Annotated in this window: 56 protein-coding genes and 4 tRNA genes (1 of these 60 running past the window's edge); 40 read left to right on the plus strand and 20 right to left on the minus strand. The window is 71.7% G+C overall.

All coding sequences use genetic code 11. From position 1 onward, the window contains the following. The 3 genes from F8A92_RS08900 to F8A92_RS08910 form a co-directional block, all read left to right on the plus strand. A partial coding sequence (locus tag F8A92_RS08900) for a C40 family peptidase (protein ID WP_194291421.1) occupies positions 1-397 on the plus strand: 397 nt, incomplete at its 5' end. A 112-nt stretch (positions 398-509) separates the two neighbouring features. Further along, positions 510-1,127, plus strand: coding sequence for a hypothetical protein (locus tag F8A92_RS08905; protein WP_153504814.1), 618 nt, complete (start codon positions 510-512; stop codon positions 1,125-1,127). Then, entirely contained in the window at positions 1,124-2,245 is a 1,122-nt protein-coding gene (locus tag F8A92_RS08910) for a glycosyltransferase family 4 protein (RefSeq protein WP_153504815.1), read from the plus strand. Before F8A92_RS08905 ends, F8A92_RS08910 begins: the two co-directional genes overlap by 4 nt. On the opposite strand, the gene F8A92_RS08915 is transcribed toward F8A92_RS08910, so the two are convergent. Continuing rightward, positions 2,242-4,050 (minus strand): AMP-dependent synthetase/ligase, encoded by a 1,809-nt coding sequence (locus F8A92_RS08915; protein WP_153504816.1) that lies wholly within the window; start codon positions 4,048-4,050, stop codon positions 2,242-2,244. The two genes, F8A92_RS08910 and F8A92_RS08915, sit on opposite strands and share 4 nt — an antisense overlap. Positions 4,051-4,176: 126 nt before the next feature. On the opposite strand from F8A92_RS08915, the gene F8A92_RS08920 reads away from it, so the two are divergent. The 3 genes from F8A92_RS08920 to F8A92_RS08930 are packed head-to-tail and all read left to right on the plus strand — an operon-like array spanning position 4,177 to position 5,591. Continuing rightward, on the plus strand, positions 4,177-4,617 hold the full coding sequence (locus F8A92_RS08920; RefSeq protein ID WP_153504817.1) for an SRPBCC family protein: 441 nt from the start codon (positions 4,177-4,179) through the stop codon (positions 4,615-4,617). Beyond that, complete coding sequence (locus F8A92_RS08925; RefSeq protein WP_153504818.1) at positions 4,618-5,418, plus strand: hypothetical protein; 801 nt, start codon at positions 4,618-4,620, stop codon at positions 5,416-5,418. It abuts the gene before it with no gap. After that, positions 5,415-5,591 (plus strand): hypothetical protein, encoded by a 177-nt coding sequence (locus F8A92_RS08930; protein WP_153504819.1) that lies wholly within the window; start codon positions 5,415-5,417, stop codon positions 5,589-5,591. The genes F8A92_RS08925 and F8A92_RS08930 overlap by 4 nt, the downstream gene beginning before the upstream one ends. A gap of 57 nt (positions 5,592-5,648) precedes the next feature. Here the strand turns inward: F8A92_RS08930 and F8A92_RS08935 are convergent, their stop codons facing one another. Beyond that, a complete protein-coding gene (locus F8A92_RS08935) occupies positions 5,649-6,395 on the minus strand; it encodes a hypothetical protein (RefSeq protein ID WP_153504820.1) in 747 nt (248 codons plus the stop codon). Between the two features lie 4 nt (positions 6,396-6,399). Then, positions 6,400-7,188 (minus strand): alpha/beta hydrolase, encoded by a 789-nt coding sequence (locus tag F8A92_RS08940; RefSeq protein ID WP_153504821.1) that lies wholly within the window; start codon positions 7,186-7,188, stop codon positions 6,400-6,402. Positions 7,189-7,301: 113 nt separating this feature from the next. Here F8A92_RS08940 and F8A92_RS08945 point away from each other — a divergent pair, with 113 nt between their 5' ends. The 3 genes from F8A92_RS08945 to F8A92_RS08955 all read left to right on the plus strand — a co-directional run bounded on the left by F8A92_RS08945 (position 7,302) and on the right by F8A92_RS08955 (position 9,983). Further along, a complete protein-coding gene (locus F8A92_RS08945) occupies positions 7,302-8,060 on the plus strand; it encodes a lysophospholipid acyltransferase family protein (RefSeq protein ID WP_153504822.1) in 759 nt (252 codons plus the stop codon). A gap of 5 nt (positions 8,061-8,065) precedes the next feature. Then, entirely contained in the window at positions 8,066-8,563 is a 498-nt protein-coding gene (locus F8A92_RS08950) for a polyadenylate-specific 3'-exoribonuclease AS (protein WP_153504823.1), read from the plus strand. Positions 8,564-8,639: 76 nt separating this feature from the next. Continuing rightward, on the plus strand, positions 8,640-9,983 hold the full coding sequence (locus F8A92_RS08955) for a class II 3-deoxy-7-phosphoheptulonate synthase (protein ID WP_153504824.1): 1,344 nt from the start codon (positions 8,640-8,642) through the stop codon (positions 9,981-9,983). A 13-nt stretch (positions 9,984-9,996) separates the two neighbouring features. Here F8A92_RS08955 and F8A92_RS08960 read toward each other — a convergent pair whose 3' ends face one another. The 4 genes from F8A92_RS08960 to F8A92_RS08975 all read right to left on the minus strand — a co-directional run bounded on the left by F8A92_RS08960 (position 9,997) and on the right by F8A92_RS08975 (position 14,802). Next, complete coding sequence (locus tag F8A92_RS08960) at positions 9,997-11,517, minus strand: AMP-binding protein (RefSeq protein ID WP_153504825.1); 1,521 nt, start codon at positions 11,515-11,517, stop codon at positions 9,997-9,999. Between the two features lie 35 nt (positions 11,518-11,552). Continuing rightward, a complete protein-coding gene (locus F8A92_RS08965; protein WP_153504826.1) occupies positions 11,553-12,746 on the minus strand; it encodes an acetyl-CoA acetyltransferase in 1,194 nt (397 codons plus the stop codon). Continuing rightward, positions 12,743-14,161, minus strand: coding sequence for an OB-fold domain-containing protein (locus F8A92_RS08970; protein ID WP_153504827.1), 1,419 nt, complete (start codon positions 14,159-14,161; stop codon positions 12,743-12,745). Before F8A92_RS08970 ends, F8A92_RS08965 begins: the two co-directional genes overlap by 4 nt. Before the next feature lie 143 nt (positions 14,162-14,304). Continuing rightward, positions 14,305-14,802, minus strand: a complete 498-nt coding sequence (locus F8A92_RS08975; RefSeq protein ID WP_153504828.1) for an Lrp/AsnC family transcriptional regulator — start codon at positions 14,800-14,802, stop codon at positions 14,305-14,307. 178 nt (positions 14,803-14,980) lie between these two features. On the opposite strand from F8A92_RS08975, the gene hppD reads away from it, so the two are divergent. Then, complete coding sequence (gene hppD / locus F8A92_RS08980) at positions 14,981-16,186, plus strand: 4-hydroxyphenylpyruvate dioxygenase (protein ID WP_153504829.1); 1,206 nt, start codon at positions 14,981-14,983, stop codon at positions 16,184-16,186. A gap of 6 nt (positions 16,187-16,192) precedes the next feature. Here hppD and F8A92_RS08985 read toward each other — a convergent pair whose 3' ends face one another. After that, on the minus strand, positions 16,193-16,492 hold the full coding sequence (locus F8A92_RS08985; RefSeq protein WP_153504830.1) for a hypothetical protein: 300 nt from the start codon (positions 16,490-16,492) through the stop codon (positions 16,193-16,195). 70 nt (positions 16,493-16,562) lie between these two features. Continuing rightward, the gene (locus F8A92_RS08990; RefSeq protein WP_153504831.1) at positions 16,563-18,173 is read right to left on the minus strand and encodes a bifunctional metallophosphatase/5'-nucleotidase; all 1,611 of its coding nucleotides are present in this window, start codon (positions 18,171-18,173) and stop codon (positions 16,563-16,565) included. 214 nt (positions 18,174-18,387) lie between these two features. On the opposite strand from F8A92_RS08990, the gene F8A92_RS08995 reads away from it, so the two are divergent. Together F8A92_RS08995 and F8A92_RS09000 are read left to right on the plus strand one after the other, a co-directional pair. Continuing rightward, a complete protein-coding gene (locus F8A92_RS08995; RefSeq protein WP_153504832.1) occupies positions 18,388-19,167 on the plus strand; it encodes an electron transfer flavoprotein subunit beta/FixA family protein in 780 nt (259 codons plus the stop codon). A 22-nt stretch (positions 19,168-19,189) separates the two neighbouring features. Beyond that, positions 19,190-20,146: an electron transfer flavoprotein subunit alpha/FixB family protein gene (locus tag F8A92_RS09000; RefSeq protein ID WP_153504833.1), complete on the plus strand. Its 957-nt coding sequence runs from the start codon at positions 19,190-19,192 to the stop codon at positions 20,144-20,146. A 113-nt stretch (positions 20,147-20,259) separates the two neighbouring features. On the opposite strand, the gene F8A92_RS09005 is transcribed toward F8A92_RS09000, so the two are convergent. Further along, positions 20,260-21,096: a class I SAM-dependent methyltransferase gene (locus F8A92_RS09005; RefSeq protein WP_194291422.1), complete on the minus strand. Its 837-nt coding sequence runs from the start codon at positions 21,094-21,096 to the stop codon at positions 20,260-20,262. Between the two features lie 390 nt (positions 21,097-21,486). Between F8A92_RS09005 and F8A92_RS09010 the strand changes: the two genes are divergently transcribed. Next, a complete protein-coding gene (locus F8A92_RS09010) occupies positions 21,487-22,263 on the plus strand; it encodes a hypothetical protein (protein WP_153504835.1) in 777 nt (258 codons plus the stop codon). 44 nt (positions 22,264-22,307) lie between these two features. Here the strand turns inward: F8A92_RS09010 and F8A92_RS09015 are convergent, their stop codons facing one another. Further along, positions 22,308-23,858 (minus strand): ATP-dependent DNA ligase, encoded by a 1,551-nt coding sequence (locus F8A92_RS09015; protein ID WP_228389311.1) that lies wholly within the window; start codon positions 23,856-23,858, stop codon positions 22,308-22,310. Positions 23,859-24,103: 245 nt separating this feature from the next. On the opposite strand from F8A92_RS09015, the gene rpsA reads away from it, so the two are divergent. Further along, positions 24,104-25,585 carry a 30S ribosomal protein S1 gene (gene rpsA, locus F8A92_RS09020; RefSeq protein WP_267130040.1) on the plus strand — a complete coding sequence of 494 codons (1,482 nt, stop codon included), beginning with the start codon at positions 24,104-24,106 and terminating at the stop codon, positions 25,583-25,585. Between the two features lie 104 nt (positions 25,586-25,689). Here the strand turns inward: rpsA and F8A92_RS09025 are convergent, their stop codons facing one another. After that, positions 25,690-25,920, minus strand: coding sequence for a hypothetical protein (locus F8A92_RS09025; protein WP_153504837.1), 231 nt, complete (start codon positions 25,918-25,920; stop codon positions 25,690-25,692). Between the two features lie 160 nt (positions 25,921-26,080). Between F8A92_RS09025 and coaE the strand changes: the two genes are divergently transcribed. The 4 genes from coaE to F8A92_RS09045 all read left to right on the plus strand — a co-directional run bounded on the left by coaE (position 26,081) and on the right by F8A92_RS09045 (position 28,130). Then, complete coding sequence (coaE, locus tag F8A92_RS09030; RefSeq protein WP_153504838.1) at positions 26,081-26,956, plus strand: dephospho-CoA kinase; 876 nt, start codon at positions 26,081-26,083, stop codon at positions 26,954-26,956. A 79-nt stretch (positions 26,957-27,035) separates the two neighbouring features. After that, the gene (locus F8A92_RS09035; RefSeq protein WP_153504839.1) at positions 27,036-27,677 is read left to right on the plus strand and encodes a hypothetical protein; all 642 of its coding nucleotides are present in this window, start codon (positions 27,036-27,038) and stop codon (positions 27,675-27,677) included. A 110-nt stretch (positions 27,678-27,787) separates the two neighbouring features. Next, positions 27,788-27,862: transfer RNA gene (locus F8A92_RS09040), tRNA-Val, on the plus strand. A 103-nt stretch (positions 27,863-27,965) separates the two neighbouring features. Next, entirely contained in the window at positions 27,966-28,130 is a 165-nt protein-coding gene (locus F8A92_RS09045) for a hypothetical protein (protein WP_194291423.1), read from the plus strand. Positions 28,131-28,174: 44 nt separating this feature from the next. Here the strand turns inward: F8A92_RS09045 and F8A92_RS09050 are convergent, their stop codons facing one another. From F8A92_RS09050 to F8A92_RS09060, 3 genes are all read right to left on the minus strand, one after another. Next, positions 28,175-31,537 (minus strand): N,N-dimethylformamidase beta subunit family domain-containing protein, encoded by a 3,363-nt coding sequence (locus F8A92_RS09050; protein ID WP_153504840.1) that lies wholly within the window; start codon positions 31,535-31,537, stop codon positions 28,175-28,177. Positions 31,538-31,542: 5 nt separating this feature from the next. Beyond that, positions 31,543-32,067 (minus strand): COG4315 family predicted lipoprotein, encoded by a 525-nt coding sequence (locus F8A92_RS09055; protein WP_194291424.1) that lies wholly within the window; start codon positions 32,065-32,067, stop codon positions 31,543-31,545. A 133-nt stretch (positions 32,068-32,200) separates the two neighbouring features. Continuing rightward, positions 32,201-32,701, minus strand: a complete 501-nt coding sequence (locus F8A92_RS09060) for a TIGR02611 family protein (protein ID WP_228389312.1) — start codon at positions 32,699-32,701, stop codon at positions 32,201-32,203. A gap of 143 nt (positions 32,702-32,844) precedes the next feature. On the opposite strand from F8A92_RS09060, the gene F8A92_RS09065 reads away from it, so the two are divergent. From F8A92_RS09065 to pdxS, 12 genes are all read left to right on the plus strand, one after another. After that, a tRNA-Gly gene (locus F8A92_RS09065) sits at positions 32,845-32,917 on the plus strand. A gap of 33 nt (positions 32,918-32,950) precedes the next feature. Then, a tRNA-Cys gene (locus F8A92_RS09070) sits at positions 32,951-33,024 on the plus strand. 31 nt (positions 33,025-33,055) lie between these two features. Continuing rightward, positions 33,056-33,130, plus strand: a tRNA-Val gene (locus tag F8A92_RS09075). A gap of 68 nt (positions 33,131-33,198) precedes the next feature. Further along, positions 33,199-33,624 carry a hydroxyphenylacetyl-CoA thioesterase PaaI gene (gene paaI, locus F8A92_RS09080; protein WP_153504842.1) on the plus strand — a complete coding sequence of 142 codons (426 nt, stop codon included), beginning with the start codon at positions 33,199-33,201 and terminating at the stop codon, positions 33,622-33,624. A gap of 19 nt (positions 33,625-33,643) precedes the next feature. After that, on the plus strand, positions 33,644-34,438 hold the full coding sequence (locus F8A92_RS09085; protein ID WP_153504843.1) for an MBL fold metallo-hydrolase: 795 nt from the start codon (positions 33,644-33,646) through the stop codon (positions 34,436-34,438). Positions 34,439-34,799: 361 nt separating this feature from the next. Beyond that, complete coding sequence (thrS, locus tag F8A92_RS09090) at positions 34,800-36,851, plus strand: threonine--tRNA ligase (RefSeq protein ID WP_228389313.1); 2,052 nt, start codon at positions 34,800-34,802, stop codon at positions 36,849-36,851. Continuing rightward, positions 36,848-37,387, plus strand: coding sequence for an HIT family protein (locus F8A92_RS09095; protein WP_153504845.1), 540 nt, complete (start codon positions 36,848-36,850; stop codon positions 37,385-37,387). The genes thrS and F8A92_RS09095 overlap by 4 nt, the downstream gene beginning before the upstream one ends. Further along, the gene (gene pgsA, locus F8A92_RS09100; protein ID WP_153504846.1) at positions 37,387-38,013 is read left to right on the plus strand and encodes a phosphatidylinositol phosphate synthase; all 627 of its coding nucleotides are present in this window, start codon (positions 37,387-37,389) and stop codon (positions 38,011-38,013) included. The genes F8A92_RS09095 and pgsA overlap by 1 nt, the downstream gene beginning before the upstream one ends. After that, entirely contained in the window at positions 38,010-38,909 is a 900-nt protein-coding gene (locus tag F8A92_RS09105; protein WP_153504847.1) for a phosphatidylinositol mannoside acyltransferase, read from the plus strand. The genes pgsA and F8A92_RS09105 overlap by 4 nt, the downstream gene beginning before the upstream one ends. Beyond that, positions 38,906-40,024, plus strand: a complete 1,119-nt coding sequence (locus F8A92_RS09110; protein ID WP_228389314.1) for a glycosyltransferase family 4 protein — start codon at positions 38,906-38,908, stop codon at positions 40,022-40,024. Before F8A92_RS09105 ends, F8A92_RS09110 begins: the two co-directional genes overlap by 4 nt. Before the next feature lie 61 nt (positions 40,025-40,085). Then, the gene (locus F8A92_RS09115) at positions 40,086-40,562 is read left to right on the plus strand and encodes a LemA family protein (RefSeq protein WP_153504848.1); all 477 of its coding nucleotides are present in this window, start codon (positions 40,086-40,088) and stop codon (positions 40,560-40,562) included. A gap of 64 nt (positions 40,563-40,626) precedes the next feature. After that, on the plus strand, positions 40,627-41,544 hold the full coding sequence (gene pdxS / locus F8A92_RS09120) for a pyridoxal 5'-phosphate synthase lyase subunit PdxS (RefSeq protein ID WP_153504849.1): 918 nt from the start codon (positions 40,627-40,629) through the stop codon (positions 41,542-41,544). A gap of 56 nt (positions 41,545-41,600) precedes the next feature. On the opposite strand, the gene F8A92_RS09125 is transcribed toward pdxS, so the two are convergent. After that, entirely contained in the window at positions 41,601-42,149 is a 549-nt protein-coding gene (locus F8A92_RS09125) for a sulfocyanin-like copper-binding protein (RefSeq protein WP_153504850.1), read from the minus strand. Continuing rightward, a complete protein-coding gene (locus tag F8A92_RS09130; protein ID WP_153504851.1) occupies positions 42,146-42,403 on the minus strand; it encodes an SHOCT domain-containing protein in 258 nt (85 codons plus the stop codon). The genes F8A92_RS09125 and F8A92_RS09130 overlap by 4 nt, the downstream gene beginning before the upstream one ends. Positions 42,404-42,687: 284 nt before the next feature. Between F8A92_RS09130 and F8A92_RS09135 the strand changes: the two genes are divergently transcribed. Together F8A92_RS09135 and F8A92_RS09140 are read left to right on the plus strand one after the other, a co-directional pair. Continuing rightward, entirely contained in the window at positions 42,688-44,604 is a 1,917-nt protein-coding gene (locus F8A92_RS09135; RefSeq protein ID WP_153504852.1) for a DUF2207 domain-containing protein, read from the plus strand. A gap of 55 nt (positions 44,605-44,659) precedes the next feature. Next, entirely contained in the window at positions 44,660-46,195 is a 1,536-nt protein-coding gene (locus F8A92_RS09140) for a class I adenylate-forming enzyme family protein (protein WP_153504853.1), read from the plus strand. 34 nt (positions 46,196-46,229) lie between these two features. Here the strand turns inward: F8A92_RS09140 and F8A92_RS09145 are convergent, their stop codons facing one another. Next, positions 46,230-47,957 carry a cation:proton antiporter gene (locus F8A92_RS09145; RefSeq protein ID WP_153504854.1) on the minus strand — a complete coding sequence of 576 codons (1,728 nt, stop codon included), beginning with the start codon at positions 47,955-47,957 and terminating at the stop codon, positions 46,230-46,232. A 31-nt stretch (positions 47,958-47,988) separates the two neighbouring features. Further along, positions 47,989-49,452: a MocR-like transcription factor YczR gene (gene yczR, locus F8A92_RS09150; RefSeq protein ID WP_153504855.1), complete on the minus strand. Its 1,464-nt coding sequence runs from the start codon at positions 49,450-49,452 to the stop codon at positions 47,989-47,991. 51 nt (positions 49,453-49,503) lie between these two features. Here yczR and yczE point away from each other — a divergent pair, with 51 nt between their 5' ends. Then, complete coding sequence (gene yczE / locus F8A92_RS09155; RefSeq protein ID WP_228389315.1) at positions 49,504-50,196, plus strand: membrane protein YczE; 693 nt, start codon at positions 49,504-49,506, stop codon at positions 50,194-50,196. Between the two features lie 97 nt (positions 50,197-50,293). Here yczE and F8A92_RS09160 read toward each other — a convergent pair whose 3' ends face one another. After that, entirely contained in the window at positions 50,294-51,307 is a 1,014-nt protein-coding gene (locus F8A92_RS09160) for a hypothetical protein (RefSeq protein WP_153504856.1), read from the minus strand. A 103-nt stretch (positions 51,308-51,410) separates the two neighbouring features. Here F8A92_RS09160 and pdxT point away from each other — a divergent pair, with 103 nt between their 5' ends. The 7 genes from pdxT to acsA all read left to right on the plus strand — a co-directional run. Further along, the gene (gene pdxT, locus F8A92_RS09165) at positions 51,411-52,052 is read left to right on the plus strand and encodes a pyridoxal 5'-phosphate synthase glutaminase subunit PdxT (protein WP_228389316.1); all 642 of its coding nucleotides are present in this window, start codon (positions 51,411-51,413) and stop codon (positions 52,050-52,052) included. A gap of 19 nt (positions 52,053-52,071) precedes the next feature. Next, positions 52,072-52,824, plus strand: a complete 753-nt coding sequence (locus tag F8A92_RS09170; RefSeq protein ID WP_153504858.1) for a YebC/PmpR family DNA-binding transcriptional regulator — start codon at positions 52,072-52,074, stop codon at positions 52,822-52,824. Positions 52,825-52,904: 80 nt separating this feature from the next. Then, positions 52,905-53,435 (plus strand): crossover junction endodeoxyribonuclease RuvC, encoded by a 531-nt coding sequence (ruvC, locus tag F8A92_RS09175; RefSeq protein WP_153504859.1) that lies wholly within the window; start codon positions 52,905-52,907, stop codon positions 53,433-53,435. Next, positions 53,432-54,055: a Holliday junction branch migration protein RuvA gene (gene ruvA / locus F8A92_RS09180; RefSeq protein WP_153504860.1), complete on the plus strand. Its 624-nt coding sequence runs from the start codon at positions 53,432-53,434 to the stop codon at positions 54,053-54,055. Before ruvC ends, ruvA begins: the two co-directional genes overlap by 4 nt. Before the next feature lie 16 nt (positions 54,056-54,071). Next, the gene (ruvB, locus tag F8A92_RS09185; protein WP_153504861.1) at positions 54,072-55,106 is read left to right on the plus strand and encodes a Holliday junction branch migration DNA helicase RuvB; all 1,035 of its coding nucleotides are present in this window, start codon (positions 54,072-54,074) and stop codon (positions 55,104-55,106) included. 104 nt (positions 55,107-55,210) lie between these two features. After that, complete coding sequence (locus tag F8A92_RS18995; RefSeq protein WP_228389317.1) at positions 55,211-55,522, plus strand: hypothetical protein; 312 nt, start codon at positions 55,211-55,213, stop codon at positions 55,520-55,522. Then, positions 55,477-55,871, plus strand: partial view of an acetate--CoA ligase gene (gene acsA / locus F8A92_RS09190; RefSeq protein ID WP_228389318.1) — the beginning only. It continues 1,192 nt past the right edge of the window; 395 of the gene's 1,587 nt are visible here — the first part of the coding sequence; it begins with the start codon at positions 55,477-55,479; its stop codon lies beyond the right edge, outside the window. The genes F8A92_RS18995 and acsA overlap by 46 nt, the downstream gene beginning before the upstream one ends.

The following is a 55,871-nucleotide window of genomic DNA, read 5'->3' on the forward strand; positions in this document are numbered from 1 at the left end:
GTCGTCCGCCGCCGCACCGCAGCAGCCGGCCGCCCGCAGCGCCGGCACCGGCGGCAGCGGAACCGCGCAGGGCGCTGTGCAGGCGGCCCTGAGCAAGCTGGGCTCGCCCTACGTCTGGGGCGCGGCCGGACCCAACTCCTTCGACTGCTCCGGGCTGACGATGTGGGCCTACGGCCAGGTCGGTGTCTCGCTGCCGCACTCCTCGAGCGCGCAGGCCGCGGCGGGAACCACCGTCCCGTTGTCGTCGCTCGCCCCGGGAGACATCGTGTGGATGCCCGGGCACGTAGGCATGTACATCGGCAACGGCCAGGTCGTGCACGCGCCGACCACGGGGGACGTCGTCAAGGTCGTCGCCCTCTCGTCGATGGGCTGGCAGAAGGGCATCCGCGTCGCGTAGCCCCCTCCGCCTCCGAGCAGCAGCCACGGCCCTCGCGGCCGTGGCTGATGCCGTCCTGCTCGGGTGCGGGGGACCGGCCCCACGCTCCCGGCCGGCCCCCGCGCCAGGAACGGTGCAGGCGCGCGTCTCCGCGCTGCTTCCCGAGGTGGATGCCCGGCTGCGCACCGGCGGGCCGCCGCCGTCCGTGGTGGCGAACGCCGACGACCCGGCGATCGCCGGCACCGGGCTGGCCGCGGTCACCGTCGCCGGCACCGGCGGGTCGCGCGCGCGCCTGGTCGTCGACCCGTCCGCGGTGGCCGGGATGCCGGCGGCTGCTCTCGACGTCCTGGTCGCGCACGAGCTGGTGCACGTGCGGCTGCAGCCGCTGACCGCGCCGTCCGCCCCGTTGTGGATGGCTGAGGGGTTCGCCGACCTGGTCGCGCTCGACGTCACCGGGGCCGACCCGGCGGGGTTCTGGGCCGCGGCGCGCTCGGGCGCCGCGCCGTCCGAGCCGCCCGCCGACGCCGCCTTCCACGCCGCGTCGCCCGCGCGGGACGCCGCGTATGCCCAGGCATGGGCGCTGTGGCGCGTGCTGGCGGACGACGCAGGCATGGCGGCGGCCCGGGAGATCTACCTGCGGTGTGCCGCGGACCCGGGCGCCTTCGACTCCGCGGTGACGGCGGTGCTCGGCCTCGGCCGTGACGCGGTGCTCAGTACCTGGACGAGCGCGCTGGAGGCGACGCCCCGATGAAGATCCTGGTCGTCACGAACGACTACCCGCCCCGGCAGGGCGGCATCCAGACCTTCGTCCGAGCGATCGTCGACCAGCTGCCGCCGGGGGACGTGACGGTGTTCGCCTCCACCTCAGACGGGGCTTCGGCGTACGACGCCGGCTCGCCGTTCGAGGTCGTGCGGCACCCGACCGCGATGCTGCTGCCCACGCCGGCGGTCACCCGCGCGGTGGTGGCGACGATGCGGCGGGTGGGCGCGGACCGGGTCTGGTTCGGCGCGGCGGCGCCCCTCGGTCTGATGGCGCCGCAGCTGCGCCGCGCCGGCGCGCGCAGGCTGGTGGGCTCGACCCACGGGCATGAGACGGGATGGGCGATGTCGCCGGGAACGCGCCAGGTGCTCCGCCGGATCGCCGCGGGCCTCGACGTCACGACGTACATCACCGACTACACCCGGGCCAGGCTGCACGGCCTGCTGGGGCCGGTCACCGACCTGCGACGGCTCTCGCCCGGCGTCGACGTCGACCGCTTCACGCCGGCGGTCGACGGCAGCGACCTCCGGGACGCCCTCGGGCTCGCCGGCAAGCAGGTCATCGGCTGCATCTCCAGGCTGGTCCCGCGCAAGGGCCAGGACGTGCTGGTGGAGGCCATGCCGCGGATCCTGCACCGGCACCCGGACGCCGCACTGCTGCTGGTCGGTGGCGGCCGGTACGCCGATCACCTGGTGCGCCGCGTCGACCGGCTCGGGCTCGCCGGTCACGTGGTGCTCACCGGGCCCCGCAGCGTCGGCGAGCTGCCCGCGGCGTACGCCGCCTGCGACGTGTTCGCGATGCCGGCCCGCACCCGGCGGCTGGGCTGGGACGTCGAGGGCCTGGGCATGGTCTACCTGGAGGCGGCCGCGACGGGCAAGCCGGTGATCGCCGGTGCCTCCGGCGGCGCGCCGGAGGCGGTGCAGGACGGCCGCACCGGTCTCGTGGTGGGTGAGCCGAGCTCGCCCGAGGCGGTCGCGGCCGCCGTCGTGGAGCTGCTCGACGACCCGGGCCGGGCGTCCGCGATGGGCGCCGCCGGGCGTGAGTGGGTCGTGCGTGACTGGACGTGGCGCCGGCAGGCCGAGGCGCTGGTGGGCATGCTCGCCGGCTAGGCCGGCGCCTTCGCGCCGGCGTACAGCTCGTCGACGCGGTCGGCGAACTCGTCGAGCACCACGCGACGCTTGAGCTTCATCGACGGCGTCAGCTGGCCGCCCTCCTCGGTGAAGTCCGTGTCGAGGACGACGAACCTGCGGATCGACTCGGCCCGGGAGACCGCCTTGTTGGCCGCGTCGACGGCCCGCTGGACGCCCTCGAGCACCACCGGGTTGCTCGCCGCCTCGGCGATCGACAGATCCCGCCGAACCCCGTGCTCCTCGAGCCAGCCGGGCAGCATGTCGGCGTCCAGCGTGACCAACGCGCCGATGTACGGCCGCTGGTCGCCCACCACGACGCACTGGCTGATCAGCGGATGCGAGCGCAGCCGGTCCTCCAGCACGGCCGGCGCGACGTTCTTGCCGCCCGCCGTCACGATGATCTCCTTCTTGCGGCCGGTGATCGACAGGTAGCCCTCGTCGTCGAGACCGGCGAGGTCGCCGGTACGCAGCCACCCGTCCTGCAGGACGGCGTCGGTCTCCGCCGGGTTGTTCCAGTAGCCCTTGAACACGTGCGGGCCGCGGACCAGCAGCTCGCCGTCGTCGGCCAGGCGCAGGCTGACGCCGGGCAGCGGGCGCCCGACGGTGCCGATGGTGTTCTCGCCCTCGCGATTGACGGCGGACACGGGGGAGGTCTCGGTCATGCCGTAGCCCTCGAACACCTCGACCCCGATGCCGCGGAAGAAGTGACCCAGCCGTTCTCCGAGCGGGGCGCCGCCGGAGACGCACGACGTGCACCGGCCGCCCAGCGCGGCACGCAGCCGGGCGCCGACCAGCCTGTCCAGCACGCCGTGCAGCAGCCGGACCCGCAGCGGGATGTGTCCGTCGGACTTGCCGCGCGACCAGGCGATCGCCGTCCTCGCCGCGAGGGCGAAGATCCTGCCCTTGCCCTCGGCGTGCGCCTTCTGCTCCGCGGAGTTGTAGACCTTCTCGAACACGCGGGGGACGGCGAGCAGGAAGCTCGGGCGGAACTCGACGAGCGAGGTCATCAGCTGCGAGACGTCCGGCTGGTGACCGATCCGCACCCGTGCGGTGAAGCCGGCGAGCTGGATGATGCGCGCGAACACGTGGGCCAGCGGCAGGAACAGCAGGGTGCTCGACCCGGGCACCAGCATCCTGTGGAGGTACTCGACGGAGTTCTTGGCGTTGGAGACCAGGTTGCGGTGCGTCAGCCGGCAGCCCTTGGGGCGGCCCGTGCTGCCGCTGGTGTACACGATCGTCGCGTCGTCGTCCGCTGGCGTCGCGGCCCGCAGCTGCGCCACCCGCTCGTCCGGGACGTCGGCGCCGAGCGCCGCGACGGTGTCGAGCGCGCCCGCCTCGATGACCCACGGCTCACCGAGCTCGGGGATCTCGCCGCGGACCTCGGCCAGCCGGGCGGCGAGCTCGGCGTTCTCCACGAAGGCGAAGCGCGCACCGGAGTCGCCGAGGATCCAGGCGATCTGCTCGGCGCTCGAGGTCTCGTAGACCGGGACGACGACACCGCGCACCGCCTGCACCGCGAAGTCGATGACGCCCCACTCGTAGCGGGTGTGGGACATCAGCGCCACCCGGGTGCCGGGCGTGACCCCGGCGGCGATCAGGCCCTTCGCCACGCCCAGGACGTCGCGGGCGAACCGCGCGTGGTCGACGTCCACCCACCGGCCGTCCGGGCCGAGCCGCGCGAACGCCGCCTCGTGGGGGTGGCTGCCCGCGAGCTCGAAGACCACGTCCGCGACGTTCACCTGGTCGGGGCACTCGTACAGCGCGGGGACCGAGACTTCTCGCAACGTGGGCTCCTCGAGGATGCGGCGCGGTGCGGCGAATCGTACTCGCCGGTCGCACCGCACCGCGGGCTGCCGCGGTGAACCAGCCAGTAGGCTGAGCGGAACGACCGATCCGGAGGAGTGCCCACCATGGTCGAGCAGTCGACACAGGCGATCGTGATCGCCGCATCACCTGAGCAGATCATGGAGGTGATCGGTGATTTCAGCGCCTACCCGGAGTGGGCCGGAACAGTGAAGTCGGCCGCCGTGACGCGCACCGACGAGAACGGCTGGGCCCGGACGGTCGACTTCGTGCTCGATGCGGGCGTCCTGAAGGACCAGTACACCCTCGCCTACGACTGGGACGACTACCCGACCGCGGTCCGCTGGAGCCTGGTCAAGGGCACCATGCAGAAGGCCCAGGAGGGGTCCTACCTGCTGCACGACCAGGGCGACGGGACGACGAACGTGACCTACACGTTGGCGGTCGACCTCGCGATCCCGATGATCGGGATGATGAAGCGCAAGGCCGAGAAGGTCATCATGGACACCGCGCTCAAGGAGCTGAAGAAGCGCGTCGAGTCGCTGTAGATGGCTACCTCGTTGCTCGTCGCAGGCCTCGAGTGCCCGCGCCACCCGGCGGTGCCGATGCCCGCGCGGGTGCTGCGGTGGCCGGAGGACGCCCCGGCGGTCGTCGAGCGGCAATGGCCCGCGCTCCGCCCGGTCCTGGCCGCGATCACCACGGCGACCGGCGTCGGCCGGGTCAGCATCGACGAGGCGGGCGCGCTGCCGCAGGCCCGGGTCGCGGCGCTGATCCTCGAGCTCGCGGCCGTCACGCCCCCGCACCCGGTGGCCGTCATCGCCGAGCCGGGCGTGCTCACCGACCTCGTCGTGCAGGCGGCGTCCCTGGGGTACGCCGAGGACCGGCTGGCCGGGTTTCCGATCGACGTCCTGACCCGGCTGCATCCCGGGTTGCGCGGGTTGCCGGCCGCGGTCGAGGTGGGCGCCGTGCTGGCGGCCGCCCGCGCGTGGAGCAGCGCACTGCGGAACCCGGATCGCTGGTCCGCGGTGACGGAGCCGGGCAGGGCGGGCGAGCGGGCCGCCCGCGTGCTGTCGCTGGCCGGCGTGCGCATCGCCGGGGCCGAGCCTCCCGAGGGAGCGGTGCGCCCGACCGACGGCGGGTTCGAGCTGCGCATCTTCGTGCGCGGCATCGTCAAGGAGGGCTTGCGCCTGTCTCGCGCGGACGACCGGCTCCTCGTCGGCATCGACGGCGTCAGCCTGCCGATCGAGCTGCCGGCGGTGCTGCGCCGCTGCCAGATCGTGCGGGCCACCACCGAGCCCGACGCGCTCGTCGTCACCTTCGTGCCCGACGAGCGCAGGTGGCCGCGGTGAGCGAGGAGCCGGAGGTCGGGTCGCTCGCGGACGAGCTGCGGGCGCTGGCTGCGGCGCTCGCCGACGAGTCGCCGGACGGCGTGGACGGGCTGCTGGACGCCATCCGGGACAAGCTCGGCGCCACCGGCGCGGACGACGACGAGCCGCCGGTCGAGCGTATCGAGATCACCTGATCCCGGCGCCGCCCGTGGGGAAGCGGGCGACGGCCGTCGAGCCGTCTCGGCCGCCGGTCAGACCCGGGACCCGTCGTCGAACGGGTCCTCGGGATGCTCGCGCAGCTGCCAGACCAGCCACCCGACGCCGGCACCGAGCAGCAGCACGCCGAGCACCAGCGACGCGGTGCCCGACAGGGGTACCGATCCGGGCGCGAACAGGGCGACGCAGCCGGCGATCATGAGCAGGATCCCGACGACGACCCGCCGGGTCGGCTTGGGCAGCGGCTCGGGGGGCGGCGGCTCGAAATGGCCCTCGTCGTCCTCGTCGAGGAGCTCGGGCTGCGCGTCCGCGGGCGCTCGCCACGGCTCGGTGGCGCGGGGCTCGGGGGACCGCGGCGCCGGGTCCACAGGACGGTCGACGTCCGTGTCGACCTCCGCCGTCGAGGCCCGCGGCTCGGTCCGCTCGACCTCCGAGGGGCCGGCGTCGCGCGGCTCGACAGGATCGCCGAACAAGGAGATCAGCTCCGCGAACCGGACGTCGACCTCGCTCGCATCGATGGCTATCCGACGTCCCGCGTAGCGGCGGTGCGCCTGGTCGGCCACCTCGGCGGCGCGTGCGTGCAGGTCCGCGTCGACGAACACCTCGCGGGTCGGAGCGCTGTCGGTCGGCGGAACGGCGGTGTAGCAGGCGATCCCGGCCTCTGCCATCGCCCGCAGCAGCTGTTCGCACTCGCGGCGGTCGACGCTGCGCAGCTTCTGATAGCGCTGCGCGACGATGCCGTTGTCGTGCTCGGGCGCGGGCTGCGCCGGCGGCGTCGTCACCGCGTCACCCCTCGCTGTGGGCGCCGATCCACCGGATCGACTCCTCGAAGATGTACGGCGCGTCGTAGTCGAGCGTCGCGACGTGGAAGGAGCGGTGCAGCAGGCGGTGGCTGACGTCGCTGCTCGCGACGCCCTCGAGCAGGATCTTCGAGGACACCGCCTCGACGACGTGATCGGTCACCGACTGGAACAGCAGCAACGGGGTCACGAAGGACGAGAGGTCCGCGCGGGCCACCGCCCAGAGCTCCTGCAGGGAGTAGGCCGCCTTGAGGGGGAGCCGGTCGTAGGCGACCTCCCGCACGCCGGGCTTCGCGATGTCGCCGGCGATGCCGGGGAACGAGCCGATGAACCGCTGGGCCAGCGGCAGCAGCCGGGCGTCCTTGCGCTGCGTGGCCAGCGACGGGTTGACCAGGACGGTGCCCACCAGCCGGTCGCCGAGGGACTTCGCGCCGGCGGGGCCGTACTCCTCGGTCAACCGGATGGCCAGGGTGCCGCCCATCGACAGGCCGGCGAGGACGATCCGCTCGCAGTGCCCGGCGAGCCGCTCGAGGGCGCGCTCCAGCTCGCCGTACCAGTCCTGCCAGCGCGTGCGGTTCATGTCCTGCCAGCGGGTGCCGTGGCCGGGCAGCCGCGGCACGCTCACCGAGTGGCCGGCGGCGGCGAGCGCCTGCGCCCAGGGCACCATCGAGGCCGGTGCGCCGCTGAACCCGTGCGAGAGCAGGACCCCGACCTGCCGCGTCGACGGTGAGTCGCCGATCTGCTCGAAGGGCTCGGCGCCGGCCAGCAAGGTCATGGCTGCTCCCGTCGTGTCGCGCGTGCGGTCGCCGGACCGCACGACGTGGTCCGGTGCCCATGATGCCCTAGAGTCGGAACGTTGGCTCCCCACGAGCACCGAAGGCGGAAACCTTGTTCTACTGGCTGATGAAGTACGTCGCGATGGGACCGCTGCTGCGGTTCTTCGGTCGGCCTACGGTGACCGGGGCGGAGCACATTCCCAAGCGCGGCGGTGCGCTGATCGCCTCGAACCATCTCGCGGTCGCGGACTCCTTCTACATGCCGCTGATGATCCGGCGGCGGGTGACCTTCCCGGCCAAGCAGGAGTACTTCACCACGCCGGGGCTCAAGGGCAAGGCCATGAAGTTCTTCTTCTCCGCGGCCGGCCAGGTGCCCATCGACCGCTCCAGCGGGACCGCCGCGCAGGCCGCGATCAACACCTGCAAGCGGCTGCTGGGCGAGGGCCACCTGGTCGGCATCTATCCCGAGGGCACCCGCTCACCCGACGGCCGGCTGTACCGCGGCAAGACGGGCGTCGCGCGGATGGCGCTCGAGACGGGCGTTCCGGTGATCCCCGTGGCCATGGTCGGTGTCGAGCAGGTGAACCCGCCGGGGTCGCGACGCTGGCGGCGAGGCCACATCCGGGTGATCTTCGGTGCACCGCTGACCTTCGACGCCCGCCCCCAGGACTCCGGCAACGCGAGCATCGAGCGGCGGATCACCGACGAGATCATGCTGGCGATCAAGCGTCTCTCGGGGCAGGAGTACGTCGACCTGTACGCCGCGAAGGTGAAGACCGTCATGGACCGGACCGGGCACGACGCCGACCGGGTCGTGCGCGACCTGGTCGCCGCCTCGAAGGCGCCGCAGCGCACGCTCGAAGACGGCTGAGCCGGATGCGCTTCTTCTACGACACCGAGTTCATCGAGGACGGCGTCACCATCGACCTGGTCTCCATCGGGATCGTCGACGAGACCGGGCGCGAGTACTACGCGATCTCCGGGCAGCACGACCCGTCGAAGGCGGGCGAGTGGGTGCGCCGGAACGTGCTGGACAAGCTTCCGTCACCGGGGCATCCGGCCTGGAAGAGCCGGGAGCGGATCCGCGAGGAGGTCCTCGCCTTCCTGACCGAGCCCGGCGAGCCGATCGAGCTGTGGGCCTGGGTGGCCGCCTACGACCACGTCGCGCTCTGCCAGCTGTGGGGCGACATGCGCGCGCTTCCGCGGGAGATCCCGCGGTTCACCCGCGAGCTCAAGCAGCGCTGGGACGATCTCGGCTCGCCCGCGCTGCCGGTCGCCGGCCCCGGGGCGCACGATGCCCTGGTGGACGCGCGGCAGAATCTCGAGCGCTGGAAGGTCATGCACGCCCTCGGCTCGTGGCCGTCCGAGTCCTGAGATCGACTCCCGTATTCTGGAATGCGGCCGTACCATCGGCTGATCCCATCACTTCCTCAGAGGAACCGGACGACCCGTGTCTGCACCGCTCATCAAGCCCGCCCGCCTCGCCGAGATCGACCGCGCATGGCGCTCTCGTCCTATCGTGCAGCAGCCGGCGTGGCCCGACCAGGCGCTTCTCGAGCGGACCGTGGCGACCCTCGAGGCGGTGCCCCCGATTGTGGCCCCGGCCGAGGCGGACCGCCTCACCGAGCAGCTGGCGGCCGTCGCCGAGGGCCGCGCCTTCATGCTGCAGGGCGGCGACTGCGCCGAGACGTTCGACAACAACACCGAGCCGCACCTGCGCGACACCACGCGCACGCTGCTGCAGATGGCCGTCGTGCTGACGTACGGCGCGGGCACCCCGGTCGTGAAGATCGGCCGGATGGCCGGTCAGTACGCCAAGCCGCGCTCGTCGGAGCGGGACTCGCTCGGGCTGCTCAGCTACCGCGGCGACATGGTCAACTCGATCGAGGCCAACGAGGCCGCGCGGGAGGCGGACGCCAACCGGCTGCTGCGCGCCTACGCCAATTCCGCCGCGGCGATGAACATGATCCGCGCCTACGCCAACGGCGGCCTGGCGGACCTGTCGGCGGTGCACGACTGGAACCGTGACTTCGTGCGGCGCTCGCCGGCCGGCGAGCGCTTCGAGCAGATCGCCCGCGAGATCGACCGGGCGCTGGGGTTCATGGCCGCCTGCGGCGTCCACGACGACGCCCTGCGGCGCGTCGACCTCTACTCGTCGCACGAGGCGCTGATCCTCGAGTACGAGCAGGCGCTGACCCGGCTGGAGGAGGACCGCGCGTACTCGCTGTCCGGGCACATGGTGTGGATCGGCGAACGCACCCGTCAGCTCGACGGCGCGCACGTCGAGTACTTCTCGCGGATCGCCAACCCGATCGGCGTGAAGCTCGGCCCGACGACCAGCCCGGACGACGCGATCGCCCTCGCGGACCGGCTCAACCCCGACAACATCCCGGGGCGGCTCACGTTCATCACCCGCATGGGCAACGGCAAGGTGCGTGCGGTGCTGCCGGCGCTGGTCGAGCGGGTCACCGCAGAGGGCCGCAAGGTGGTGTGGCAGTGCGACCCCATGCACGGCAACACCCATGAGTCGTCCAACGGCTACAAGACGCGGCACTTCGACCGGATCCTCGACGAGGTCATGGGCTTCTTCGAGGTGCACCGCGGGCTCGGCACGCACCCCGGTGGGTTGCACGTCGAGCTCACCGGTGAGCCGGTGACGGAGTGCCTCGGCGGCGCGGAGGAGCTCTCCGACGACGATCTGGCCGGCCGCTACGAGACCGCCTGCGACCCGCGCCTGAACACCACGCAGAGCCTGGAGCTGGCCTTCCTCGTCGCCGAGATGCTGCGCGACTAGGGAGTCCCGCCGCTCACTCCTGCAGCACGCTCTCGCGGATCGCCGACCTGCTGATCTTGCCGGTCGGCATCCGCGGGATCGCCTCGACGATGCGGTACTCGCGGGGCCGCTTGAACCTCGCCAGCCGCGGCGTCGCGAACCGCTCGAGCTCGGCGATCAGCTCGCCGTGGTCGCGCTGCCCGGCCGGTGCCACCACCGCGACGACCCGCTGGCCCCATTCGTCGTCGGGCAGGCCGACCACGGCCACGTCGTCCACCCCCGAGTGCTCGAGCAGCGTGGCCTCGATCTCGGCGGGGTAGACGTTGACGCCGCCGCTGAGGATGAGGTCGGTCCGGCGATCCAGCAGGAACAGCCGCCCGTCCTCGTCGAGCCGACCGACGTCGCCGATGAGCAGGGCGTCGTCGTCCCAGCTGGCGCGCGTCTTGTCGGGGTCGCCCACGTAGTCGAAGCGCTGGCTGCCGACGCTGTAGATCAGCCCCTCCTCGCCGGCCGGGACCGGCGTGCCCGCGGCGTCGCGGATCTGGATCTCGTAGCCGGCCCGCGCCCGGCCGACCGTCCCCGGCGCCTCGAGCCACTCGTCGCTGTGCACGGTCGTCACCGCCGAGCTCTCGGTCGATCCGTAGAACTCCTCCAGCACCGGGCCCCACCACTGGATCATCTGCCGCTTGACGTGCACCGGGCACGGCGCGCCGGCGTGCACGATCGAGCGGAGCGCGCGCGGGTCGAAGGCGGCCCGGACGTCGTCCGGCAGCCGCAGCAGCCGCACGAACATGGTCGGCACCATGAACGACTCGGTCATGCCCACCTCGGTGGCGAAGTCGAGGAAGCCGTCGGCGTCGAAGCCGCCGCCGGGTGGGCAGGCGACCGTGACGCCGCGGTTGAGCGCGCCGACGGCCATCGAGTTCGGCGCGGAGTGGTACAGCGGCGCGACCGCGGCGTGCACCCCCGGACCGGGGCCCAGGCGCAGCAGCTCGAGCAGCGGCCCCGCGCCGGCGATCTCCTGCTCCGGCGTCAACCCGCTGAGTGTGCGGCGGATGCCCTTCGGCTTGCCGGTGGTGCCGGAGCTGTACAGCAGGACAGACCCCGCGGTGCGCCCCTGCGGGTCGGCGTCGGCACGGCCCGTCCAGACCCGCGAGAACGCGCGTTCGCCGCCACCGGTGCTGAAGACGCGATCGGCCGCCGGTACGCCGGCGTCCGCGGCGGCGCGCGTCACGGTCGGGAGCAGGTCGTCGGAGGTGAGCACCAGGGCCGGGCGGCTGTTGCCCAGGATGTAGGCCACCTCCGGGGAGGTGAGGTGCCGGTTGATCGGCACGAAGTACCGCCCGGTGCACAGCGCCGCGAGCTCGAGGGTCAGCAGCTCCGCGCAGTTGGGCAGCACCGCGGCGACGGCGTCCCCCGGGCCGACGCCGAGGTCGTCCCAGCTCGCGGCGATCCGGTTGACGACCGATCGCAGCGCGCCGAACGTGAGCGCGCGCTCGCCGTCGATGATCGCCACCCGCTCCGGGTGCTCCTGGGCGACCGTCCACCACGTCATGGGCTGCCACCTTCCTTTCGTGCCGCCGCGCTCGCTCATCCCTGGTCCGCCCCGACGATCGCGACGAAGGAGACGCATTCGCCCGGGCCACCGCCGAGGTTGTGGGTCAGCCCGTAGCGCCGTCCTCGGGGCTTGATCTGGCGCTCCGGAGGCGCCTGGTCCCGTAGCTGCAGCCAGCACTCGTAGAGCATCCGCAGACCGGACGCACCGATCGGGTGCCCGAAGCTCTTGAGCCCGCCGTCGGGGTTGACCGGAAGCTCGCCGTCCAGCGCGTACTTGTCCGACATCGTGTCGGCGACGGCCCGGCCGCGGGCGGAGAAGCCGAGGTCCTCCATGAGCACCAGCTCGGTCGGCGTGAAGCAGTCGTGCACCTCGGCCATCATCAGGTCGTCGGCGGGACTGCTCACCTCGGCCTGCTCGTAGGCGTCGCGGGCGGAGCGGACAACCTCCTCGAACGTGGTGTAGTCGTACGCCGGGTCGTAGGTCCCCGTCCCGGGGCCCGCGGCGAACGCCAGCGCCTTCACGTAGAGCGGGTGATCGGTGTACCGGTGCGCGTCCTCGGCGCGCACGATGATCGCGGCAGCGGCCCCGTCGCTGACCCCGGAGCAGTCGAACACGCCCAGGTCGCCGGCGACCGTCGCGGCGCCGGCGATCTTCTCCTCGGAGACCTCCTGCTGGAACTGCGCGCGGGAGTTGCGGGCCCCGTTGAAGTGGTTCTTGTAGGCCACCCGCGTCATCGCGCGCTTGATCTCCTCGCGGGGGACGCCGTACTTCTCGGCGTACGCGGGCACCAGCAGCGAGAACCGGGCGGGGGCGGACAACGAGAGCGAAGTCCCGTCGTCCGGCGGGTTGGCGCGCGTCAGGCCCGAGTAGCCGGAGTCCTTGAGCTTCTCGACGCCGACGGCCATCACGACGTCGTACGCGCCGGAGGCGACGGCGTAGCAGGCGTTGCGGAACGCCTCGGAGCCGCTGGCGCAGAAGTTCTCCACCCGGGTGACCGGCTTGTAGTCGAGCTTGAGCGCCGACGACAGCATCATCCCGGAGTAGCCGGAGGTCAGCGTGCCGAGCCAGTAGGCGTCGATGGCGTCCCGCCCGACGCCGGCGGAGTCGAGCGTCTCGGTGACCGCGTCCACGATCAGGTCGTCGGCGGACTTGTCCCAGTGCTCGGCGAAGCGGGTGCACCCCATTCCCACGATCGCCACCCGGTCCTTGATTCCGTGCGAGCTCATGGCGCCGTTCCTTCCACGATGGGCCGTGCTTTCCAGAAGTAGTTGTGGATCCCGCCGGCGTCGGAGACGCGGCGGAAGGTGAACCGGACCCGCTGGCCGACGTGCACCGTCTCGGGATCGCAGTCGGTCAGCTCGCACGAGAAGCGGCCGCCGCCGTCGATGTCGAGCACGACGCCGATGGTCGGCGGCGCGGGGGAGTACGCGAGGTGGTCGATCGTGTAGGTCGCGATGCGCGCCTGCTCGTCGGCCATCTGCTCCTCGCGCATCGTGTCGACGCTGTGGCAGGACAGGCAGACTCGTTGCGGCGGCAGGTGCCGCGTGCCGCACTTCTCGCAGGTGCTGCCGACGAACCCGTACTTCCAGCCGGTCCCGCGGAACGCGGCCGGCGCGACGGCGCGGTCGGGGCTCGGCCGGCGCGGCGCCGGCCGCTGGAGCTCGCCCTTCCAGGTCAGGAAGCTCGCGTAGCTCAGCGACGCGTCGCCGGCGGCGAGCTGCGCCGCGATCGGCTCGGGCCGGCGGGCGCGCGCGATGGCGTCGGTGGCCCTCAGCAGGAGGGTGTCCGCGCCGTCGGCCAGCACGGTCACCGCGAGCGTGTCGCCGGGGCGGGCGTCGTCGAGCATGGCGGCCAGCAGCAACCCGGGATGAGCGGCGCCGGCGAAGCCCATCCGGTCGCTCAGGTCGTCGACGAGCACGCCCTCGGCCAGCCCCAGGCCTTGCGTGAAGCGTCTCGCGGCGCGGGGTGACAGCCCGGTCACGGCCCAGTGGTCGACGTGCGCCGCCTCGAGGCCGGCGGCCTGCAGCGCCCGGTCGGTCGCGCGTTCGGCGAGTCCGGCGTAGATCTCCTCACCGAAGCGCTCCTCCCAGGTCTGCGCCCACGGCTCTCCCGGCGCGCGCCACCGGTCCAGGAACTCCGAGGTCGCCGCCCCCGTCCCGAGCACTTCGGCGAGCACGTCGCCGCGACCCACCACGAACGCGGCCGCGCCGTCCCCGCCCCCGGACTCGTCGGCGGAGCCGGCCGGGCCGGTGCGGGTATCGGCGATCGCCACCAGGGCGCCGCCCGGGCGGTGCAGGGCGCCGATCAACGCCCCGACGGCGCTGCGCACCGACCCGCACTGGTCCTCGGCGCGGACGTGCTCGGGCAGCCCGAGGACGGCGTGCAGAGCCGTGGCGTTCGTCCGGTCGGCGTACGGCGGGAAGGAGCTGCAGAAGACGACGCTGCCGACGTCGCTGGGCCGCGCGCGGAGCGCGGCCCGCGCCGCCTCCGCGGCCATGGTCGTGGTGTCCTCGTCGTACGAGGCCACGGCCCGGGTACCGCGACCGGCGGCGCCGCCCAGGACCGCGGCGATCGCCGAGCGGCGCAACCGCCGGTAGGGCACGTACCCGGCGTACGCGAGGATGCCGACCGGATCGCTCATGATCGTCCTTTCGTCCTCGACGCCGGCCGCCACGAGCAGCGCGGGCGGCCCGGTCGAGGTGACGCGCGCGGTCGGTCCGGAGCGAGCACCGCGCTGCTCGGGACATTAACGGCTGGTGGCCTCGTTGAACAGGTTCTCCCTGGCTACGGCGTCGGCGGCGCGGCGCGGGCCGGGTCGGGCGGGTCACCGGTGTGCAGCAGCGGCAGCACCCGCCGCGCCACCACCTCCGACAGCACCACGATGCTGTTCGAGCGGGTCACGCCGTCCACCGTGTCGACCGCCAGCAGCGCCTGCTGCAGGCCCTCGTGCGACCGGGCGGCGACCTTGCAGAAGACGTCGTGGTCACCGGTGGTCGCGTACGCCTCGATGACCTCCGGGACCTGCTCCAGCCCGCGGCGGACGTCCTCGAGCCGGCCCTGCGCGATCTGCAGCGACACGAACGCGTGCACCGCGAACCCCGCCGCGGCCAGGTCCACCTGTGGCTCGTAGCCGCGGATCACGCCCGCGTCGACGAGCCGGGCCAGCCGGGACGTGACGGTGCCGCGCGCGACGCCGGCGAGCCGGGAGAGCTCCAGGTCGCCGATCCGGGGCCGCTCACTCAGCAGGGCCAGCAGGCGCAGGTCGAGATCGTCGAGACGCATCGAGCTCGCCGCCTTTCACCGGGACGCTGGGCAGATTGCACAGCCCATCGTCGCCGGGCTGCGCCGCACTGCGCAACCGGTGCATCGCCCCCCAGCGTCGGTTGTGGCCCGTTCCGGTGCGGACTTACAGTCGCCCGAGCACGGCCCGCGAGGGGCCGGCCACGGCCGGGAGCGAAGCATGACCCTCCACGACACCCTCACCGATCAGGAGAAGCTCGCCGGCCTCGGCCTGGACGAGCTCAAGCAGCTGGTCGGTCTGGTCGAGTACGACGAGGATGCCGATCCGTTCCCGGTGACCGGGTGGGACTCGGTGGGCTGGATCTGCGGCAATGCGACGCAGGCGGCGCTGTACTACCAGCTCGCGTTCGGGATGGAGCTCGTCGCCTACCGCGGGCCCGAGCAGGGCTACCGCGACCACCATTCGTACGTGCTGCGCAGCGGGGCGGTGCGGTTCGTGCTGCACGGCGCGGTCGATCCGCACAGCGAGCTGATCGCGCACCACGCCCGGCACGGCGACGGGGTGGTCGACATCGCGCTCGAGGTGCCGGACGTCGACAGATGCATCGCGCACGCCACGCGGGCGGGGGCCCGCATCGTCGCCGCGCCCCAGGACGCCACCGACGAGCACGGCACCGTCCGGACGGCCACGATCGCGACGTACGGCGACACCCGCCACACGCTGGTGGACCGGTCGCGGTACGGCGGGCCGTACCTGCCCGGCTATGTCGCGCGGACGTCGACCGTGCGCCGCGCCGAGGGTGCCCCGAAGCGGCTCTTCCAGGCTCTCGACCACGTCGTCGGCAACGTCGAGCTGGGGCGGATGGACAGCTGGGTGCACTTCTACAACTCGATCATGGGCTTCACGAACATGGCCGAGTTCATCGGCGACGACATCGCCACCGAGTACTCGGCGCTGATGAGCAAGGTGGTCGCCAACGGCAACCACCGGGTCAAGTTCCCGCTCAACGAGCCCGCTCCCGGCAAGCGCAAGAGCCAGATCGACGAGTACCTGGAGTTTTATCAGGGCGCCGGCACGCAGCACCTCGCGCTGGCCACCAACGACATCCTCGCGACGGTCGATGCATTGCGCGCGAACGGGATCGAGTTCCTGGACACCCCGGGCTCGTACTACGAGGACCCTGCGCTCCGCGCGCGGATCGGTGAGGTGCGGGTGCCGATCGACGAGCTGCAGGCCCGCGGCATCCTGGTCGACCGGGACGAGGACGGCTATCTGCTGCAGATCTTCACCAAGCCCATCGGCGATCGCCCGACGCTGTTCTTCGAGCTGATCGAGCGGCACGGCTCGCTCGGCTTCGGCAAGGGCAACTTCCAGGCGCTGTTCGAGGCGATCGAGCGGGAGCAGGAGCGGCGCGGCAACATCTAGCGCGCGCTACGACGCGAGGAACAGCGCCCATCCGCCGGCGACCAGCAGCAGGCTAACCATGGCGAGGCGCACCTCCCAGTCACCCGGCGCGGACACCTCCTCGGAGATCACCTTGCCCAGGTTGCGCAGCAGGCCGAGGACGGTCAGGCCGGCGAGCAGCTCGAGGATGAACCCGACGCCCGCGAGGCGATGCGTCGTCCCGCCGACGGTGAACACCAGAAACGCGATGACGCTGCCGAGCCAGGCCAGCGCCAACGCTGCCGCGACGGCGCGCCAACCGCCGGACAGCGTGGGGGTGTGGCTCATCGGTCAGCTCCGCTCGGTAGTCGATCCTCGCCCGGACGGTCCATCCTCCGCCACGGGGACGACAGAGCGGTCACCGGACCGACCAGGACGACGCCGTGATGTCGTCGACGCCGACGGTGCCGCGATCGGCGACCCATCGGGTCAGCGTGTCCCGCACGGGGGCTCCGGAGTGGATCACCGGATTCCCGGCGGTGTGGGGGAAGCCGCCCCCGCCGGACGCGCGGTAGTCGGTGAGCGCGAGGACCAGGCGCTCGTGCGGATCCGGCTCCCGGCCGTCGATGCGTAGACCGGAGATCCGTTGCCCGACCGGGGCCATCCGGTGCACCAGATAGCCGACGTCGTGACCGGCGGCGCCGACCGCGTCGAGGTTGAAGTCGGGGAGCGTGTCGTCGCCGTAGTAGCGCGTGTTGTGCTCGAGATACGCGGTCAGCTCGCGCGCCGTCATCACGACCGCCTGCAGGACGTTGTCGAACCGGCTCAGCCGGAACATGTCGCGCACGCTCACCGCTCCGGCGGCCAGCCCGTCGTGCTGGAACGCGATCGCCGAGGCGGACAGGACCGGGAGGCCGGCCCACCGCGAGCCGGTCAGCGCCCGTTCGACGGCCTCCGCCTGCGCGTGGTTGACGAGGTCCACGCACGGCGAGGGGCCTAGCCGGACCGGTCGAGCGGGGATGTCCGTACGGGCGTGGCCGACGACGTCCGTCAAGCGCGCCAGGGTGCGGTCGTGGTCGGCGCGCACGGCCGCGGCGACGCGCGGGTCGGCGGCCATCGACTCGACCGGCAGCGAGGCGACGGCGCTGCGCGTCACCCGGACCGCGCCGTCGACGCGGTCGACGTCGAGGTCGATGCGCCCCAGGCGCAGCCCGAGGCTGCCGGCCTCGACGTACGGCACGCGAGCGCCGTCCGGCCCGGGCTCGTGCCCGTGCACGTCGACGTGCAGGTGGCCCAGCAGCACCGCGTCGATGCCCGGCACCTCCGCGATGAGCCGACGGCCGTCGTTCTCCGGCCAGGGCAGGGCCGAGCCGTACGTCGAGGACGGGCCCAGACCGCTGTGGCAGAGCACCACGACCAGGTCGGCGCCGTCCGCCCGCAGCCGCGGGACGGCGGTGCGCGCGCACTCGACGATGCCCTCGGCCGACGCGCTGCCGGCGAGCTGACGGGCGTTCCAGACGAGGGTCCCCGGCGTGCTCAGCCCGAGCACGCCGACCCGGATGCGGCCGAGCGCCGGCGTGTCGACGTCGATCATCGTGCTGCTGCCGATGCCCGGCAGCCCGGCGAAGTTGGCGGCCAGCACCGGGTGCGCGCAGTCGGCCACGTAGCGGGCGAGGACGGCGGTCCCGAAGTCGAGCTCGTGGTTGCCCAGGCAGGCAGCGTCGACACCGAGCACGTCGAGCGCCGCGGCGACCGGATGTCGACCCAGCGGTGAGCGGGCGGCCAGCGACACCAGCGGCGTGCCCTGGATGGAGTCGCCGACGTCCAGCAGGAGCACGTGCGGCTCGGCGGCCCGGATCTGCCGGACCAGCGTCGAGACCCGCGCCAGGCTCCCGCCGGTGGCCGGGGGAGCGTCGGCCACGTAGTCCCAGTCGAGGATCGCGCCGTGCGAGTCGGTGATTCCCAGGAGCGTGAGCCGGGTGCCGCCCGGGCGCGCAGGACGGCCGACGGTGGGAGCGAGGTCGGGCATCCGGTAATGGTGCCAGGTCGGCGCGGTGGCGCGCGGCGGCGTACGTTGGTGGTTACGACGCCCCCGGGTTACTGATCGGTAACCTCGGAGGCGCCGTCATCGTGCCGCGGCGCCCGCGATATTTTCGACGGAAGCGGCGCACGGCGTCACTGCTGCAATCGCCACCCGGCGTACGCCGGAACGGCTCCACTGCTCACAGGAGGTTCGGCTGACGATGAAGATCGTCGTACTCGCGAAGCAGGTGCCCGACTCGGGCAACCCGCGCACGCTCACCGACAATGACAAGACCGTCGACCGCGAGAACGCGGACCTGGTCCTCAACGAGATGGACGAATACGCCATCGAGGAGGCCCTGAAGATGAAGGAGGCCTTCGACGGCGAGGTGACCGTCCTGTCCGTGGGACCGGCGACCGCTACCGACACCGTCCGCAAGGCGCTGCAGATGGGGGCCGACAAGGGCGTGCTCGTCACCGACGACGCCATCGCCGGATCCTGCGCGGTCGGCACCGCGAAGGTCATCGCCGCTGCGCTCGGCAAGCTCGAGTGGGATCTGGTGCTCTCCGGCGCCGAGGCCACCGACGGCCGCGTGTCGGTCATCCCAGCGATGCTCTCCGAGCTCACCGGCGCCACCCAGCTCACCGGCGCCCGCAGCATCGGCATCGAGGACGACGTGGTCACCATCGAGCGCCAGGTCGACGGCGGCTTCGAGGTCGTCCAGGGCCAGATGCCCGCGATCATCTCGGTGTGGGACACCATCAACGAGCCGCGCTACCCCTCGTTCAAGGGCATCATGGCGGCGAAGAAGAAGCCGATCGACCAGTGGTCGCTGGCCGACGTGGACGTCGACGCGTCCGAGGTCGGGCTGGAGAACGCGACCTCCGAGGTCCTCGAGGCCGCGCCGCGTCCGCCGCGCCAGGCCGGCGAGAAGGTCGTCGACGAGGGCGACGGGGGCACCAAGCTCGTGCAGTACCTCGTGAGCCAGAAGCTCGTCTAGGCAAGGAAAGGAAGAAAACCCCATGGCTGAAGTACTTGTTCTTGTCGAAACCCAGGACGGCGAGCTGAAGAAGGCGACCGGAGAGCTGCTGACCGCGGCGCGCACCATCGGTGAGCCCTCGGCCGTCGTCCTCGGCCCCGCCGGCACCGCCGACGCCATCGCCTCGGCGCTCGCGGAGGCCGGTGCGGAGAAGATCTACGTCGCCGAGGGCGACGACGTCGCCGGCTACTCGGTGGCGCCGAAGGCCGAGGTGCTCGCGCAGCTCGTCTCCGAGAAGTCGCCGGCCGCCGTGCTCATCGCCTCGAGCCAGGACGGCAAGGAGATCGCCGGCCGCCTCGCGCTGAAGACGGGCAACGGCCTGCTCACCGACGCCGTCGACGTCGACGCCGACGGCGTCGCCACCCAGTCGATCTTCGCCGGTGCGATGACCGTGAAGTCGAAGGTCAAGGGCCCGGTCGCGATCATCACGGTGCGTCCGAACTCGATCGCCGCCCAGCCGCAGGCCGGCGCCGGCGCGCGTGAGGACGTGCAGGTGCAGATCTCCGACGCCGCCAAGCGCTCGGCGATCCTGGACCGCGTCGAGGAGTCCACCGGCTCGCGTCCGGAGCTCACCGAGGCCAACATCGTGGTCTCCGGTGGGCGCGGCGTCGCGTCGGCGGAGAACTTCAAGGTCATCGAGGACTTCGCCGACTCGATGAAGGCGGCCGTCGGCGCCTCGCGCGCCGCCGTCGACTCCGGCTTCTACCCGCACCAGTTCCAGGTCGGGCAGACCGGCAAGACGGTTTCGCCGCAGCTGTACGTCGCGTGCGGCATCTCCGGTGCCATCCAGCACCGCGCCGGCATGCAGACCTCGAAGACGATCGTCGCGGTCAACAAGGACCCCGAGGCGCCGATCTTCGAGCTCGCCGACTTCGGTGTCGTGGGCGACCTGTTCAACGTCGTCCCGCAGGCGACCGAGGCGGTCAAGGCGCGCAAGTAGCCCTCGGGCGTACGTCGCTCAGCGGACCTGAAGCGGGGTTCGCCGGCAGCAGCGGGGAAGTTTCCCCGTTCTCGCCGGCGAACCCCGCTTTCGGCGTTGCGGAGGCCGGCCGCTCAGCCCGGCTTGCGGCAGCTGAAGATCACCGTGCCGGGCACCAGGGCGCCGCGCTCGGGGGACCACTGGCCCCAGGTGACGTCGCGGCCCGGCGTCCACTCGGGCTCGATCAGGTCCTCCAGCACGAAACCGGCCGCCACGATGTCGCGCACCCGCTGGCTCATCGTGCGGTGCGTCTCGACGTAGGTCGCCCGGCCGGCGTCGTCGATCTCGACGTAGGCCGCGGGATCGAAGTACGACGAACGGACCGTCAGGTCGGCCGGGTCGGGGGAGTCCGGCAGCACCCAGCGGATGGGGTGGTTGGTCGACCACACAAACCGGCCGCCGGGGCGCAGCACCCGGTGGACCTCCCGCATCACCAGCTCGGGGGCCGCGACGAACGCGATCGCGCCGAACGCCGAGACCGCGAGGTCCATCGACGCCTCGGCGAGCGGGAGCGCGGTCGCGTCGGCCTGCACGAGCGGTACGTCGATCCCCGTTCGGCGGTTCGCGGCGGCGGCGTGCCGCAGCATCGCTCCGGAGAGGTCGAGCCCGACCGGCCGGGCGCCGTGCGCGGCCAGCCAGCGGGCGACCGGCGCGGACCCGCAGCCCACCTCGAGGACCCGGGCGCCGCGCAGCGTCGCCGGGTCGCCCAGTAGCCGGGCCTCACCCTCGCGCAGCCCTTCGGGGCACCACAGGAAGTCCACCTCGCCGAGGTCGGCGACGTGCTCGCCGAGGTAGTTGTCGGCGTCGACGTCCCACCAGTGCCGGGCGGCGCGCCGGGCCTCGTCGGCACCGACCGCACGCTGCTGGACGCCGGCGAGCCGGCCGAGGCCGCTGGGCGGAGTGAGAGTCACGCGCTCAAGCCTAGGCGCGGAGGAGTGGGCGGCGACGGAGCCCAAGGAGGTGCGCCGGTTCGCGCAATTCTGTGAATTGTCGTCTGGAGCGTGCGCTAGTCTCACGTCATCGGTCGAGTCGAATCACTAGGAGTGCCCGTGCGACGAATCTGGGTTTCTGCGGTCGTGTCGCTACTCGCGTTGACCGGATGTTCGTCCCCCGGTGGAGGCGACTCGACAGCATCCCCGTCCAGCAAATCTCAATCCGCGTCGCCGACAGGCGTTGTCCAGTCTGTGGAATTGGACGACGGTGGCGTCTATTGCGGGAGCGACGCTTGTATTGCCTTTAGGGATAAAGCAGCAGAATTGGCGAACTGTCTCGAGGGCGCAAATGGGTACTGTCTGGACGAAATGTCTGAGGCGTACCTAGCCGCTGAAGCTCTTGCGGAGGCGCCCGAGAGCTACTGGTCGACGAAGACAACTGATGGTGTTTCCTCGCTCCTCGCGGCTGCGATCGAGGCCACCGACGCCGTGACGGCGGAAAAGTGTTACAAGAAGCCCCCGGGGGACACAGCCTGCATGAAAGTCGTCGAGACCGCAGGGGAGGCATACCGAGCTGCTAATGCCGTCATGGCCGAGCTCCCCGCGCCGACCACCAGCGCCGCCCCAAGCGCCAAGCCAAGCGCCGCGCCGGCACCGCCCGCGGCGCCGATGACCGGCTCAGGAGACAGCGTTTTGCCCGTATCCATACCGGGCATCTCAGCACTAATCGTTGCGTACGATGGTGGGAGTAACTTCGTCGTCAAAACGGACACAAATGACCTACTGGTCAACACCATCGGTTCTTACAAGGGCACCGTCGCTGTCGGCTTGGACGGAAAGCCCGTCGGCAATCTGATCATCAACTCCAGCGGGCCGTGGAGTGTCCAGGTGGTGCCCCTCGCGTCGATCGAGATGCGTGCGCTACCCACAAGCGGCACAGGCGACAGCGTGTTTCTCCTGGGTCAGGCGCCAGGGGCGGTTCCGTTCTCGTGCATCAGTTGCCAGCACAACGTGGTGCTCCGGTTCATATCGACTAAAAGCAGTCAACTTTTGGTCAATGCGATCGGTTCGTACAGCGGCACGCTGTTTATCCAGGGATATGGGTTAGTCGTGATTAGGGCAGATGAAGCCTGGACGATGGGGTGACCCGATGGGTTGTGGCCCCATCCCTACGACAACGGTTCTGTATATCAGGTCCGCAGCAGGGACCGCAGCGTGCCGATCGTGTCGGCGTCCGCCGGCGGCTTGTCGTCGCGGTACCGCTTGACCCGCGCGAACCGCAGCGCGACGCCGCCGGGATAGCGCGAGGACGCCTGGACGCCGTCGATCGCGATCTCGACCACGAGCTCCGGGCGCAGGAACACCGCGTGCTGCGTCCGGCGCGTCTCGTACTGCGGGAAGGTGGCCGTCTGCCACCGCAGGAGCTCGTCGGTCAGCCCCTTGAACGTCTTGCCGACCATCACGAATTCTCCGGGCTCGCCGTAGTCGCCCGCGGGGTCGAGCGCCCCGAGGTGCAGGTTCGACAGCCAGCCACGCCGCCGCCCCGACCCCCACTCGGCGGCCAGCACCACCAGGTCGTAGGTGTGCACCGGCTTGACCTTCAGCCATGCCTTGCCGCGGCGGCCCGCGGCGTACGGGCTGTCGACGTCCTTGATCATCACGCCCTCGTGACCGGCCGCGAGCGCCTCGTCGAGGACCCGCGCGGCTTCGTCGGCGTCGTCGGTGACGGCGCCGTCGATCAGCAGGTCGGGGGCGAGCCGGGTCAGCTCCTCGCGCCGGCGGCGCAGCGGCTCGTCGATCAGGTCCCGACCGTCGACGTGCAGGACGTCGAAGAACCGGGGCGCGAGCAGCTCGGCGCGCGGAGCGCTCGCGCCGAACCGACTCATGGTCTCCTGGAAGGGTCGGGGCGCCCCGTCCTGGTCGAGGGTCAGCGACTCGCCGTCGAGGATGACGTCGGAGCACGGGAGCGCGCGCGCCGCGTCGACGATCTCGGGAACCCGGCCGGTGACGTCGGCGAGGGTGCGGGTGAACACGCGGACGTCGGTCCCGCGCCGGTGCACCTGGATGCGGGCTCCGTCGAGCTTGTGCTCGACGGAGGCCGGACCGTCGACGACCCGGAGGCCGTCGCCGACGTTCGCGGCGGTCGAGGCCAGCATCGGCTGCACGGGGACGCCCACGGCCAGGCCGATGCCCGCCACGGCGTCCGGCTCGAGCAGGGCGCGGGCGATCGTGCCGCCGAGGGAGCCGCCGAGCATCACCGCCCGGCGCACGGCGTCCTTGGGCAGGCCGGCCGCTGCCGCGGCCGCGTCGACGAGCACGCCCTCCAGCGCCCCGGTGCGCACCTCGCCGCCGAGGACGCGCATCAGCAGGTCCTGCTCCGGCTCCGTCGCGGCGGTGAAGAGCCCGGCCAGCACGGCGCTGCGGGCCGCTGCCGATCCGCTCCCGCCGAGCGCCGCGTACCGCTCGAGCGCGCGGTCCAGATCGCGCACGGTCAACGACGGGGCGCCGGCGGGCGATGCGGCGGCGCGGGCGGTCTGCAGGCCGCGCCAGCCAATGCCGACGCGGCCCTGCCGGGGCCGCCCGAGCAGCACGCCGACCAGCGCCTCCACCTCGTCCGGGCGAGCGGACGCCAGCAAGGTCGCGAGCGCCGCCGTCTTCGCGGTGCGCGAGCGGGTCGCCGCCACGTCGCTCAGGACGGCGTCCACGTGGGCGAGGCTGGTTCCGTCGGCGGCAGTCGTCATGCGCCTCATCCTGCCCGGGGTTGTGAGCCACCGCACCGGCGGTACGCCGGGGCCACCTAGCCTGGGGTGGACAAACTGCGTACGATGAACAATGCGCTACAGGTCTGCGCTGCCTCGGAATGGAGCAGGCCGTGCCCGACGTCCGCCGTCGCATCGCGCGAGCCTCCTGAACCACCGGACCGGTTCGCGTCGCCGCTGGCGGCCCGTCGTCAAGGGACCTGGCGCGCGACCACAGTCCGATATCCATGTCCGGAGCAACCTTCTACATGACCGCTACTACCGCGAGCGCCACGACGACCCCGCAGGTCGCCATCAACGACATCGGCTCGGCCGAGGACTTCCTCGCCGCCGTCGATGCCACCATCAAATACTTCAACGACGGGGATATCGTCTCCGGCACGATCGTCAAGGTCGATCGCGACGAGGTACTGCTTGACATCGGTTACAAGACCGAGGGCGTCATCCCTTCCCGTGAGCTGTCCATCAAGCACGACGTCGACCCCAACGAGGTCGTCGAGGTCGGCGACGAGGTCGAGGCTCTGGTCCTGCAGAAGGAGGACAAGGAAGGCCGGCTGATCCTGTCGAAGAAGCGCGCTCAGTACGAGCGGGCCTGGGGCAAGATCGAGGAGCTCAAGGAGAAGGACGAGCCCGTCACGGGCACCGTCATCGAGGTCGTCAAGGGCGGCCTCATCCTCGACATCGGTCTGCGCGGCTTCCTGCCGGCGTCGCTGGTCGAGATGCGCCGCGTGCGCGACCTCCAGCCGTACGTCGGCAAGGAGATCGAGGCCAAGATCATCGAGCTCGACAAGAACCGCAACAACGTGGTCCTGTCGCGCCGCGCCTTCCTCGAGCAGACCCAGTCGGAGGTCCGCAGCGAGTTCCTGCACCAGCTGCAGAAGGGCCAGGTCCGCAAGGGCGTCGTGTCCTCGATCGTCAACTTCGGCGCGTTCGTCGACCTCGGTGGCGTCGACGGCCTGGTGCACGTCTCGGAGCTGTCCTGGAAGCACATCGACCACCCGTCCGAGGTCGTCGAGGTCGGCAACGAGGTCACCGTCGAGGTTCTCGAGGTCGACCTGGACCGCGAGCGCGTCTCGCTGTCGCTGAAGGCGACCCAGGAGGACCCGTGGCGGCAGTTCGCCCGGACCCACCAGATCGGCCACGTCGTGCCCGGCAAGGTCACCAAGCTGGTTCCGTTCGGCGCGTTCGTCCGCGTCGAGGACGGCATCGAGGGCCTGGTGCACATCTCGGAGCTGGCCGAGCGCCACGTCGAGATCCCCGAGCAGGTGGCGCAGGTCGGCGACGAGATCATGGTCAAGGTCATCGACATCGACCTCGAGCGTCGCCGCATCAGCCTCTCGCTGAAGCAGGCCAACGAGGGCGAGGGCGGCGAGAAGCCGGAGTTCCACCCCGAGGCCTACGGCATGGAGGCCCAGTACGACGAGCAGGGCAACTACATCTACCCCGAGGGCTTCGACGCCGAGACCCAGGAGTGGCTGCCCGGCTACGAGCAGCAGCGCGAGAACTGGGAGCGGGAGTACGCCGCGGCCCAGGCTCGCTACGAGGCCCACATCAAGCAGATCGACGAGGCCAAGGCGGCCGATGCCGAGGCCGCGATCGAGCAGGGCACCGGCGGCTCGTTCTCCTCGAACAGCGAGTCCGGCTCGGGCACGCTCGCCTCGGACGAGGCACTGGCCGCGCTGCGTGAGAAGCTGGCCGGCGGCCAGTAGCACCTCCGCGACACACGAGAAGACCCCCACCCGCTCGGGTGGGGGTCTTCTTGTCGTAGTGAGCGGCGACCGACGAGGCCGGCCGCGTCGCGGGAGGCGGTGCGCTACAGGGACATGATCAACGCGAACGCCGGGCGGGCGTGCTGGCCGGTCTGGCGCATCCAGTCCAGCGAGTGACGCGAACGGCTCACGCTGAACATGTGCCACCAGCGCCGCGGGCGGACCCGCATGGCGTAGTAGTCACGGGTGGCCGCCAGCTCGCGGCAGTACACGCGGTCGCCGCGGCCGAAACGGTGCCGGCCGGCACGCTGATGGGGAAGCGCGTGTCGCGACATGGGGCCCCCTTTGTGAGGGTCGGAAGGGATTGCACAGGTCGCTTACTAGACTAGGTCCGGCCGGCCCCGGGCCCGGCGCAACACGCCGGACCGATCCCACCAGTATCCGGGTGTCGCAGCGGACACACTGGTCACACGACGTACGAAGCGGAGACAGCGGATGCTGAACATCGGACTGACCGGCGGTATCGGCGCGGGCAAGAGTGCCGCCAGCGCGGCGCTGGACGCGATCGGCGCGACGATCGTAGACGCCGACAAGATCGCCCGTGAGGTGGTCGAGCGGGGCACCGTGGGGCTGGACCGGGTGCGCGCCGAGTTCGGCGACGCCGTCCTGGACGCCGAGGGCGCGCTCGACCGCCCGGCGCTGGCCGCCGTGGTCTTCAACGACCAGGCGGCCCTGGCCCGGCTCAACGCCATAGTGCATCCGCTCGTGCGGGCCCGCAGCCAGGAGCTGGTCGAGGCGGCCGGCCCGGACGCCGTCATCGTCCACGACATCCCGCTGCTCGCCGAGGGCTCGATGGCGCCGTCGTTCCACCTCGTAGTGGTCGTCCACGCGCCGGAGGAGCTGCGCGTGCAGCGGCTGACGACGGCGCGGGGCATGGACCGCGCCGATGCGCTGGCCCGGATCCGGGCGCAGGCCGACGAGCAGTCGCGGCTCGCGATCGCCGACGTGGTGCTCGACAACGCCGGGTCGCTCGAGAGCCTGGGGGAGCAGGTGGCCCGGCTGTGGCACGAGCGTGTCACGCCGTACGCCGAAGGACTGCGTGAGCACCGTCCCGCGCTGGTGCGGATCGCCCCGCGAGAGGGAGCCGCACAGCGCGAGCTGGCCCGGCTGGCCTACGCCGCGCGGTCGGTCGGCGGCTCCGCCACGCTGGCCGGCCAGCACGTGCAGCTCTCCGGCGCCCCCGAGCGGCTGCGCGCGGCGCTCGCCGCGGCCGGCTGGTTCGGCGACCCGACGTTCTCCTCCGCCGACCCGGCGGCGCTGCTCACGGCACACATCGTGGACGCAACCGGCCAGGTCACGGCCGGTGGATGAAACCCGCACGGGTAGTGTTGCGTCACAGGCATCGCCTGGGCGCCACTCGGGATCGGGCAAACATCGAAGGGTTGTTCTCGTGTCAGCAAAACTCACCACGACCAAGAAGATCGCGGGTGTGGCCAGTGCCTTCGCCGTGCTGTTCGCAGGAGCCGCCTGCACGAAGCAGGTGACCGGAACGGCTACCGCGGCGCCGCACTCGGAGAAGACGACCGAGAAGACCACCGAGAAGTCCAGCAGCAAGTCCAGCAGCAAGTCGGGGAGCAAGACCTCCTCGGAGGACAGCACGAGCGAGTCCTCGAGCGGCGGCAACGGCGGCGGGACGGCCGCGGCCCCCGAGCAGCCCTACTCCTACACCGACGGCACGACGGTGAAGCTGGACGCCGCGACGGAGAAGAACGACATCTCCGGGCTGCTCAGCAACGAGGTGGGCCGAGTGCTCACCTTCCACGTGGACAACAAGTCGAAGTACACCCTCGACCTGAGCTCCACGGCGACGTACGCCGAGGTCGACTGCGAGGGCAGCTCGGAGTACGTGTTCCCCAGCGAGCCGATCGGCGGCCCCGAGCAGCTCTCCAGCGGCCAGAAGGGCGACTATCAGCTGTACGTCGGCGTCAAGAAGGCCGACGTGGGAAAGACCTGCACGATCACCTTCCCGTTCAAGACGACGGACTCCGGGGTCACCGTCGACGAGGCGACGTTCTCGATGAAGGTGAGCTAGCCTCAGCCGCCGACCGAGGCCGACCGGAGCGATCCGGTCGGCCGCGCTCGTTCCGGGCAACCCGCGCGCGCGGCGCCCGCGATCGGCTGGTAGAGTTCTCCTTCGCACCTGGGCGATTGGCGCAGTGGTAGCGCACTTCGTTCACACCGAAGGGGTCACTGGTTCGAACCCAGTATCGCCCACCAGAACCGCAGCCCCCGGCGTCCCGAGCAGGACGCCGGGGGTTTCGCGTATGCAGCGCCCCCGCGGATCGACAGGGCGCCACCGGCCGCCTTACCGTTGACGGGAGTGCATCCACTCTGCGAGCTGACCTACGAGACGTGCCGCGACCGGCAGCGGTACGCCGAGCGGCTCGAGCTCGCCTTCGTGGACGATGCCGCTCACTTCATCACCGACGACGCCCCGGACGAGGTCGCCGCACTGTCGCTCAACTGGTTCGCGCAGGCGGCCTGACCTCGCACCGGGGTGTGCCGTTCGGCCGCTCCGGTTGCCGGCCCTCAGCGTTGCGTCGGACTGACCGGGTTGGAGGCCGCCGATCCCGGACCGGTCCCGATCGCGTTGGTCGCCTGGACGACGAACGTGTAGGTCGCGTTGAACTTCAGCCCGGTGATGGTGGCGGTCGTCGCCGGTGGGTTGCCGGTGATGGTCGTCGGAGTCTGCGCCTTTCCGCCGACGTACGGAGTGATGGTGTAGCCGGTGATGGCGCTGCCGCCGTCCGACGGGGCGGTCCACGTCACGGTCGCCGAGCGGACGCCGGCGGTGGCGACCACGGCCGTGGGCGCCCCGGGCGCCGCGGCCGGGACGACGGCGTTCGAGGGATCGGACGCCGGTCCGGTGCCGACCGCGTTGGTCGCGGTGACGGTGAACGTGTAGCTGGTGCCGTTGGTCAGGCCGGTCACCGTGGTCCCCGTCGCGGGCGGGTTGCCGGTCACAGTCACCGGGGTGCCGGCGGTCGTGCCGGCGTACGGCGTAACGGTGTACTTGGTGATGGCGCTGCCGCCGTTCGGCGGAGCCGTCCAGCTCACCGTCGCCGACGTGTCGCCGGCGGTGGCGGTGACGCCGCTCGGTGCGGCCGGTGCCGTCGGCGCGCTCGGCGTGACGGCGTTCGAGGGATCGGACGCCGGTCCGGTGCCGACCGCGTTGGTCGCGGTGACGGTGAACGTGTAGCTGGTGCCGTTGGTCAGGCCGGTCACGGTGGTCCCCGTCGCGGGCGGGTTGCCGGTGACGGTGACCGGGGTGCCGGCGGTCGTGCCGGCGTACGGCGTGACGGTGTACTTGGTGATGGCGCTGCCGCCGTTCGGCGGAGCCGTCCAGCTCACCGTCGCGGAGGCGTTGCCGGCGGTGGCGGTGACGCCGCTCGGTGCGGTCGGTGCCGTCGGCGCGCTCGACTGGCCAGGGGTGAACACCGCGTCGACGTAGTAGTTCTCGCCGTGGTAGGTGTTCACCGGGAAGGTGGTCGAGCCGCTATAGCTGTAGAGGTCGTTGGCGACGCCCTGGCTGTTGCGCAGCGCGTGCAGCGGGGGGCTGTCGAGGCTGCCGTTGCCGTCGGGCTGCGGGGAAGGGTGCAGATACATGTACCCGGCATCCTGCGAGTAGTGCCCGACCGGCGCGTAGTAGGAGACGACGTAGGTCGTGTTCCCGGTGACCGCGACCGGGGTCGCGAACGACACCAGCTGCCAGCCGCTGGCCGTCTCGTTGGAGAAGGTGGCCCGAGCAAGGAGCTGGCCGCCGGCGGTCCACAGGTTGCCGATGTGGGTGCCGGTGTTCTTGCTGGACTTGTAGAAGCGGACCCCGGTGACGGTGCCGGCGACCTCGGTGGTGAACTGCATGCCCAGCTCGACGGCGCCGGTATCGCCGGAGTCGACGCCGCCCGGGGTGACGTTCGGTCCCCAGATCGAGCACGGGCACGCGACTGTGACGCTGACGCCGGCGCCCGGGGTCTGCAGGTTGCCGCTGTCGTCGACCGCCCGGGCCATGACGGTGGTGCTCGGGTAACCGTGCGCGATCCACGTGTAGGACCAGCTCGTCGTCCCGGTGGCGGGCTGCCAGGACTTCCCGGCATCGGTGGACACCTCCACGCCGGCGACCACGCCGCCCCCGGAGTCGCTCGCCGTCCCGCTGACCGTCACCTTCGCGCCGTCCGCGACGGTGGTGCCCGAGGCCGGCGAGGTGATGGCGGCGGTGGGTGGCGTGCCGTCGGCGGAGGCGGTAGCGGGCGTCAGGCCGGCGATCAGCGTGGCGGGCTGGACTCCCTGGTCGGCGAAGAGGTTGACGGTGGCCTGCTGCATGTTCTTGTCCGGGGCCTTGCCGGTGGTGGCGCCGTCGAGGCCCCAGGCCCACTGCACGGTGCCGGCGCCGAAGACGAGCGCGCCGCTCGTCGCCCGGTACAGGGTCAGGTTGTGGGTGACCGGGATCCCTTGCGCGACGCTGGTCCCGTAGTCGACGAACGCCTCCGCGGCCGCCGTCGTCGAGGACAGCTTCACCAGCCCGACCGGTTGCGATCCGTTGTTGGCTGCCTCGTCCCACTCGTAGCCGAGGGTGCCGAGCCCGGAGCCCAGCGTCAGGGTCTGGCCGGCGGCCAACGACGCCACCGCGGTGTTGCGCCACAGCCGAAGCTTGGCGTACTGGGCGGGCACCTGGATGTCCGTCGTGCCGGAGTTCACCAGGAAGAACTGCCCGGTCAGCGAGTTCTCGGCCCGGGCGTCACCGGGCGGGCTGAATCGGGGGTCGCGCCAGGTGCCGGTCCAGGTGGGCGGGTCCTGCGGGTCGACAGGGGCGTCGAAGTGAGTCTCCTTGTACGTGACGAGGGTGCGTCCGGCGGCCTTGGCGGCGTCGATGCTCGGTTCCCACCGGGTCTTCCAGAACACCTCGTTGCCGCTGAAGAACGCGAGGTTGAGGCCCTTGTCGCGGGCCGCCTCGACGTTGGCGCGTTGCTCCCCGGACCAGTACTCGTCGTGACCGACCGACAGGAAGACCTTGTGGTTGGAAAGCAGCGGTCCGCGAGTGGCAACGTCCAGCCCCGTGGTGTAGCTGACGTCGTAGCCGTTCGCCTCGAGGAATCGGATCATCGGGTACTCGGCGTACAGCAGGCCGTTCGAGGTGTCGTTGTTGTTCAGCGGGCGGTTGTACGACACCTTGTACGCGCCCTTGTAGCCGCCCGGGCTGCCGGGCGGGCACGCCACGTTGCACTGGTAGAGGCTGTTGCCGCCGTACGTGTTGTACGCCTGCCAGGTCTCGTCGGAGGTCTGGAACAGCATCGCCGAGGTCCCGGTGTCGTTACGCACGACGAAGGGCACCAGGCTGTCGCCACCGGTGTCGTCCCGCACCAGGTGCGCCAAGTAGACGCCCGACACCGCCGTCGTCGGCACCGCCCAGGAGGCGGTGACCGCCCAGTTGCCGCAGTCGACGAGACCGGAGGTCGCATCGGTCAGGCAGCTGGGCTGGTTCTGCGGAAGGGTGACGCTGGGCTTCACGCCCGCCGTGATGATCCGGGCACCGTTGCCCTGGTAGTAGCCCATGCGCAGAATGTCCAGGTGGATGGACTTGGCCGTGGTGCTGATCTTGAAGGAGACGGTCTCGCCGGGGCTCGCGCTCGCGGCGGTCGCGAAGCCCTGGATCGTGGAGTCGCCGGACCCGCTGACCTGCCAGTCGCTGGGCGGGTCGCCGGGCAGGCTGTTCTCGCACGCGATGACGCTGCCACCGGGGTCGCAGACGCCGGCCGCGGCGGCCGGCTGTGCTCCGAAGGTGCCGGGCACCGCCACGGTGACCATGGCGATCATCAGGACGAGCGGCAGCCACGGCAGCAGGTGCCGCACCTGCGACGAGGCACGGCTCGAGCGCGGGAGGACGTGAGCGGTCATGGTGATCAGCCTCCGGGCTTCGCGGCGGGCTGGGCGCTGAACGTGCCCCCGAAGGCGCTGCGGCCGTGGCCGTTGCTCTGACCGGGGCCGGAGTCTCCGCTGTAGTAGTAGAGCGGGTACCCCTCGAGGGTGATCTGCTCGCTGCCGTCCGGCCGCTTGATGTTGCCCACCTCCGGGGCGCTCACCTTGTTGCCCGGTCGCGGCTTGCCGCCGTAGCTGCGCGCCGGCAGCCATTCCGCCGTGCAACCGCCCACGCACTTCGAGCTGCCGGCGGTGTCGAGCGAGAACCGGTACAACGTGCGGCCGGCCCCATCGACAACCTTGACGCCGAACGACGACGCGGCCAGCCCGATGACGGCGGCCGGCGGCGGCTTCACGGCTTCGTCGCCGTCCGGAGAGAGAACCGGCGCGCTCGCGGTGGACGACGGCTGTGGGCTGGCGGTCGAGCCGGTCGGATTCAGCACCACCAGCACGCCCACGGCCGTGGGGACGAGCCCCAACCCCGCGAACAGCAAACGCTTGCGCTTCACAACGCCCCCCGATGACGATGCCCTGCAGGACCCCACGGCGTGCATCGTCACACCCGGGGCGCGACCTTGGGCACCGTAGATCCACTGGCGTCCGGCGGAAAAGTTCCGGCTCGCGCGGCGGCCGGCCGTGGCGTCAGCGCCAGAGCGGGATCCAGCGCGGCACCCACGAGGGCACGCCGGTGACGTGCAGCACCACGACGATCACGCCGTACACGAAGGCTGCGGTGGCGAGCCCGATCAAGACCCGGATCCAGATCGCCTGCGAGTTCACCCAGCGGGTCCAGCCCAGCACCTTGGCCTTGGTGAAGTCCAGCAGCCGTTCCGCCCACGCGAACTCGGTCGCCAGGATCGCCAGGCCCGCGATCACCACGAGCCAGCCGGGCCCGGGAAACGGGATCATGACGACGCCGGCGACCAGGACCACTGTGCCGACGACACCGACGCCTATCCGGTACGTCTGCTTGAGGGCGGGGTTGGACTCGATGCGGGCCCGGAAGCCGACCCGGTCGGCGATGTCGTCCAGCAGCCCGGGCTCCTCGTCGTACTGCCGCTTGCCGGAGCCGGCGTCGTCGGGCTCGGCTGAGCCATGGCGCGAAGTGATGGCAGCTCCTCGGTCGGGGCGGACGGGGTTCATTGTGCCAAAGGAATGGACGGCGGCCGAGGCCACGTCGATCCACGCCTCGGACGTGATCTACGCACCAAAGGTGCCACCCCCGCGTGCGCGCCCCTGGAGGGTCGTGTAGAGTTCTTTTTCGCTGCCTCGCAGAGGTCAGCAACGCGGACGTGGCTCAGTTGGTAGAGCATCACCTTGCCAAGGTGAGGGTCGCGGGTTCGAATCCCGTCGTCCGCTCGAGGGACGCCGATATTCTCGGACGTCGCACGCGGTGGCGTGGCCGAGAGGCGAGGCAACGGCCTGCAAAGCCGTGTACACGGGTTCAAATCCCGTCGCCACCTCCACAGCACCACCAGCACAACTCCATACCGGCTCGGGCGATTGGCGCAGCGGTAGCGCACTTCGTTGACATCGAAGGGGTCACTGGTTCGAACCCAGTATCGCCCACCACGAGCAAGGGACCCGGCCTCGGCCGGGTCCCTTCGCGTTGGCCGCCGGTTACCTGCACAATCGAGTCCATGCCGCTCGAGTACCCCAACCAGCACATCGCCGACCTGGTGGCCAACGACCGCACCGCGCAGTGGCTCGGGGCCACCCTCGTCGGCGTGGGCCCGGGCACCGCCGACGTCGTGCTGGGCGTCGGCGAGCAGATGTGCAACGGGCACGGCACCTGCCACGGGGGAGTGCTGTTCACCCTCGCCGACATCGCCTTCTCCTACGCGTGCAACTCCGCAGGCGTGCTCAACGTGGCGGCCGCCGCCGACGTCCAGTTCGTCGCGCCGGCGCACGCGGGTCAGCGGCTGCGGGCCAGCGCTCGCGAGCGGCTGCGGTACGGCAAGGACCGCCGCAGCGGGCTCTACGACGTGCAGGTTACGGTCGAGGACACCGGCGAGCTGGTCGCGTTGTTCACCGGTCGCGCAGCCCAGATCGGCGGGCGCAGCTAGGGAAGCCTCTGGAGGGCACATGCAGATCGGCGACATCTCCATCGACCCGGTGTACGACGGCGCGGGGACCGACCGCGGCACCGAGATCCTCAGCAGGCCCGGGGTCGACGACCCGTGGGCCTGCCACCCCGGCGTCCTCGACGACGCCGGCGAGCTGCACATGCCGATGGGCGGCTTCCTCGTACGCACCGGCGAGCGCGTCGTCCTGGTGGATGCCGGGCTGGGCCCGCTCGAGCGGCCGGGGCTCTCCGGCGGCGCGCTGCTGGAGTCGCTGTCGGCGCTCGGCGCGAGCGCCGAGGACATCACCGACGTCATCTTCACCCACCTGCACTACGACCACGTCGGCTGGGCCACGCGGCAGGGCCGGATCGTGTTCCCCAACGCGACGTACCGCGCGCACGCCGCCGACTGGGAGTACTTCGTCGACGGCCCCGAGGCCACGCCGGGCGCCACGAAGAAGCTCTCGCCGCTGCGCGAGCGCATCGAGCTCTTCGACACCGAGCACACGCTCGCCCCCGGCCTGGACGCGCGGCCCGCCCCCGGGCACACCCCCGGCTCCACGGTGTACGTCGTCTCCAGTGGCCAGGACCGGGCCCTGCTGATCGGCGACGTCGCGCACTCGGTGGTCGAGCTCGCCGAGCCCGACTGGGAGGCCGTCTTCGACGTCGACAAGAAGGCCGCCCAGGCGGTGCGCGACGCGATCGCCCGCGAGGCGCTGGACACCGACACGTACGTCGTGCCCGCGCACTTCCCGCAGATGGCGTTCGGCCGCATCATCACCACCGAGGCCGGCCGCCGCTGGGTCGCCGTGTAGGGCAGCGTGCGGCGTCTCGACGTCGGGCTCGTTCCTCGCCCTCGCTCGACGACCGTGCAGGCGCGGCGTCTCGACGTCGGGCTCGTTCCTCGCCCTCGCTCGACGACCGTGAGGGAGCATCACGGTCGTCGAGCGAGCGGAGCCGATAGGCGAAGCGACGTCGAGACGTCGTGAGCCGCCGCTGGGTCGCCTTGTAGGGCAGCGTGCGCGCGGCCGCCGCCGGGTCGCCGTGTAGCCGCCGCCGATCGGCCACTCGGTACGATCGGAGGGCCAGTTTCCGCGGCGTACGCCGCAGCCACCCCGATCCGCTACGGAGTCCTTCGTGCCACCTGTCAACGCACCGTCCCAGCCAGCCCCGCGCGTGACGGTTCCGGCGGGTACCTCGGCGCAGACCGCGGTGAACGAGGCCGGCTTCGAGCAGAAGGGCGCGCAGGCCGCGATCGTCGTCCGCGACGGCGGGATGCTCCGCGATCTCGCGTGGGTGCCCGAGGCGGACACCGACGTCGAGGTGGTGCTGGCCGACACGCCGGACGGGCGCAACGTCATCCGGCACTCCACCGCGCACATCCTCGCCCAGGCGGTCCAGGCGCTCAACCCGGACGCCAAGCTCGGCATCGGACCCCCGATCACCGACGGCTTCTACTACGACTTCCAGGTCGCCGAACCCTTCACGCCGGACGATCTGCAGGCGATCGAGAAGCAGATGAAGAAGATCATCAAGTCGGGGCAGCGCTTCAGCCGCCGGAAGTTCGCGAGTCTGGACGAGGCCCGGGCCGAGCTTGCCGGCGAGCCGTTCAAGCTCGAGCTGATCGGCGACAAGGGCGCGGGGACCGACGCCGACAGCGAGGTCATGGAGGTCGACGCCAGCGGCGAGCTCACGATCTACGACAACGTCGCCATGCGCGGCGGCGAGTGCGTCTGGGGCGACCTGTGCCGGGGCCCGCACGTGCCCAGCACCCGCTACCTGAACGCGTACAAGATCACCCGCTCCGCGGCCGCGTACTGGCGCGGGCAGGAGGGCAACCCGCAGCTGCAGCGCATCTACGGCACCGCATGGGAGACCCAGGAGGCGCTCGAGGACTACCTGCACCGGCTCGAGGAGGCGGAGAAGCGCGACCACCGCCGCCTCGGCACCGAGCTCGACCTCTACTCCTTCCCCGACGAGCTGGGCTCCGGGCTGCCGGTCTTCCATCCCAAGGGCGGCGTCATCAAGCGCGAGATGGAGGACTACGTCCGTCAGCGGCACATCGAGGAGGGCTTCGAGTACGTCGGCACGCCGCACATCGCCAAGGAGCAGCTCTTCTACACCTCCGGGCACCTGCCGTACTACGGCGAGAACCTGTTCCCGCCGTTGCACATCGACGAGGAGAAGGACGCCGACGGCAACGTCACGAAGCAGGGCCAGGACTATCGCCTCAAGGCGATGAACTGCCCGATGCACAACCTGATCTACCGCTCGCGCGGCCGGTCGTACCGCGAGCTGCCGCTGCGGCTGTTCGAGTTCGGGCACGTGTACCGCTACGAGAAGTCCGGCGTCGTGCACGGCCTGACGAGGGTGCGCGGGTTCGCGCAGGACGACTCGCACTCGTACGTGACCCGCGAGCAGGCCCCGGCGGAGATCAAGCACCTGCTCGAGTTCATCCTGTCGCTGCTGCGTGACTTCGGCCTGGACGACTTCTACCTCGAGCTGTCCACGCGGGACGACGAGGGCGCCAAGAGCACCAAGTTCGTCGGGTCCGACGAGCAGTGGGCCGAGGCGACCGCCGTCCTGGAGAAGGTCGCCACGGAGTCCGGCCTGGAGATGGTGCCCGACCCCGGCGGTGCGGCGTTCTACGGCCCGAAGATCTCCGTGCAGGCCAGGGACGCGATCGGGCGCACCTGGCAGATGTCGACCATCCAGTACGACTTCAACCAGCCGCAGGGCTTCGACCTGCAGTACCAGGCCGCCGACGGGTCCCGGCAGCAGCCGGTGATGATCCACTCCGCGAAGTTCGGCTCGATCGAGCGCTTCATGGGCGTGCTCGTCGAGCACTACGCCGGTGCCTTCCCGGCCTGGCTGGCCCCCGTCCAGGTGGTCGGCATCCCGATCTCGGGCGAGCAGGGCGACTACGTGCAGGACGTCGTCGATCGCCTGCGCCGCAAGGGGATCCGCGCCGAGGCCGACCATTCCGACGACCGGATGCAGAAGAAGGTGCGCACCCACACGCTGCAGAAGGTGCCGTTCATGCTGCTGGCGGGCGGCAAGGACGTCGAGGCCGGGGCCGTCTCGTACCGGTTCCGGGACGGGTCCCAGCGCAACGCGATCCCGGTCGAGCAGGCCGTCGAGGAGATCGTCGCCTGGGTCCGTTCGCGCCGCAACGACGCGCCGTCCGGCGCCTCCGACTTCGCGGTCGGCCGGGACGAGCGGGCATGAGCGACCCGACCGCGGACCACTTCGACCGGCTGTGGACGCCGTACCGGATGGCCTACATCCAGGGTGAGGGCAAGCCGAAGCACGCCGGCGACCTCGACGGCTGCCCGTTCTGCACGATCCCGTCGATGAGCGACGAGGACGGGCTGATCGTGGCGCGCGGCGACCGCGTGTACGCCGTCCTGAACAAGTTCCCGTACAACGCGGGCCACCTGCTCATCGTGCCGTTCCGGCACGTGCCGGACTACACCGACATCGACGTCGACGAGGTGGCCGAGTACAGCGCCTTCACCCAGAAGGCGATGCGGGTGATCCGCGAGGTGTCCGGACCGCAGGGCTTCAACCTCGGGATGAACCAGGGCGCCGTCGGCGGCGCGGGTATCGCGGCGCACCTGCACCAGCACGTCATTCCGCGCTGGGGCGGCGACACGAACTTCATGCCGGTCATCGCCTCGACCCGGGTGCTGCCGCAGCTGCTGAGCGACACCCGCCGGCTCCTGGCGGAGGCGTGGGCCGCCGAGCCGTATCGTGGCTCCTGATGCTCAACGACTCCCCAGCCAGAGACTTCTTCGGCCGGCTGTTCAAGCCCCTCGGTGAGGCCCTCGGCAACGCCGGTGTGCACCCGAACACCGTGACCGTCGTCGGGACGCTGGGGACCATCCTCGCGGCGTTCCTGCTCGTCGGTCGCGGCTACCTGTTCGCCGGGTGCATGGTCATCACGTTCTTCGTCTTCCTGGACCTGCTGGACGGCGCGATGGCGCGCTCGACCGGGAAGGTCTCCAAGTTCGGCGCGGTGCTCGACGCGACCGGCGACCGGTTGTCCGACGCGGCCCTGTTCGGGGCGATCGCCTACTGGTACGGCATCGAGGTGCACGACGGCTGGCTGCTCGCGGCCGCGCTGTCGTGCCTGGTGCTCGGGCAGGCGACGTCCTACGTCAAGGCGCGCGCCGAAGGGGTCGGCATCGCGTGCAACGTGGGCATCGCCGAGCGCGCTGAGCGGCTCATCATCGCCCTGGTCGGCCTGGGGCTCCAGGGGCTCGGCGTCCCGTACGTGCTCGACGGAGCCCTCTGGCTGCTCACCGCGATCTCGGCGTACACGGTCTGGCAGCGGCTGCGGCACGTCTACCACGTGAGCGCTGCCGAGCTCTCCGAGCACGCGTCGTGAGCCGGCTCGACGTGCTGCGGCCGCGGCTGGTCGACTCCGCCTTCGCGGCCGGCTGGGCCGCGGTGCCGTGGCTGCCGCGGCCGGTCGCGGCCCGGGCGTTCGACGCGGCGGCCGCGGTCACCGTCCGCCGGCCGGGCAGCTACGCGCAGCTGCGGCGCAACTTGCGCCAGGTGATCGGACCGGAGGCGTCCGAGGAGCGGTTGGAGGCGCTGGTCCACCGGTCGGTGGCGTCGTACACCCGCTACTGGCGCGAGACCTTCCAGCTGCCGGCGTTGGACCCGATCGAGGTGGCTGCGCGCACCGAGATACGGGGCTGGGAGCACGTACGGCAACCCCTGGAGGACGGGCGCGGCGTCGTGGTCGCGCTGACCCACTCGGGAAACTGGGACAGCGCCGCGGTCGTGCTGTGCAAGGTCATCGGCATCCCGATGACCACGGTCGCCGAGCGGCTGGCCCCGGAGTCGTTGTTCGAGCGCTTCAAGGGCTTCCGCGAGGGGCTCGGCATGCACGTGGCCCCGCTGACCGGCGGACCGGAGCCGTCGGTCGCCGTGCTCAAGCGGGCGCTGCGATCGGGCCAGATGGCCACCCTGCTCGCCGACCGGGATCTGCTGCGCACCGGCATCGAGGTCGAGCTCTGCGGGCGGCGCACCACCATGCCGTCCGGCCCCGCGCTGCTGGCCCTGCAGACCGGCGCGGCCCTGGTGCCGCTCGAGCTCACCTTCACTCCCGACGGCTGGCGCAACCAGTACCACCCCGAGGTGGTGATGCCCGCGACCGGCCGGCTGCGCGACCGGGTGACGGTCGGCATCGAGGCGCTCGCGGCGCAGTTCACCGAGCAGCTGCGCCGCACGCCGCAGGACTGGCACATGCTGCAGCAGGTCTGGCCGGACGTATGACCGAGCGGCCGCTGCGCATCGGCATGGTGTCGCCGTACTCCTGGGACGTGCCCGGCGGAGTGCAGTTCCACATCCGCGACCTCGCCGAGACGCTGATCGGCCAGGGCCACCACGTCAGCGTGCTCACGCCGGTGCAGCGAGCCGTCGATCTGCCGCCGTACGTCGTCGACGCCGGCCGCGCTGTGCCCATCCGCTACAACGGGTCGGTCGCGCGGATCCAGTTCGGCGTCGTGTCCGGCGCGCGGGCGCGGTCCTGGCTCACCCAGGGCCGCTTCGACGTCGTGCACGTGCACGAGCCCCAGACGCTCAGCCTGTCGCTGATCGCCTGCATGATGGCGACCTGCCCGATCGTCGCGACGGTGCACGCCGCGACCGAGCGCTCGCGCACCCTCGCCGCCCTGCAGGCGCCGCTGCAGCCGTTCCTGGAGCGCATCGCGGGCCGTATCGCGGTCTCCGAGCTCGCCCGCCGGCTGCAGGTCGAGCACCTCGGGGGCGATGCCGTGCTGATCCCGAACGGGGTGTTCGTCGACCGCTTCGCGACCGCCGAGCCACTGCCGCAGCTGCGCGACGGCGCCCCGACGATCGGGTTCCTCGGCCGCTACGACGAGCCGCGCAAGGGCCTGCAGGTGCTCATCCCCGCCGTCCGGCGGCTGGTTGCGGAGCTGCCCGACGTGCGGCTGGCCATCGCCGGCCGCGGCGACGACAACCAGCTGCGGGCCGAGCTGCCCCTCGAGCTCAGCGACAACGTCGAGATCCTCGGACCGCTCAGCGAGCAGGAGAAGCAGCGCTTCCTGCGCTCGCTCGACGCGTACTGCGCCCCAAACACCGGCGGCGAGTCGTTCGGCATCATCCTCACCGAGGCGATGGCCGCCGGCGCACCGGTCGTCGCCAGCGACATCGACGCCTTCCGGCGGGTGCTCGACGACGGCCGCGCCGGTCTCCTGACGCCGGTGGGGGACAGTGACGCCCTCGCCGCCGGGCTGTGGTCCGCGCTGTGCGATCGATCCGCCACCGAGCAGCGCCGCGCGCGCGCCACCGAGGTGGTCCGCCAGTACGACTGGTCGGTGGTCGCGCGGCGCGTCCTGGGCGTCTATCGCACGGTGATCGGCGGCTGACCGAGCCACCCGCGGCAGTGCGTCCGGGACGCCACCGCGGCTCGCCGTACCCTTGGTCCTTGTGCTCTGGTTGATCCTCGCCCTCGTGGCGCTCGTCCTGCTGACTGCGTGGGTGACGTGGACGGCGATGCGTATCGAGCGGCTCGGTGCCCGATGCGAGGCGGCGTGGCAGAGCCTGGACGCGCAGCTCGTGCGCCGGGCCTCGGCCCTCCGGGAGGTGACGCACGACCAGATGCCCATCGCATCGGGGGTGCACCCCGTCGTCACCGCAGCCCTCGATGCGCGGCGCGACGAACGCGCGCGCGCGGAGAACGAGATCTCGGCACTGATCGCGGCGTTGCCCGCCGAGCACGTCGACGAGCGGCTGGCCGAGGCATGCTCAGGCGTGCAGGTGGCCCGCACCTTCTACAACGACGCCGTCCGCGCGGCGAACGCGCTACGCGCCCAGCGGTTGCCGCGGCTGCTCGGCCTCGGACGCGCCACTCCGGTCCCGCCGTACTTCGACATCGACGACGCACCCGGAACAGGGCGCCGCTGAGGTCCGCGCCCGCGGGCCGCGACGTAGACTTGGAGGGTCGCCCCCATTCGTTCAAAGGACCCTCGTGACGCAGAACCAGATCCCCTCCGAGCAGACCGACCAGCGGACCGGCACCGCCCGCGTGAAGCGCGGCATGGCGCAGATGCTGAAGGGCGGCGTCATCATGGACGTCGTCACCGCCGACCAGGCGAAGATCGCCGAGGACGCGGGCGCGGTCGCCGTCATGGCCCTCGAGCGGGTGCCGGCCGACATCCGCGCCCAGGGCGGCGTATCCCGAATGAGTGATCCCGACATGATCGACGGGATCATCGAGGCGGTGTCGATCCCGGTGATGGCCAAGGCGCGCATCGGCCACTTCGTCGAGGCGCAGGTGCTGCAGTCGCTCGGCGTCGACTACATCGACGAGTCCGAGGTGCTCACCCCGGCCGACTACACCAACCACATCGACAAGTGGCAGTTCACCGTGCCGTTCGTGTGCGGTGCGACCAACCTCGGAGAGGCGCTGCGGCGGATCACCGAGGGCGCGGCGATGATCCGCTCGAAGGGCGAGGCGGGCACCGGTGACGTGTCCAACGCGACGACGCACATGCGCACCATCACCGCGGAGATCCGCCGGCTCGGCGGCCTGCGCGAGGACGAGCTGTACGTCGCGGCGAAGGAGCTGCAGGCGCCGTACGAGCTGGTCGCGGAGGTGGCCCAGGCCGGCAAGCTGCCGGTCGTGCTGTTCACCGCGGGCGGCATCGCCACGCCGGCCGACGCCGCGATGATGATGCAGCTCGGCGCCGACGGCGTGTTCGTCGGCTCGGGCATCTTCAAGAGCGGCAACCCGGCGCAGCGCGCCGAGGCGATCGTCAAGGCGACGACCTTCTTCGACGACCCCGACACGATCGCCAAGGTCTCGCGCGGTCTCGGCGAGGCGATGGTCGGCATCAACGTCGAGGAGATCCCGCAGCCGCACCGGCTCGCCGAGCGCGGCTGGTAACGCCTTATCGACGAGGAGCCCCCGCCCCCGAATCGGACGTTCGGCGGGCGGAGGGCTCAGGTGACCTCGAGCATGGTGTGCATGCCGGCGAGATAGTGGCCCGGGTAGTTGCAGATCAGCTCGTACCGGCCGGGCGGCAGCTGCAGCGTGGTCCACGAGGAGGCGCCCGGCGGGATGCCGGCGCCGGCACCGTCCGCGCAGGCGGCGGAGGCCTCCCCGAGCGCGCCGGTCTCGTCCACCCGCCCGTCGGCGCCCGTCGTCCGCTCGCCGGCCGGCTGACCCGTCGGGAGCGGCAGGACCACGAGCTCGTGCGGCAGCCGGCCGGTGTTGGTCGCGGCGAAGGACACCTTGCCGTGCGGCACGATGGTCCGGTCGGCGGTGACGCGGGCCGCACCGGCCATCATCGGACCGCCCATCATCCCGCCCCGGTCTGTCAGCGCGACATGCACGGTCGTGCCCGAGAGGGCGGGGGCGGCGCACGGGGGTGCCGGCCCGCGGCCGCCGCGTGTTGGTCCCAGAAGGGCGAGGGCCAGCAGGGAGGCGGCGGTGAGCAGCACGGCCGCGCCGGCGGCGAGGACGACGGTCGCGGTCCGCCACCGCGTCACGGCCTCTTCCTGAGGACCTCGACGCGTGCCCGGTACTCGGTCTCGTCGATCTCGCCGCGCGCGAACCGCTGGGCGAGGATGTGCTCCGGGTCGTCATGCCGGGGCCAACCCGGGTCGTGGCCGCCGCGGAGGCCGCGGAGGCCGCGGAGCAGCAGCACCACGACGGCGATGAGACCTCCCCAGAACAGCAGCATCATGAGGCCCATGACGATCCATCCCCAGACCCCGCCGTCTCCGTACCAGCCGTACATCATCGCCGTCTCCTTCCTCTGCCTCCAGTCTCCTCCGCGGCCGGTGCGCTGACAGGGCCTATCGGCCCGTCCCGGGGCTCGGGCCGGCTCGCTTCCGTGCCGTCACCGGTCGGCATAGAATCGCCAGCGGTCGCCGGTCTGGACCCCGGATGGGGCAGCGCGGCGGCCCGGAGCCGGGGGTGCGGGTTGGGAACACGACGGACGGTGGCCGCGGCGATCCAGCCCCGCCGTGACGGTCCGCGGCGCGCACGCGCGAGCCGCCGCCGAGCCGAGAGCCGGGTGGCGGCATGACCGCCGCCGTGCGCCTGCGACGTGCGGGCTCGGCGATCGGCCTGCTGTTGGCCATGGTGGTCCTGGCGATCGTCGGGGCGGCGTCGCCCGCGCGCGCGGAGTACGGCGACCACATCACGTCGTACGGCATCGACTACGTGATCGACGCGGACGGCACGGTCCACGTCACCGAGACGATCGACTATGTGTTCGCGGGCTCCGGGCGGCACGGCATCTACCGGGATCTGCTGACGCGCGTGAAGTACGACGACACGCAGGACCGGGTGTACGAGATCTCGAACCTCGAGATCACGTCGCCGACCGGTGCGTCCACCGAGACCACGCGTACCGAGAAGTACAGCCACGACCGCCGCACGAAGTACGACTCGTACCGGATCGGCTCGGCGAGCGCGACCGTCGGTGCGCAGGAGACCTACGTGCTGAAGTACGACGTCGCCGGGGCACTGAACGCCCAGCAGGACGCTGACACCGAGTTCTACTGGAACGCCACGGGCAACCAGTGGGACGCCCAGATCAACAAGGTCGACGTGACGGTGCGCGTGCCTGGCGGGGCCACCCAGGTCGCCTGCTGGGCCGGCGCACAGGGCACCTCCGACCCGTGCGACCAGGCGAACACCGCTTCCGACGGCACGGCGTCCTTCACGCAGAGCACCGTCTCCAGCGGCGAGCAGTGGGGCCTCACGATCGACGTGGGGATCGATCCCGCCAAGGTCAGCGCCGAGAAGATCCTCGAGGACCGACCGACCTTCCTCAACCAGAACGGCTTCACTCCGGTCAACGCCGGGATCGGGGCGGTCGTGGTCGCCGCGATCGCCGGCTACGGCATCTACACCCGCCGCGAGAGCCGTGACAAGCGGTTCGCCGGCGTACCGCCCGGTGTGGTGCCCGACGAGCGCGACCTCAAGACCCGCGGGAACGGCGTCGGCGTCGTCCCCGACGACGGCTCGGTCATCCCGCCGGTCGCGTTCTCGCCCCCGCGCGGGGTCAGCCCCGCCGAGGCCAGCTACCTGCGCCGTCCTGGCCCGGACGCCGACCAGCTCTCGGCCACCATCCTCGACCTCGCCCAACGCGGGGCGGTCCGCGTGATCGGCGGCGGGTCGGCCGGCGAGAGCCGGTCGCTGCAGCTCGTCGACCCGGCACGCACGGCGTACCCGCACGAGAAAACGCTGCTGAGCCAGCTGTTCGAGGACTCCGACGAGATCTCGCTGTCCAGCGACGTCGCTCCCGGCGTCGACCCGCCGTTGTACAAGCCGGGTCGCACCCTGCGGCGCCAGCTGGGCGACATCGTCGACCGGCGCAGGTGGTTCACCCGGGAGCTCGGTGGCACGCGACGCCGACTGCGCGGCCTCGGGCTGCTGCTCCTGGGTGGCGGCGCAGCCCTGCTGATCTACACGGTCTACCGCTACGCCTCGGGGCTGCCCGGGACCGGCGTCGGGTTCTGGGGTGTGGTCGGCATCGTCGCCGGGGCGGCGCTGCTGGCGATCTCGCGCACCGGGCGCGGGCAGGGCCGTACGGCGGTCGGCCGCGCGGTGATGGACCAGGTGGACGGGTTCGAGATCTACCTGCGCACCGCGGAGGCCGACCAGCTGCGGTTCGAGGAGGGCGAGGACATCTTCTCGAAGTACCTGCCGTGGGCCGTGGTGTTCGACGTGACGGAGCGGTGGACGCGGGTGTGCGCCGAGCTGAGCGCCGCGGGCCGCATCCCGTCGCAACCGGGCTGGTACTACGGGCCGTGGGATCCGTTGCACTCCTACATCTGGATCTCGGCGCTGAACCACAACATCGGCTCGGCCGCTGCGCCGCCGACCCCGGTGCCGAGCGCGTCGAGCCCCGGCAGCTCGGGATTCTCCGGCTTCGGTGGCGGTGGCTTCTCCGGCGGCGGAGGCGGAGGCGGCGGCGGCGGATCCTGGTGATCCGCGCCACGTCGGGCCGCATAGGGTAGGGCGCAACCCCCTGGAAGGAGACCCGATGGCCGACGAGATCACCCCCGCCCCGCGTGGCAAGGCCCCCTGGAGCTTTGACGGCGTCGTACGCGACGCGGACGGCATCGCCCACTACGAAGGCCTGCCCGACTCGCTGATCGACATGCTTCTCGGCGCGGTCGAGCGGGCCCCGGACGCCGAGGCCGTCGTCGAGGTGGGCGGTGGCCGGCTGACGTTCCGCGACGTGTGGGATCGCGCGGCACGCGTCGCCGGCGGCCTGCGGGCCGCCGGGGTGAAGGACGGCGACCGGGTCGCGATCCTCACCGCGGCGGGCAACGATTGGGTACTGGCGTTCTGGGGCATCCTGCTGTCCGGTGCCGTCGCCGTCCCGGTCAACACCAGGTTCGCGCAGCCGGAGATCGACTACGTCGTCGAGGACTGCGGCGCCAGCTATGTCTTCCACGCGGGGCAGCCACTGCCCGACGGCGATCCGTACATCGCGCCCGGCAAGGAGCACGACGACCTGGCGGCGATCTTCTACACCAGCGGTACCACCGGGCGCCCCAAGGGCGCCCAGACCTCCCACGAGGCATTCCTGACCAACTGCGAGAACATGTGCCGGGGCCTGGGCATCGGCCGTGGCGAGGGGGCCGACTACCGCACCCTCATCTCCGTGCCGCTGTTCCACGTCACCGGCTGCAACAGCCAGTTGCTGGTGTCGATGTACGTCGGCGGAACGAGCGTGATCCTGCCCGAGCTCAACGTGCTGACCGTTCTGGAGCTCATCGGCTCCGAGCGCATCTCCTCGATCACCACCGTGCCGGCGATCTACAAGCTGCTGATGCTCAGCCCCGACTTCCCCCGCTACGACATGAGCGGCGTGCGCTGGGTCGGCTACGGCGGTGCACCGATCGCGCCGGCCCTGGTGCACCAGCTGCGCGAGGCGTTTCCGAAGGCCGGGCTGAAGAACGGGTTCGGGATGACCGAGTCGGCGTCGCTGATGACCGTGCTGCCCGATGAGTACGCGGCCGACCACGCCGACTCCGTCGGGTTCGCCTGCCCGGTGGTCGACCTGGCGGTGGACCAGCCGGACGAGGACGGCGTCGGCGAGCTGCTCGCGCGGGGCCCGAACATCACCTCCGGCTACTGGAACAAGCCCGACGCCACGCTCGACGCGTTCGACGGCGATTGGCTGCACACCGGGGATCTGGCCCGCATCGACGACGACGGCTTCGTATACATCGTCGATCGCGCCAAGGACATGATCAACCGCGGCGGGGAGAACGTGTACTGCGTCGAGGTGGAGAACGCGCTCGCGGCGATCCCGGGGATCGCCGAGTCCGCGGTGATCGCGGTGCCCGACGAGGTCATGGGGGAGAAGGTCGGCGCCGTGATCGTTCCCGCTCCCGGAGCGACGCTCGACCCGGCCGAGATCGCGGACAGCCTGCGCGGCACGCTGGCCGACTTCAAGATCCCGCAGTACATCCACATCGCGGGCGAGCCGCTGCCGCGCAACCCGGGCGGCAAGGTGCTCAAGCCCGGGCTGCGTACCTCGACGCCCTGGGGCAAGCCACTGCGCTGACCTGCCGGATTCAGCCGCAGGTCGAAGTGCCGGCTCAGCGTTCCTCGGACTCGGCGGCGAGCGCGACCTCGTCGTGGTCGACCAGCCGCTGCGCCCGGGCGATCGAGTCCGACGAGTGCCGGCCCTCGCGCCGCGTCTCGGCCAGCCACACGCGCTGCGCGGCCAGCGCCGAACGGCGCAGATCCACGAACTGGGCGACGTCGTTGTCCGGGTCGTCGGGGTCCACCTCGACCGCGTGCGCGAACCACGGGCGGCGCGCGGTCGTGCGCCGGATCGCGAGCTCGACGGCGTGCGGATCGGCGTCCCGGTCGGTCGCCGCCTCGGTGATGGCCTGGACGCCGACGTCCGTCATCTCCGAGATGACCTCCAGCATCTCCTCGCGATCGCGGGCTCGCGTGTCGCGCTGCAGGTGCAGCACCCGCACCAGCAGCGGCAGCGTGCCGCCCTGGACGAGCAGCGTCAGGGTCGCGACGGTGAACGCCACCAGGACCAGCTCCGTGTAGTACGGGTGCTCGCGGGGAAGCGTCTGGACGGCGGCCACCGTCACCACCCCGCGCATCCCGGCCCATCCGATGACCGCGGTGTCCCGCCACCCCAGGGCCTGGTCGCGAAGCGCCGAGAGGTCGTTCTGCTTGCGGCGGTACGCCGCCCGGATGCGCTCCAGGCGGCCCTCGCGGCCGGGCGGCACCTCGGTGATGGCCTCCAGCCGCTCCCCCATGGCGGCGTACCGGCGGGCGCGCTCGCGTGCCACCCTCCGCAGGGTCAGCAGCAGCGGCGGCAGGACGGCGTACCGGACCACCACCAGCAGCACCGCCACGAGGGCGCCGACGCCGACGACCTCGACGATGTGCAGGTTCCGCGCGTCGACCGCCGCGATCACGCCGGGCAGCTGCAAGCCCATCGTCAGGAACACGCCGTTCTCGACGATCATCGTGAAGGTGTTCCAGGTGGAGGCCTCGGTGAGGCGGTGCGCGGCCCGGATCCGCGACTGGCCACGGTTGCCGACCACGAGCCCGGCGACGACCACCGCCACCACCCCGGAGCCGCCGACGGCCTCGGCGGGCAGGAACGCGATGAACGGGGTCGCCACCGACAGCGCGGCGTCCAGCACCGGATCGACGAGAGCGCGCCGCACCTGCACCACCAGCAGCCCGACCAGACCGCCGACGAGGACCGCACCGGTGACCGCCCACGCGAACGCGCCGACCGCTCCCCACACGCTCACGCCCTGGCCGGCACCCGCCGCTGCGCTCAGCGCGGTCGACAGCAGCACCAGCGCGGTCGCGTCATTGACCAGGCCCTCACCCTCCAGGATGGTGAGCACCCGCGGAGGGAGACCCAGCTGCTTGCCGAGCGCGGTCGCCGCGACGGCGTCCGGCGGCGCGACGACGGCGCCGAGCGCGATGGCGAGCGCGAGCCCCACTGTCGGCCAGATCGCGTGCACCACCAGCCCGACGGCGACGGCGCTGATCGCGACCAGCGCGACGGACAGGAAGACGATGACCCGCAGGTTGCGCCGGAAGTCGACCGCGGGAACCTTGCGCGCCGCGGAGTACAGCAGGGGCGGCAGCAGCACCGTGAGGATGACCTCGGGAGAGACCGAGAAGTCGGGGACGACGGGGATCAGGCTCAGCACGGCGCCGGCGACCACCAGGAGCAGGGGAGCGGCGACCCCGATCTTCCCCGCGAAGTAGCCGACCGCGCCGATCAGGATGATGCCGACCACCAGGATGAAGGTCCACTGCGTGGTCACATGATGCATGCGCGCATGCTATCGGCGACGAGGCGCTGGCTCAGGTGAGCCAGCCGGCTACCCGCGCAGGTACGTCGGTCGCCTCCGCGGCCTGCACCGCGGTGACGATCCGCGGGATCGCCGCGCGCAGCCGCTCGGTCTGCGGCGTGAGCGGGATGCGCAGGTAGTTGTCCATCGTGCCGTCCGGCCCGAACCGCGTCCCGGGCACGATCAGCACCCCGTGCCGGGGCGCGAGCCGCGCCGCGTCGGTGGCGACCGCCTGCGGAAGCCGTACCCACACGGTCGCGCCGCCGGCCGGCCGGATGACCTCCCAGGACGGCGCCTGCTGGGCGAGCGCCGCGCGGAGCACGTCGAAGTTCTCCCGCATCCGGGCCGCCTGCCGCCGGGCGGCCGCGTCCAGGTCCGGCATCATCTCGACCGCGATCAGCTGGTCGAGCAGCGGTCCGGACATGTCACCGAGGGCGCGGGCGACGCCGAGCCGCCCGACCACAGCGCTGCCCGCGCGCACCCACCCGATACGCAGGCCGCCCCAGACCGGCTTGGACAGCGACCCGATGGACACGCCCGAGTTGCGGGCGTCGAAGTACGACATCGGCGGCGGCAGCGTCCGCTCCTCGAGCGCCATCAGCCGGAACGACTCGTCGACCATCACCACGGTCCCGGATTCCTCCGAGAGCTGCATGACCAGCGCCCGCGTCTCGGCGTCCATGAGCGCACCGGTCGGGTTCTGGAAGTCCGGCATGAGGAACGCCGTGCTCGCGGCGCTCTGCCGGAAGGCCGAGCGGAGCAGGTCGTGCATCCACGGCTGGTCGTTGTCCGGCAGCAGCCCGACGGGGCTCGGCACGCGACCGGTGTGCCGGATCAGGTCCAGGGCCATGGGATAGGTGGGCGACTCCACGATGACCCGGTCCAGCGCGTGCGTGAGGTCGCCGAGCGCCAGCGAGAACCCGTGCTGCGCGCCGTTGGTGACGAGGATCTGATCGGCGCTGGTCTCGACGCCGGCGGCCACGTAGCGGGCCGCGATCGCCTCGCGCAGCTCCGGCACGCCCAGCGGGAAGTAGCCGTCGGTGCGGTAGAGGCCGCGCATCCGGTCCACGGCGCGGTCGATCGCGGCATCGAGGAGATCGTCGGGAGCGGCGCGCCCGGCCGTCGTGAGGTCGATGATGTCGGCTTCCGGGTCCGCCGGGCGGCGGACCGGCACCAGGCCACTGTCGTAGAAGCTGCCGCTGCCGGCAGTGACCACGCTGCCTGAGCCCCGGCGGCTCGCCAGCCACCCGTCGTCTCGCAGCGCGGAGTACGCGCCGGCGACCGTGGTCCGCGAGACGCCCAGGGCCCGCGAGAGCTCTCGCTCGGCCGGCAACCGGGCGCCGATGGCGAGGCGGCCGTCGAGCACGCTCTGCCGGATCGCTGCGGCGAGGCCACGGTAGGCCGGTCCGGGGCGGCCCTGCCAGCCACCGATCATCTGCGCCAACGCCGTCGCGGACGGCCGGACACTGCTCACCATATGAGCCACTTTCAGCGAACTGGCTATGTAAAGCAAGTCCAATCCGCTGCCATGATCGTCACCGTGACGACGACGACACCACACCGCCGGGCCGGTCTGAGCCGATGGCTGCTGCCGATCCCAACGGGTCGCCGGCCGCGGCGGTTTGCGCAGCTGTTCGCCGGGCTGTCCCTCTACGGCGTCGGCATGGCCATGCAGGTCCGCGGCGCCCTGGGGCTGGACCCGTGGAACGTGCTGCACGAGGGCCTCGCGAAGCGCACCGGTCTCACGTTCGGAACGATTCTCGTGATCGTCGGCGTTCTCGTGATCGCGCTGTGGCTACCGCTGCGGCAGCGCCCCGGCCTCGGCACGCTCGCCAACGCGCTGTGGGTCGGCGTGATGGCCGACCTGACGCTCGCGGTGCTGCCGGAGAGCCGGCTGCTCGCCGTCCGCATCCCCGAGCTGGCGATCGGGATCGTCGGCGTCGGGTTCGCCGGCGCGCTGTACATCGGGGCCGGCTTCGGTCCCGGTCCGCGGGATGGGCTGATGACCGGCCTGCACGCGCGCGGGTTCGGCTCCCTGCGGCTGATGCGCACCTGCGTCGAGGTGACCGTGCTGGTCGCCGGCTGGCTGCTCGGCGGCGGCGTCGGCCTCGGCACGGTGCTGTTCGCGCTGAGCATCGGCCCCCTCGTGCAGTGGTTCCTGCCGATGGTGGCCGTCGACCGTCCGCCGCGCGGTGCCACGGCGTACGCCGAGGGCGACTGACCTCGGTTCTGCGGGGCAGTGGCGCACGCTATCGGGCGATTACCGTGACCTACTCCACCGCAGAAGACGCGGCTCGCGGCTCGCGCGTCGTACGTCGCTAGTGGATCCGCCAGGTAAGGCCGTCCCGCTCGAGCCGCAGCCGGTGGTTGTGCGTGGCCAGCGCACCCTCGAACAGCCGACCCCAGATCCGGTCGACCGCGGGGTGCGCGCCCGGGCCGACGAAGACGGGAGCCTCCTGGGTCACCGTGGCGCCGGCGGCGGCCCGTTCCACCGACGCGGACGTGCCGTGACCGCTGAGCAGGGCGGCGAGGATGTCGGCCGCGCTGTGCGCCGACCCGTCCGGCGTCGCGCCGAGGATCGCGCAGACGGTGGGGTAGTACTGCATGCCGATCTGCTTGGCCGCCAGCCCGATCACCGCGACGGCCTGCTCCTCGCCCCACAGGTCGATCGCCGTGCCGACCGCGGTCTGCGGGTAGGTCATCGCGTAGTTGCGGTGCGCCTTGGCCAGCCGTTCGCTCGGCCACTGCTCGGTCGGCAGGGCCGGCGCCAGCGCCGGGTCGAAGTCGGGGGCGTCCTGCGTGCGGTCGAAGCGCAGCCGCTGGTGCGGCTCCAGCGGCTCGTCGTACTCGAAGTAGTAGCCCTCGAGCGCGCTGTCGCCGTCGGCAGCCTGCTTGGTGCAGACGAAGCCGAGCCGCGGATTGCCCAGCGCGACGCCGTTGCGGGCGTGCCAGCCGCGCAGCATCGCCTCGGAGACGATCGGCGGGACGCCGCACAGCGCCGAGCCCTCCCACACCCAGCGCGGAGTGCCGTACCGGATCCACGCCTTGCGGTCGGACTCGGGCATGAACTCGACGTTGACGCCGCCGATCCAGTTGGAGAGGTAGTGGTACTTCGCCGCCGCGACCGCGTCCGGCTGGCCGGCGAGCCCGAGCTTCTGCAGCCCGGCGACGAACTTCTGCTCCCGTTGCCGGCTGAACACCTCGAACACGAGATCGGCGGCCCGCTGCCCGCCGAGCCGCGACGAGGACGCGAGCACGATGCCGGTGAAGAACGCGTGGTAGAGCTCGGCGACGGCGCGCCATGTGCGCTCGTCGTTCGTCGTGGATGGCATTCCGGCAATGTATCGGTCGCTCGATGCTGCCGAGCGGGAGGCCGGGGGCGCACGCGCAGGCTGGACTACCGTGGTGGCGCGAAACCCGAACGACGGAGGTCTTGTGAGCACACCCACCATCGGCGTCCTGGCACTGCAGGGCGACGTCGCCGAGCACCTGCGTGCGCTGGAGGTGTGCGGGGCACGGGCGGTGCCGGTGCGCCGACCGAGCGAGCTGGCGGACGTCGACGCCCTGCTGCTGCCCGGGGGCGAGTCGACCACCATCGACAAGCTGCTGCGCGCCTTCGGCCTGATGCAGCCGCTGCGCGAGCGCATCGCGGCCGGGATGCCGGCCTACGGCTCGTGCGCCGGGATGATCCTGCTGGCCGACCGCATCGAGGACGGGATGGCGGGCCAGCAGACGGTCGGCGGCATCGACATGGTCGTGCGCCGCAACGCGTTCGGCAGGCAGGTGGACTCGTTCGAGGCCACGGTCGCCATCGCGACGATCGGCGGCGCGCCGTTCCACGCGGTGTTCATCCGCGCGCCGTGGGTGGAGTCCGTCAGCGCGGACGTCGAGGTGCTCGCGCGCGTCGAGAGCGGCCCGGCGGCCGGTAGAATCGTCGCTGTCAGGCAGGGAACGCTCGTCGCGACGTCCTTCCACCCGGAGGTGACCGGCGACCTGCGCGTGCACGAGTACTTCGTGTCGCTGGTCCGCGAAGGCGCGCCGAGCACCGCACCTGCGTCACCGATCGACACCGCATAACGCATGAGGGGACGTGTCCATGAGCGGACATTCCAAATGGGCGACCACGAAGCACAAGAAGGCCGTGATCGATGCCAAGCGCGGCAAGCTGTTCGCCAAGCTGGTCAAGAACATCGAGGTCGCGGCGCGCACCGGCGGTGGTGACCCGGATGGAAACCCGACGCTCTTCGACGCGATCCAGAAGGCCAAGAAGACCTCGGTGCCCAACGACAACATCGAGCGGGCGCGCAAGCGGGGCGCCGGCGAAGAAGCCGGCGGGGCTGACTGGCAGACCATCATGTACGAGGGCTACGGGCCGTCGGGCGTCGCGATGCTCATCGAGTGCCTGACCGACAACAAGAACCGCGCGGCGAGCGAGGTGCGTACGGCGATGACCCGCAACGGCGGCCAGATGGCCGACCCGGGTTCGGTTTCTTACCTCTTCAGCCGCAAGGGCGTGGTGATCCTTCCGAAGAACGACCTGAGCGAGGACGATGTCCTTGAGGCGGTGCTCGAAGCCGGCGCCGAGGAGGTCAACGACCTCGGCGAGTCGTTCGAGGTGGTCAGTGAGGCGACCGACCTCGTGGCGGTCCGCGAGGCGCTGCAGTCCGCGGGCTACGACTACGACTCGGCCGACTCGAGCTTCCTGCCCAGCGTCAGCGTGCCGCTGGAGGCCGAGGCGGCCGAGAAGGTCTTCAAGCTCGTCGACGCGCTCGAGGACTGCGACGACGTGCAGAACGTCTACGCGAACTTCGACGTCTCCGACGACGTGATGGCGCAGATCGACTCCTGATCGCGGCGTGTTGGACGCGTACGGCGTCCGGCATGGCCTACGCTCGATCCTCGTACACGTGTGCGACGAGAGGGCGGCCGATGAGAGTTCTCGGAGTCGATCCGGGATTGACCAGATGCGGCTTCGGCGTCGTCGAGGGGCGCGCCGGGAAGCCGCTGGTGCACCTGCACCACGCCGTCGAGCGGACCCCGGCCGATCTGGAGGTCGCTCGACGCCTCGCGCTGATCTCGTCCGCCGTCCTGCACCAGATCGAGATCTACCGTCCGGACTGCATCGCGGTCGAGCGGGTGTTCAGCCAGCACAACACCCGCACGGTCATGGGTGTGGCGCAGGCCGCCGGTGTCGCGTTGCTGCACGCCGCGCAGGCCGGCATCCCGGTGGCCCTCTACACGCCGTCGGAGGTGAAGGCGGCCGTCACCGGCTCCGGGCGCGCCGACAAGGCGCAGGTCCAGCTGATGGTCACCCGCGTGCTCCGCCTGCCGGCGCCGCCCAAGCCGGCGGACGCCGCGGACGCGCTCGCGATCGCCACCTGCCACATCTGGCGCGGGGCCGCCGTCGGGCGCTACCAGGCCGCGCTGGCCGCGGCCGGCGCGAAAGCGGTGCGCCGATGATCGCCTCCGTGAGCGGCACCGTCCGCAGCCTCAGCGACACGTCCGCGGTCATCGAGGTCGGTGGCGTCGGCATGCTCGTGCAGTGCACGCCCGGCACCCTCGCCCGGCTGCGGGTCGGCGAGCACGGGAGCGTCTCGACCAGCCTGGTCGTGCGCGAGGACTCGCTGACGCTGTTCGGCTTCGCCGGCGACGACGAGCGCGAGCTCTTCGAGCTGCTGCAGACCGCGACCGGCGTCGGTCCCAAGGTGGCGCAGGCCGTGCTGGCCACCATGCCGGTGCGCGAGGTCCGCCAGGCGATCGCGCTGGGCGAGATCGGCGTCCTCACGCGCGTGCCGGGCATCGGCAGGAAGGGCGCCGAGCGCATGGTGCTGGACCTGCGCGACCGGATCGGCATGCTCAGCGCCCCGTCGGCGCCGGGCGCGGCGCCCACCCCCGTCGCGCCGGTCGCCCCGTGGCGCGATCAGCTGCTCGGCGCCCTCACCGGGCTGGGCTGGTCGTCGGGCGAGGCCGACGAGGCCGTGGCCGCGCTGGAGCCGATGGCCGCCGAGGCGATGGAGCGTGACGGTCGCGTGGAGGTCGCCGTCCTGCTGCGGGCCGCGCTGCGCTCCCTGAGCAGGTAGGCATACTGGGTGCGCCATGACTGAGCCCTCCGAGGACGTTCCCGAGATCGTCTCGCCGTACGCCGGCATCGACGAGCGGGACGTCGAGACGTCGCTGCGGCCGAAGACGCTCGGCGACTTCGTCGGACAGGTGCGGGTGCGCGAGCAGCTCGCCGTCGTCCTCGACAGCGCGAAGGCGCGCCGCCAGCCACCGGACCACATCCTGCTCAGCGGCCCACCCGGACTGGGCAAGACGAGCCTGGCGATGATCATCGCCGCGGAGCTGGGTGCCGCGATCCGGGTGACCAGCGGCCCCGCGATCGAACGCGCCGGCGACCTCGCCGCGATGCTCTCGACGCTCGACGAGGGCGACGTGCTGTTCATCGACGAGATCCACCGCGTCGCGCGGCCCGCCGAGGAGCTGCTGTACATCGCGATGGAGGACTTCCGCGTGGACGTCGTCGTCGGCAAGGGCCCGGGCGCCACCGCCATACCGCTCGACGTCGCCCCGTTCACCCTCGTGGGCGCCACGACCCGCTCGGGCCTGCTCACCGGTCCGCTGCGTGACCGGTTCGGGTTCGTCGCGCACATGGACTTCTACACCGACGCCGAGCTCGAGCACGTGATCGGCCGCAGCGCCGGTCTGCTGGGCATCGAGATCGACCCGGCTGGCGCGGCGGAGATCGCCCGGCGCAGCCGCGGCACCCCCCGCATCGCGAACCGGCTGCTGCGCCGCGCCCGCGACTTCGCCGAGGTCCGCGCCGACGGCCACCTGAGCCGCGAGGTCGCCCGCGCGGCCCTCGACGTCTACGACATCGACGAGCTCGGCCTCGACCGGCTCGACCGGCTGGTGCTGGAGGCGCTGGTCCGGCAGTTCAACGGCGGACCGGTCGGCGTCGCGACCCTCGCCCTCGCCGTCGGCGAGGAGGTGCAGACGGTCGAGGACGTCGCCGAGCCCTTCCTCGTGCGCGCCGGCCTGCTCGCCCGCACGCCGCGCGGCCGCATCGCCACGCGCGCCGCCTGGGCGCACGTCGGCGTCGCCATGCCGCGCGACGACACCGCGTTGTTCTGATCGGTCGCCCGGGTGCGATCGCCTCGGGCCCTTCGGCTCTGTGCGGCGGGTCCTGGTCCTCGTAGCGTGGCAACCAGCGACGCAGCAGGAGCGAAGGCATCGAGATGTCGGGGTCCAGCGAGAGCGACACCACGGCGCAGCCTCCCAGAGGGAGCCACGCGCCCATCCAGCGGCGCCGCGATCGGTACCCGACGATCCGCAAGGAGCCGTCGGACTGGCGCGTCGCGCCCAACCTGACTCCCGAGACCTACGACGCCTTCTCCTGGGACGCGGCCCGGTCATGGCTCGACGGGCTGCCGACCGGCGGGCTGAACATCGCGCACGAAGCGGTCGATCGGATCGGCACGCCGCCGGCCCGCACGCCGAGCGGGTGGCCCTGCGCTGGCTGGGACGGCGCGGTGATCGGGCCGAGCTGACCTACGCGGACCTGCGCGCGCGCACCAACCGCTTCGCCCAGGTCCTCGACCGGCTCGGTACGCAGCCGGGCGACGCGGTCTTCGCGCTGCTGGGGCGGGTGCCGGCTCTCTACGTCGCCGCGATGGGGACCCTGAAGGCGCGACGGGTGTTCTGCCCGCTGTTCGCCGCGTTCGGTCCGGAGCCGGTGCGCCAGCGGATGGCGATCGGCAACGGGCGCGTCCTGATCACCACCCGCCAGCTCTACGAGCGCAAGGTCGCCGGCGTACGCGAGCAGCTACCCGCCCTCGAGCACGTGCTGCTCACCGACCTGCAGCCCGGGGAGCCGCTGCCCGAGGGGACGCTGTCCCT

Origin of the sequence: Cumulibacter manganitolerans (genome assembly GCF_009602465.1) — a bacterium.
In the GTDB taxonomy this organism is placed as follows: domain Bacteria; phylum Actinomycetota; class Actinomycetes; order Mycobacteriales; family Antricoccaceae; genus Cumulibacter; species Cumulibacter manganitolerans.

Bases quoted from the DNA above. Each gene is read 5' to 3' on its own strand.
- F8A92_RS08995 (WP_153504832.1), top strand. From the start codon at position 18,388: ATGAAGATCGTCGTACTCGCGAAGCAGGTGCCCGACTCGGGCAACCCG.
- paaI (WP_153504842.1), top strand. From the start codon at position 33,199: ATGCCGCTCGAGTACCCCAACCAGCACATCGCCGACCTGGTGGCCAAC.
- F8A92_RS09140 (WP_153504853.1), top strand. From the start codon at position 44,660: ATGGCCGACGAGATCACCCCCGCCCCGCGTGGCAAGGCCCCCTGGAGC.
- F8A92_RS08975 (WP_153504828.1), bottom strand. From the start codon at position 14,802: ATGCGTCTCGACGATCTCGACCTGCGCCTGCTGGCCCTGCTGAGTGAG.
- F8A92_RS09110 (WP_228389314.1), top strand. From the start codon at position 38,906: ATGACCGAGCGGCCGCTGCGCATCGGCATGGTGTCGCCGTACTCCTGG.
- F8A92_RS09130 (WP_153504851.1), bottom strand. From the start codon at position 42,403: ATGATGTACGGCTGGTACGGAGACGGCGGGGTCTGGGGATGGATCGTC.
- F8A92_RS09085 (WP_153504843.1), top strand. From the start codon at position 33,644: ATGCAGATCGGCGACATCTCCATCGACCCGGTGTACGACGGCGCGGGG.
- F8A92_RS09145 (WP_153504854.1), bottom strand. From the start codon at position 47,957: ATGCATCATGTGACCACGCAGTGGACCTTCATCCTGGTGGTCGGCATC.
- F8A92_RS09060 (WP_228389312.1), bottom strand. From the start codon at position 32,701: ATGAACCCCGTCCGCCCCGACCGAGGAGCTGCCATCACTTCGCGCCAT.
- F8A92_RS08950 (WP_153504823.1), top strand. From the start codon at position 8,066: ATGCGCTTCTTCTACGACACCGAGTTCATCGAGGACGGCGTCACCATC.
- F8A92_RS08920 (WP_153504817.1), top strand. From the start codon at position 4,177: ATGGTCGAGCAGTCGACACAGGCGATCGTGATCGCCGCATCACCTGAG.
- ruvC (WP_153504859.1), top strand. From the start codon at position 52,905: ATGAGAGTTCTCGGAGTCGATCCGGGATTGACCAGATGCGGCTTCGGC.
- F8A92_RS09025 (WP_153504837.1), bottom strand. From the start codon at position 25,920: ATGTCGCGACACGCGCTTCCCCATCAGCGTGCCGGCCGGCACCGTTTC.
- F8A92_RS08965 (WP_153504826.1), bottom strand. From the start codon at position 12,746: ATGAGCTCGCACGGAATCAAGGACCGGGTGGCGATCGTGGGAATGGGG.
- yczR (WP_153504855.1), bottom strand. From the start codon at position 49,452: ATGGTGAGCAGTGTCCGGCCGTCCGCGACGGCGTTGGCGCAGATGATC.
- hppD (WP_153504829.1), top strand. From the start codon at position 14,981: ATGACCCTCCACGACACCCTCACCGATCAGGAGAAGCTCGCCGGCCTC.
- F8A92_RS18995 (WP_228389317.1), top strand. From the start codon at position 55,211: ATGTCGGGGTCCAGCGAGAGCGACACCACGGCGCAGCCTCCCAGAGGG.
- F8A92_RS09015 (WP_228389311.1), bottom strand. From the start codon at position 23,858: ATGACGACTGCCGCCGACGGAACCAGCCTCGCCCACGTGGACGCCGTC.
- F8A92_RS08990 (WP_153504831.1), bottom strand. From the start codon at position 18,173: ATGCCCGACCTCGCTCCCACCGTCGGCCGTCCTGCGCGCCCGGGCGGC.
- coaE (WP_153504838.1), top strand. From the start codon at position 26,081: ATGCTGAACATCGGACTGACCGGCGGTATCGGCGCGGGCAAGAGTGCC.
- yczE (WP_228389315.1), top strand. From the start codon at position 49,504: ATGATCGTCACCGTGACGACGACGACACCACACCGCCGGGCCGGTCTG.
- F8A92_RS09135 (WP_153504852.1), top strand. From the start codon at position 42,688: ATGACCGCCGCCGTGCGCCTGCGACGTGCGGGCTCGGCGATCGGCCTG.
- pgsA (WP_153504846.1), top strand. From the start codon at position 37,387: ATGCTCAACGACTCCCCAGCCAGAGACTTCTTCGGCCGGCTGTTCAAG.
- F8A92_RS09170 (WP_153504858.1), top strand. From the start codon at position 52,072: ATGAGCGGACATTCCAAATGGGCGACCACGAAGCACAAGAAGGCCGTG.
- ruvA (WP_153504860.1), top strand. From the start codon at position 53,432: ATGATCGCCTCCGTGAGCGGCACCGTCCGCAGCCTCAGCGACACGTCC.
- ruvB (WP_153504861.1), top strand. From the start codon at position 54,072: ATGACTGAGCCCTCCGAGGACGTTCCCGAGATCGTCTCGCCGTACGCC.
- F8A92_RS08970 (WP_153504827.1), bottom strand. From the start codon at position 14,161: ATGAGCGATCCGGTCGGCATCCTCGCGTACGCCGGGTACGTGCCCTAC.
- F8A92_RS08910 (WP_153504815.1), top strand. From the start codon at position 1,124: ATGAAGATCCTGGTCGTCACGAACGACTACCCGCCCCGGCAGGGCGGC.
- F8A92_RS08985 (WP_153504830.1), bottom strand. From the start codon at position 16,492: ATGAGCCACACCCCCACGCTGTCCGGCGGTTGGCGCGCCGTCGCGGCA.
- F8A92_RS09050 (WP_153504840.1), bottom strand. From the start codon at position 31,537: ATGACCGCTCACGTCCTCCCGCGCTCGAGCCGTGCCTCGTCGCAGGTG.
- F8A92_RS08925 (WP_153504818.1), top strand. From the start codon at position 4,618: ATGGCTACCTCGTTGCTCGTCGCAGGCCTCGAGTGCCCGCGCCACCCG.
- F8A92_RS09095 (WP_153504845.1), top strand. From the start codon at position 36,848: ATGAGCGACCCGACCGCGGACCACTTCGACCGGCTGTGGACGCCGTAC.
- F8A92_RS09000 (WP_153504833.1), top strand. From the start codon at position 19,190: ATGGCTGAAGTACTTGTTCTTGTCGAAACCCAGGACGGCGAGCTGAAG.
- F8A92_RS09010 (WP_153504835.1), top strand. From the start codon at position 21,487: ATGTCTGAGGCGTACCTAGCCGCTGAAGCTCTTGCGGAGGCGCCCGAG.
- F8A92_RS08960 (WP_153504825.1), bottom strand. From the start codon at position 11,517: ATGACGTGGTGGACGGTCGCCCAGGAGCACCCGGAGCGGGTGGCGATC.
- F8A92_RS09160 (WP_153504856.1), bottom strand. From the start codon at position 51,307: ATGCCATCCACGACGAACGACGAGCGCACATGGCGCGCCGTCGCCGAG.
- F8A92_RS08940 (WP_153504821.1), bottom strand. From the start codon at position 7,188: ATGACCTTGCTGGCCGGCGCCGAGCCCTTCGAGCAGATCGGCGACTCA.
- rpsA (WP_267130040.1), top strand. From the start codon at position 24,104: ATGTCCGGAGCAACCTTCTACATGACCGCTACTACCGCGAGCGCCACG.